Source organism: Ruegeria sp. CF5 (genome assembly GCF_056537325.1).
Map to the genome: position 1 here is coordinate 1 of NZ_JBQFRI010000017.1, position 56,917 is coordinate 56,917.

At 57.2% G+C, this 56,917-nt stretch carries 54 protein-coding genes, 1 tRNA gene and 1 pseudogene; 31 read left to right on the forward strand and 25 right to left on the reverse strand.

Annotation, left to right across the window (positions count from 1 at the left end; all coding sequences use genetic code 11):
• The 8 genes from ACR0NW_RS22930 to ACR0NW_RS22965 all read left to right on the forward strand — a co-directional run.
• Window positions 1-181 (forward strand): EF-Tu C-terminal domain-related protein (locus tag ACR0NW_RS22930; RefSeq protein ID WP_480791879.1); only part of this gene is annotated, 181 nt, incomplete at its 5' end.
• 215 nt (window positions 182-396) lie between these two features.
• On the forward strand, window positions 397-1,014 hold the full coding sequence (zrgA, locus tag ACR0NW_RS22935; RefSeq protein ID WP_480453056.1) for a zinc uptake protein ZrgA: 618 nt from the start codon (window positions 397-399) through the stop codon (window positions 1,012-1,014).
• The gene (locus ACR0NW_RS22940) at window positions 1,011-1,742 is read left to right on the forward strand and encodes an ABC transporter ATP-binding protein (protein ID WP_480453055.1); all 732 of its coding nucleotides are present in this window, start codon (window positions 1,011-1,013) and stop codon (window positions 1,740-1,742) included. Before zrgA ends, ACR0NW_RS22940 begins: the two co-directional genes overlap by 4 nt.
• Complete coding sequence (locus ACR0NW_RS22945) at window positions 1,739-2,992, forward strand: ABC transporter permease (protein WP_480453053.1); 1,254 nt, start codon at window positions 1,739-1,741, stop codon at window positions 2,990-2,992. Before ACR0NW_RS22940 ends, ACR0NW_RS22945 begins: the two co-directional genes overlap by 4 nt.
• 35 nt (window positions 2,993-3,027) lie before the next feature.
• Window positions 3,028-4,110 (forward strand): hypothetical protein, encoded by a 1,083-nt coding sequence (locus ACR0NW_RS22950; protein ID WP_480453051.1) that lies wholly within the window; start codon window positions 3,028-3,030, stop codon window positions 4,108-4,110.
• Entirely contained in the window at window positions 4,110-4,625 is a 516-nt protein-coding gene (locus tag ACR0NW_RS22955) for a DUF3299 domain-containing protein (protein ID WP_480453049.1), read from the forward strand. The genes ACR0NW_RS22950 and ACR0NW_RS22955 overlap by 1 nt, the downstream gene beginning before the upstream one ends.
• Before the next feature lie 148 nt (window positions 4,626-4,773).
• Window positions 4,774-5,223 carry a thiol-disulfide oxidoreductase DCC family protein gene (locus ACR0NW_RS22960; protein WP_480453047.1) on the forward strand — a complete coding sequence of 150 codons (450 nt, stop codon included), beginning with the start codon at window positions 4,774-4,776 and terminating at the stop codon, window positions 5,221-5,223.
• Window positions 5,220-6,881 carry a saccharopine dehydrogenase family protein gene (locus tag ACR0NW_RS22965; protein WP_480453046.1) on the forward strand — a complete coding sequence of 554 codons (1,662 nt, stop codon included), beginning with the start codon at window positions 5,220-5,222 and terminating at the stop codon, window positions 6,879-6,881. The genes ACR0NW_RS22960 and ACR0NW_RS22965 overlap by 4 nt, the downstream gene beginning before the upstream one ends.
• Here ACR0NW_RS22965 and ACR0NW_RS22970 read toward each other — a convergent pair.
• From ACR0NW_RS22970 to ACR0NW_RS22990, 5 genes are all read right to left on the reverse strand, one after another.
• Window positions 6,822-7,523, reverse strand: a complete 702-nt coding sequence (locus ACR0NW_RS22970; protein WP_170656953.1) for a response regulator transcription factor — start codon at window positions 7,521-7,523, stop codon at window positions 6,822-6,824. The genes ACR0NW_RS22965 and ACR0NW_RS22970 overlap by 60 nt on opposite strands.
• Window positions 7,523-9,388 (reverse strand): PAS-domain containing protein, encoded by a 1,866-nt coding sequence (locus tag ACR0NW_RS22975; RefSeq protein ID WP_480453059.1) that lies wholly within the window; start codon window positions 9,386-9,388, stop codon window positions 7,523-7,525. The genes ACR0NW_RS22970 and ACR0NW_RS22975 overlap by 1 nt, the downstream gene beginning before the upstream one ends.
• A gap of 230 nt (window positions 9,389-9,618) precedes the next feature.
• A complete protein-coding gene (locus ACR0NW_RS22980; RefSeq protein WP_480453044.1) occupies window positions 9,619-10,599 on the reverse strand; it encodes a CobW family GTP-binding protein in 981 nt (326 codons plus the stop codon).
• Window positions 10,600-10,603: 4 nt separating this feature from the next.
• Window positions 10,604-12,076 carry a guanitoxin biosynthesis MBL fold metallo-hydrolase GntH gene (gntH, locus tag ACR0NW_RS22985; RefSeq protein ID WP_480453043.1) on the reverse strand — a complete coding sequence of 491 codons (1,473 nt, stop codon included), beginning with the start codon at window positions 12,074-12,076 and terminating at the stop codon, window positions 10,604-10,606.
• Window positions 12,077-12,086: 10 nt separating this feature from the next.
• The gene (locus tag ACR0NW_RS22990; protein WP_480453042.1) at window positions 12,087-12,341 is read right to left on the reverse strand and encodes a hypothetical protein; all 255 of its coding nucleotides are present in this window, start codon (window positions 12,339-12,341) and stop codon (window positions 12,087-12,089) included.
• A gap of 78 nt (window positions 12,342-12,419) precedes the next feature.
• Between ACR0NW_RS22990 and ACR0NW_RS22995 the strand changes: the two genes are divergently transcribed.
• On the forward strand, window positions 12,420-13,754 hold the full coding sequence (locus ACR0NW_RS22995; RefSeq protein ID WP_480453040.1) for a tetratricopeptide repeat protein: 1,335 nt from the start codon (window positions 12,420-12,422) through the stop codon (window positions 13,752-13,754).
• Window positions 13,755-13,787: 33 nt separating this feature from the next.
• Here ACR0NW_RS22995 and ACR0NW_RS23000 read toward each other — a convergent pair whose 3' ends face one another.
• Window positions 13,788-14,969 (reverse strand): MFS transporter, encoded by a 1,182-nt coding sequence (locus ACR0NW_RS23000; RefSeq protein ID WP_480453038.1) that lies wholly within the window; start codon window positions 14,967-14,969, stop codon window positions 13,788-13,790.
• Window positions 14,966-15,718 (reverse strand): DeoR/GlpR family DNA-binding transcription regulator, encoded by a 753-nt coding sequence (locus ACR0NW_RS23005; RefSeq protein ID WP_480453036.1) that lies wholly within the window; start codon window positions 15,716-15,718, stop codon window positions 14,966-14,968. The genes ACR0NW_RS23000 and ACR0NW_RS23005 overlap by 4 nt, the downstream gene beginning before the upstream one ends.
• An 85-nt stretch (window positions 15,719-15,803) precedes the next feature.
• Here ACR0NW_RS23005 and ACR0NW_RS23010 point away from each other — a divergent pair, with 85 nt between their 5' ends.
• Both ACR0NW_RS23010 and ACR0NW_RS23015 read left to right on the forward strand, forming a co-directional pair.
• A complete protein-coding gene (locus ACR0NW_RS23010) occupies window positions 15,804-15,962 on the forward strand; it encodes a VOC family protein (RefSeq protein WP_480453034.1) in 159 nt (52 codons plus the stop codon).
• Window positions 15,963-16,092: 130 nt separating this feature from the next.
• Window positions 16,093-17,487, forward strand: a complete 1,395-nt coding sequence (locus ACR0NW_RS23015; RefSeq protein ID WP_480453033.1) for a pyridoxal phosphate-dependent decarboxylase family protein — start codon at window positions 16,093-16,095, stop codon at window positions 17,485-17,487.
• A gap of 51 nt (window positions 17,488-17,538) precedes the next feature.
• On the opposite strand, the gene ACR0NW_RS23020 is transcribed toward ACR0NW_RS23015, so the two are convergent.
• Both ACR0NW_RS23020 and ACR0NW_RS23025 read right to left on the reverse strand, forming a co-directional pair.
• Window positions 17,539-17,949 (reverse strand): PaaI family thioesterase, encoded by a 411-nt coding sequence (locus ACR0NW_RS23020; protein WP_170656979.1) that lies wholly within the window; start codon window positions 17,947-17,949, stop codon window positions 17,539-17,541.
• A gap of 199 nt (window positions 17,950-18,148) precedes the next feature.
• Window positions 18,149-19,162, reverse strand: coding sequence for an AraC family transcriptional regulator (locus tag ACR0NW_RS23025; protein ID WP_480453031.1), 1,014 nt, complete (start codon window positions 19,160-19,162; stop codon window positions 18,149-18,151).
• 112 nt (window positions 19,163-19,274) lie between these two features.
• On the opposite strand from ACR0NW_RS23025, the gene ACR0NW_RS23030 reads away from it, so the two are divergent.
• The 5 genes and pseudogenes from ACR0NW_RS23030 to ACR0NW_RS23050 all read left to right on the forward strand — a co-directional run.
• The gene (locus tag ACR0NW_RS23030; protein ID WP_480453029.1) at window positions 19,275-21,038 is read left to right on the forward strand and encodes an acyl-CoA dehydrogenase family protein; all 1,764 of its coding nucleotides are present in this window, start codon (window positions 19,275-19,277) and stop codon (window positions 21,036-21,038) included.
• 21 nt (window positions 21,039-21,059) lie between these two features.
• Window positions 21,060-21,869: a methylthioacryloyl-CoA hydratase gene (dmdD, locus tag ACR0NW_RS23035; protein ID WP_155147812.1), complete on the forward strand. Its 810-nt coding sequence runs from the start codon at window positions 21,060-21,062 to the stop codon at window positions 21,867-21,869.
• A 16-nt stretch (window positions 21,870-21,885) separates the two neighbouring features.
• A complete protein-coding gene (locus ACR0NW_RS23040; protein ID WP_480453027.1) occupies window positions 21,886-23,499 on the forward strand; it encodes an AMP-binding protein in 1,614 nt (537 codons plus the stop codon).
• A 1-nt stretch (window position 23,500) separates the two neighbouring features.
• Entirely contained in the window at window positions 23,501-24,604 is a 1,104-nt protein-coding gene (locus tag ACR0NW_RS23045) for a dimethylsulfoniopropionate demethylase (protein WP_480453026.1), read from the forward strand.
• 134 nt (window positions 24,605-24,738) lie between these two features.
• A pseudogene (locus tag ACR0NW_RS23050) lies at window positions 24,739-24,888 on the forward strand (IS5/IS1182 family transposase); the annotation flags it as partial.
• Here ACR0NW_RS23050 and ACR0NW_RS23055 read toward each other — a convergent pair.
• The 5 genes from ACR0NW_RS23055 to choX all read right to left on the reverse strand — a co-directional run bounded on the left by ACR0NW_RS23055 (window position 24,876) and on the right by choX (window position 30,498).
• Window positions 24,876-26,375, reverse strand: a complete 1,500-nt coding sequence (locus ACR0NW_RS23055; protein WP_480453024.1) for a hypothetical protein — start codon at window positions 26,373-26,375, stop codon at window positions 24,876-24,878. The pseudogene ACR0NW_RS23050 and the gene ACR0NW_RS23055 overlap by 13 nt on opposite strands.
• Window positions 26,376-26,751: 376 nt before the next feature.
• A complete protein-coding gene (choV, locus tag ACR0NW_RS23060) occupies window positions 26,752-27,804 on the reverse strand; it encodes a choline ABC transporter ATP-binding protein (protein WP_480453022.1) in 1,053 nt (350 codons plus the stop codon).
• A gap of 3 nt (window positions 27,805-27,807) precedes the next feature.
• Entirely contained in the window at window positions 27,808-28,641 is an 834-nt protein-coding gene (choW, locus tag ACR0NW_RS23065; RefSeq protein WP_480453021.1) for a choline ABC transporter permease subunit, read from the reverse strand.
• 1 nt (window position 28,642) lies between these two features.
• Window positions 28,643-29,554 (reverse strand): alpha/beta fold hydrolase, encoded by a 912-nt coding sequence (locus ACR0NW_RS23070; protein WP_480453020.1) that lies wholly within the window; start codon window positions 29,552-29,554, stop codon window positions 28,643-28,645.
• 17 nt (window positions 29,555-29,571) lie between these two features.
• The gene (gene choX, locus ACR0NW_RS23075; RefSeq protein WP_480453018.1) at window positions 29,572-30,498 is read right to left on the reverse strand and encodes a choline ABC transporter substrate-binding protein; all 927 of its coding nucleotides are present in this window, start codon (window positions 30,496-30,498) and stop codon (window positions 29,572-29,574) included.
• Window positions 30,499-30,611: 113 nt separating this feature from the next.
• On the opposite strand from choX, the gene betI reads away from it, so the two are divergent.
• Window positions 30,612-31,259 carry a transcriptional regulator BetI gene (gene betI / locus ACR0NW_RS23080; RefSeq protein WP_480453016.1) on the forward strand — a complete coding sequence of 216 codons (648 nt, stop codon included), beginning with the start codon at window positions 30,612-30,614 and terminating at the stop codon, window positions 31,257-31,259.
• Between the two features lie 249 nt (window positions 31,260-31,508).
• On the opposite strand, the gene ACR0NW_RS23085 is transcribed toward betI, so the two are convergent.
• From ACR0NW_RS23085 to ACR0NW_RS23095, 3 genes are read right to left on the reverse strand one after another with little or no spacing between them, the layout of a single operon-like run.
• Window positions 31,509-32,516: a type 2 periplasmic-binding domain-containing protein gene (locus ACR0NW_RS23085; RefSeq protein WP_170657008.1), complete on the reverse strand. Its 1,008-nt coding sequence runs from the start codon at window positions 32,514-32,516 to the stop codon at window positions 31,509-31,511.
• Complete coding sequence (locus tag ACR0NW_RS23090; protein WP_480453015.1) at window positions 32,495-33,859, reverse strand: sensor histidine kinase; 1,365 nt, start codon at window positions 33,857-33,859, stop codon at window positions 32,495-32,497. The genes ACR0NW_RS23085 and ACR0NW_RS23090 overlap by 22 nt, the downstream gene beginning before the upstream one ends.
• On the reverse strand, window positions 33,852-34,520 hold the full coding sequence (locus ACR0NW_RS23095) for a response regulator transcription factor (protein WP_170657015.1): 669 nt from the start codon (window positions 34,518-34,520) through the stop codon (window positions 33,852-33,854). Before ACR0NW_RS23095 ends, ACR0NW_RS23090 begins: the two co-directional genes overlap by 8 nt.
• Before the next feature lie 108 nt (window positions 34,521-34,628).
• Between ACR0NW_RS23095 and ACR0NW_RS23100 the strand changes: the two genes are divergently transcribed.
• The 12 genes from ACR0NW_RS23100 to ACR0NW_RS23155 all read left to right on the forward strand — a co-directional run bounded on the left by ACR0NW_RS23100 (window position 34,629) and on the right by ACR0NW_RS23155 (window position 48,564).
• Window positions 34,629-35,612, forward strand: a complete 984-nt coding sequence (locus ACR0NW_RS23100; protein WP_170657018.1) for a tripartite tricarboxylate transporter substrate-binding protein — start codon at window positions 34,629-34,631, stop codon at window positions 35,610-35,612.
• 61 nt (window positions 35,613-35,673) lie between these two features.
• Window positions 35,674-36,156: a tripartite tricarboxylate transporter TctB family protein gene (locus tag ACR0NW_RS23105; RefSeq protein WP_170657020.1), complete on the forward strand. Its 483-nt coding sequence runs from the start codon at window positions 35,674-35,676 to the stop codon at window positions 36,154-36,156.
• 1 nt (window position 36,157) lies between these two features.
• A complete protein-coding gene (locus ACR0NW_RS23110) occupies window positions 36,158-37,669 on the forward strand; it encodes a tripartite tricarboxylate transporter permease (protein WP_480453013.1) in 1,512 nt (503 codons plus the stop codon).
• 359 nt (window positions 37,670-38,028) lie between these two features.
• Window positions 38,029-39,972 (forward strand): AMP-binding protein, encoded by a 1,944-nt coding sequence (locus tag ACR0NW_RS23115; RefSeq protein WP_480453057.1) that lies wholly within the window; start codon window positions 38,029-38,031, stop codon window positions 39,970-39,972.
• Between the two features lie 77 nt (window positions 39,973-40,049).
• Window positions 40,050-40,868 (forward strand): ABC transporter ATP-binding protein, encoded by an 819-nt coding sequence (locus ACR0NW_RS23120; RefSeq protein ID WP_170657026.1) that lies wholly within the window; start codon window positions 40,050-40,052, stop codon window positions 40,866-40,868.
• 29 nt (window positions 40,869-40,897) lie between these two features.
• Window positions 40,898-41,884: a branched-chain amino acid ABC transporter permease gene (locus ACR0NW_RS23125; protein ID WP_480453012.1), complete on the forward strand. Its 987-nt coding sequence runs from the start codon at window positions 40,898-40,900 to the stop codon at window positions 41,882-41,884.
• Between the two features lie 3 nt (window positions 41,885-41,887).
• A complete protein-coding gene (locus ACR0NW_RS23130) occupies window positions 41,888-42,145 on the forward strand; it encodes a hypothetical protein (RefSeq protein ID WP_480453011.1) in 258 nt (85 codons plus the stop codon).
• 3 nt (window positions 42,146-42,148) lie between these two features.
• Window positions 42,149-43,225: a branched-chain amino acid ABC transporter permease gene (locus ACR0NW_RS23135; RefSeq protein ID WP_170657034.1), complete on the forward strand. Its 1,077-nt coding sequence runs from the start codon at window positions 42,149-42,151 to the stop codon at window positions 43,223-43,225.
• 74 nt (window positions 43,226-43,299) lie between these two features.
• Window positions 43,300-44,583 carry an ABC transporter substrate-binding protein gene (locus tag ACR0NW_RS23140; protein WP_170657037.1) on the forward strand — a complete coding sequence of 428 codons (1,284 nt, stop codon included), beginning with the start codon at window positions 43,300-43,302 and terminating at the stop codon, window positions 44,581-44,583.
• Window positions 44,584-44,697: 114 nt separating this feature from the next.
• On the forward strand, window positions 44,698-45,531 hold the full coding sequence (locus ACR0NW_RS23145) for an ABC transporter ATP-binding protein (RefSeq protein ID WP_480453008.1): 834 nt from the start codon (window positions 44,698-44,700) through the stop codon (window positions 45,529-45,531).
• 19 nt (window positions 45,532-45,550) lie between these two features.
• Window positions 45,551-46,768, forward strand: a complete 1,218-nt coding sequence (locus ACR0NW_RS23150) for a phenylacetate--CoA ligase family protein (protein WP_480453006.1) — start codon at window positions 45,551-45,553, stop codon at window positions 46,766-46,768.
• A 128-nt stretch (window positions 46,769-46,896) separates the two neighbouring features.
• Complete coding sequence (locus ACR0NW_RS23155; protein ID WP_480453005.1) at window positions 46,897-48,564, forward strand: ABC transporter permease; 1,668 nt, start codon at window positions 46,897-46,899, stop codon at window positions 48,562-48,564.
• Here ACR0NW_RS23155 and ACR0NW_RS23160 read toward each other — a convergent pair.
• From ACR0NW_RS23160 to ACR0NW_RS23180, 5 genes are all read right to left on the reverse strand, one after another.
• Window positions 48,561-49,004 (reverse strand): DMT family transporter, encoded by a 444-nt coding sequence (locus ACR0NW_RS23160; protein ID WP_480453004.1) that lies wholly within the window; start codon window positions 49,002-49,004, stop codon window positions 48,561-48,563. The two genes, ACR0NW_RS23155 and ACR0NW_RS23160, sit on opposite strands and share 4 nt — an antisense overlap.
• Window positions 49,001-49,471, reverse strand: a complete 471-nt coding sequence (locus ACR0NW_RS23165) for an N-acetyltransferase family protein (RefSeq protein ID WP_480453002.1) — start codon at window positions 49,469-49,471, stop codon at window positions 49,001-49,003. The genes ACR0NW_RS23160 and ACR0NW_RS23165 overlap by 4 nt, the downstream gene beginning before the upstream one ends.
• A gap of 44 nt (window positions 49,472-49,515) precedes the next feature.
• Window positions 49,516-50,070: a helix-turn-helix domain-containing protein gene (locus tag ACR0NW_RS23170; protein WP_480453001.1), complete on the reverse strand. Its 555-nt coding sequence runs from the start codon at window positions 50,068-50,070 to the stop codon at window positions 49,516-49,518.
• 120 nt (window positions 50,071-50,190) lie between these two features.
• Window positions 50,191-51,207, reverse strand: coding sequence for a Fe(3+) ABC transporter substrate-binding protein (locus ACR0NW_RS23175; protein WP_480452999.1), 1,017 nt, complete (start codon window positions 51,205-51,207; stop codon window positions 50,191-50,193).
• A 118-nt stretch (window positions 51,208-51,325) separates the two neighbouring features.
• Window positions 51,326-52,927: an arylsulfatase gene (locus ACR0NW_RS23180; RefSeq protein ID WP_480452998.1), complete on the reverse strand. Its 1,602-nt coding sequence runs from the start codon at window positions 52,925-52,927 to the stop codon at window positions 51,326-51,328.
• A 438-nt stretch (window positions 52,928-53,365) separates the two neighbouring features.
• Between ACR0NW_RS23180 and ACR0NW_RS23185 the strand changes: the two genes are divergently transcribed.
• A complete protein-coding gene (locus tag ACR0NW_RS23185; protein WP_480452996.1) occupies window positions 53,366-53,899 on the forward strand; it encodes an extensin-like domain-containing protein in 534 nt (177 codons plus the stop codon).
• An 83-nt stretch (window positions 53,900-53,982) separates the two neighbouring features.
• On the opposite strand, the gene ykgO is transcribed toward ACR0NW_RS23185, so the two are convergent.
• Window positions 53,983-54,108 carry a type B 50S ribosomal protein L36 gene (gene ykgO, locus ACR0NW_RS23190; RefSeq protein WP_005648635.1) on the reverse strand — a complete coding sequence of 42 codons (126 nt, stop codon included), beginning with the start codon at window positions 54,106-54,108 and terminating at the stop codon, window positions 53,983-53,985.
• A gap of 78 nt (window positions 54,109-54,186) precedes the next feature.
• Window positions 54,187-54,261: transfer RNA gene (locus tag ACR0NW_RS23195), tRNA-Val, on the reverse strand.
• A gap of 148 nt (window positions 54,262-54,409) precedes the next feature.
• Here ACR0NW_RS23195 and ACR0NW_RS23200 point away from each other — a divergent pair.
• Window positions 54,410-55,270: an N-formylglutamate amidohydrolase gene (locus ACR0NW_RS23200; protein ID WP_480452994.1), complete on the forward strand. Its 861-nt coding sequence runs from the start codon at window positions 54,410-54,412 to the stop codon at window positions 55,268-55,270.
• Window positions 55,271-55,310: 40 nt separating this feature from the next.
• Here ACR0NW_RS23200 and ACR0NW_RS23205 read toward each other — a convergent pair whose 3' ends face one another.
• Window positions 55,311-56,564, reverse strand: coding sequence for a DNA polymerase IV (locus ACR0NW_RS23205; RefSeq protein WP_480452993.1), 1,254 nt, complete (start codon window positions 56,562-56,564; stop codon window positions 55,311-55,313).
• Between the last annotated feature and the right edge of the window lie 353 nt (window positions 56,565-56,917).

Genomic DNA, 56,917 nt, shown 5'->3' on the forward strand with positions numbered 1-56,917 from the left:
GACTGACGTGACCGGCACCGTGACGCTGGCGGCTGGCACCGAGATGGTCATGCCCGGCGACAACGTGTCGTTCGAAGTTGAACTGATCGCACCGATCGCGATGGAAAACGGCCTGCGCTTCGCGATCCGCGAAGGCGGCCGCACCGTCGGCGCCGGCGTTGTGTCGAAAATCGTCGAATAATTCGCGCAAGCGAAGGATCAGACAGAAAGGGCGCCCCCGGGGCGCCCTTTTTTTGTTTTGGGCTCTTTCTGGCGGCAAAATAGATGCAGGGCGATAGCGATCCGCTCAGATGCCCGCGCGGTAGTAAGCATTGCCCTTTGTCATTGACTCGCAGCAGACAGGCGGCTTGTCTGGAACCGTTGCTTCCAAAACGTTTACATGTTGGAGTTCAGTCGATGAAATACCTGCTTTTTGTAACTGTTTGCTTGCCTCTATCTGCAGCCGCTGAGCAATCGCGTTCTCTGGACGCCCATGAACACGGTGCCGGTACTTTGGGAATCGCGATTTCGGCATCCGAGGTTGCCATGTCTCTGGAAGCGCCGGGGATGGATATCGTCGGATTTGAACACAGCGCCACCAGCGCCGAAGATCGTGCGGCGGTGGAAACCGCTGTTTCGGATTTGGCGCGTCCCATGGATTTGTTCGTCCTGCCTGAAAGTGCAGGCTGCTTGGTGAAAGGGGCCAAGGTTTTTCTGGAAGGTGACGATCCGGAGCATGCGCACGACGACGAGCATGCCGACGAAGACGACCATGCGCATGACGACGAACACGCGCATGACGACGACCATGCCGAGGAACAGACCGACGAGCATGGCACGGAACACACCGAGTTCAGGGCGGAGTACATTCTGCAATGCGAGAATCCGCAAAGTATTGACCGTATCGAATTTGCCTATTTTGAACGGTTTCCGAACGCCCGTGAAATGGATGTTCAGATCGTCACCGACAGCGGCGCAACCGGCCATGAGGTTGAACGGGATGCCCCCGTTCTCGATCTGAAGGGCGTGTTTTGATCCCCGACAATGGAAGTGTTGACGAACAGCCTGACAGCTGTGCCGTTTATCTGAAGGATGTGGAATTTAACTGGCCGCAGACAGATTTTTCCATGGTGGTTGGGGAATTTTGCGTCGGGACGGCTGAAAAGGTCCTGCTGCTTGGGAAAAGCGGGGCGGGGAAATCCACGTTGCTCAACCTGATCTGTGGGGTGGCGCTCCCGCAAAGGGGTCTCATTCGGATTGCCGGTCATGAGTTGACGTCGATGACCTCGTCTCAACGCGACCGCGTACGGGCAGACAAGATGGGTGTCATCTTTCAGATGTTCAACCTGCTGCCCTATGCAAGCGCCGTGGACAACATTCTGGTCCCGCTCCGGTTCTCTCCCGAGCGACGGAAACGCTGTTTGCATCCGCGCGAGGATGCTCTGGGCTTGTGCGCCTCTCTGGGGCTTCCGGATGCACTGGTGACTCATGGGTCGGCATCCACATTGTCTGTGGGCCAGCAGCAGCGTGTCGCTGTGGCGCGGGCGATGATCGGTCACCCCGAGATTATCGTTGCGGACGAACCGACATCGGCATTGGACGCGGGGTCGCAGGACGAGTTCATGAACTTGCTGTTCGATCAGGTGTCGGAGTCCAGCAGCACCCTTATCATGGTCAGTCACGACGAGCGGCTGGCCAATCGGTTTGATCGGGTGGTGCGGCTGGAAGATGTGTCGACGACCGCTGGATTGGTTGCTTCATGACATTGATCAGGTTGGCCTGTCTGTCTCTGAAAAGCCGGGCCCTGACCGTGGGTTTGACGAGCTTTGCCATCGCCCTGTCCGTCGTGCTGTTTTTAGGGGTGGAAAAGCTGCGCACCGGTGCACGATCCAGTTTTGCGGATACGATTTCGGGCACCGACCTGATTATGGGCGCGCGTTCGGGTGGCGTTCAATTGCTTCTCTATTCAGTTTTTCGCATTGGTAACGCGACCAACAATGTGACCTGGGAAAGCTATCAGGACATTGCCTCGCGACCTGAAATCGCTTGGGCAGTGCCGATCTCTCTGGGTGACAGTCACCGGCAGTTTCGCGTCATGGGAACGACGCCCGAGTATTTCCAGCGCTACAGGTATCGCGGTGATCGCGCCCTGACATTTGAACAGGGCGAACAGATGCACGATCTGTTCGACGCGGTAGTTGGTGCGGATGTGGCAGCGCAGCTGAACTATGAGGTCGGGGATCCGATCGTCGTGGCCCATGGCCTCGCGTCATTCAGCGAACACGACGATACGCCGTTTCGGATATCGGGTGTTCTAGCAAAGACCGGTACACCGGTAGATCGTACCGTGATCGTAAGCCTGGAGGCCATCGAAGCCATCCATGTCGACTGGCAGGGTGGCGGGCAAAAGCCAGGCGAGCCCACTCCGGTCGAAGAAATTCGGGCAATGGACCTGCAGCCAAAGGCCATTACGGCGGCGATGCTGGGGGTGAACTCGAAGCTTCAGATTTTCACCATTCAGCGCGCAATCAACGAGTACCTCGAAGAACCCCTGCTGGCCATCCTGCCCGGAGTGGCGCTTCAGGAACTTTGGGGCATCGTCGGAATAGCCGAGCGCGCGTTGATCGGCGTGTCGGCGATGGTTGTCGTCACCGCGTTGCTGGGACTGTCGGCAATGATCCTGTCGGGGCTGAATGCCCGCCGCCGGGAAATGGCAATCCTGCGGGCAATGGGTGCGGGCCCTGCGACGGTGATGGGTCTGCTGATGATCGAGGCCGTGTTGATGACCGTTCTGGGAACCCTGCTGGGTGTGCTGCTGCTCTATCTTGGGCTTTTCGCTTTGCAGCCTTGGCTGGACAGCGCGTTTGGCCTTTTTATACCGATCACCTTTCTGTCCCCTCGCGAGATGCTGATCCTGTGCGCGGTTGTCGTGGCCTCTGCGCTGGTAAGCCTGCTGCCGGCAATACGCGCGTATCAAATGTCTCTGGCGGATGGCATGACTATCAAAATGTGATTTTGTTCGGAACTCAAAACAGTTAGACTGCATGCATGTCTCGCTTGGCCGGAATGATCGTGGCGATAGTGGCCGGGGCCGCCTCGAATGCGGGTGCCTGCGGATTTCACAACTACACCCCGCAGCCCACATTGGTTGACCGGCTGATCGACAGCGAGCATGTCGTGCTTGCGCGCCAGAATCCGGACAATCCCTTTCGATATCAGGTTACTTCGGCCTTGGAAGGTGGCGCCGAAGATGTTGAGTTACCGCATCTGGTGGACAGCGTAACCCGACAAAGGCTGGGGACCGATCCAGCCGCGCAGGTCCTGTTTGCCCGCCAGAGCGCCTATGGCCCGTGGCAGCGGGTGGCTTTTGTCGATGACGATATGCGCCCCGTTCTCAACACCGTCATGTCGCAGTTGCCCGATTGGCGACTGGGCGAGGACCAGAGCCGGTTCCGAACTTTTGCGACCTATCTCGACCATCCGGACGAAGATATCCGGCTGCTCGCGTTGCGGGAGCTTGACCGGGCGGATTACGGGTTTCTGGTGTCCCATGACCTTCGGATCGACATGGCCCGGATGCTAGCCGGATACAACAACCCCGCACAGCGGGACCTTCGTGCCATCCGTATTCTTCTGTTGGGTCTGGGTGGCAGAGACGATGTTCGCGGGCAGCTGGCGCTCGGGCTGGACCGTGCTGCACAATTCGCAAGCAGCCTGACAGGCGCCTACGCAACCGCGCTGATCGAATTGGATGGCCCGGCCGCTGCAAACACTCTGGCCCAGACATACCTGACCGACCCGGAATTGCCCGAGGCATCCAGAGAAGCGCTGGTCGAAGCACTGGCCCTGCATGGCCAGTATGGCGATCAGCGAATGCAGAACTCTGTTGCCGAGGCCGTAACGCAGGCATTGCGCGGATCTGCTACGCTTGCGCCTGCCGTTGCACGCCAGTTCGGCGCCCGTCGGGTCTGGTCGCAACGTGATGCCCTTTCGGACCTTGTCCGGGATGGGGTGCTGACATCACCGCTGGATGTTCTCGCAGTAAGCCAATATGTCGCTATGGCAGATGGCCTCGCGGACCCGTCACGCCCAGCCGAAAGCGGCAATTCCCAGAGCCGAGGTTTTGACTGATGCAGACACGAAGGCATTTCCTGAGCCGGGCGACCGCAGCCGCAGGGGTTCTGACGGCCTTGTCCGCGCCACTACGGGCGGACAACGCACCGATTGAGTTGGGGTGGGATGACCTTGTACCAACTGCTGATGGAACCACCATGGAAAGGCTCCGAAAACAGGGCATCATTCAGCATGGTGAACTGAGCACCCCCTTCGATCAGGACACGGCCGCCGAAGTGACCACGGAATACAACGGCAAGCTTGTCCGCATCCCCGGCTACCTTGTTCCGTTGGAATTTCAGGATCACTACGTCACATCCGCGCTGTTGGTGCCATATGTCGGGGCATGCATTCACGTACCGCCTCCGCCGCCGAACCAGTTGATATACATCACGACGGAAACACCTTACGAGTTTCAGTCCCTGTTTGAACCGGTTTGGGTGGTCGGGACCTTCGGAACGGCCGCAGCCAGCACGCAACTTGCCGAAGTGGGCTACATGCTGGTAGCCGAAAAGATCGACCCTTATTCCTGATTTATCAGGTGGCCCCACCGACCAGCGCCCGATCCGGCGAGGAAACCAGGGCGCAGATTTCGTTGTGCACATTGTCGAATGCCTGGCCCAGTGACGTCGGGCACTGCAGCTTGAAAAGGCCCAGTGATTGGCGGATAGTGCCTGCGACATGCCTGAACCTTATTCTTTCCGCCATGATCCCGAAGTGCCCGCGTTTGACGACAGTAACCCTTTGGCGGTTATGGACGCGAACTGCGCGTTGTGCAGTTGGGGCGCGCGGATGATCCATCGTCTGGACCGATCGGGGACCGTGCGCATCTGCCCCGTTCAAACACAGTTGGGGGCAGCGCTGATGCGTCACTATGGGGTGCAGCCGGACGATCCTTCGACCTGGTTGTTCCTAGATGCCGGTGTTGCCCATATTGATTTCGACGCGGTCGTACATGCCGGTCGGCGGTTTGGCGGATGGGGTCGGCTGACCGCGGTGTTGCTGATCTTGCCCAAACCCACAAGGAACTGGTGTTATCGCCGCGTTGCGCGCAACCGCTATGCGCTTTTCGGTCGATCCGACATGTGCGCACTACCTGACGCATCGTTCCAGAGACGTCTGATGCGATGAAAATCCTTTTGCTTGGCGGATACGGCGTCTTTGGCGAACGGCTTGCCAGGCTTCTGGTCCGGGACGGTCACGATGTCTGCATCGCCGGGCGCAACACGGCGTCGGCGCAAGCCTTGTCTGATGAACTGGGCTGCCGGTCCCTGATGATGGATCGCAATGGCAGCCTCGGCGGGTTGCGCAATTTTGATGTGGTAATCGACGCTGCCGGTCCGTTTCACGATTATGGAAACGATCCGTACCGGCTGGCAAAGGCAGCGATTGCGGCGGGTGTGCATTATCTGGATCTGTCCGACAATGCAGCATTCTGTGCCGGAATTTCGGCGCTGGATGCTCAGGCAACCAAAGCGGGCGTATGCGTGCTGTCCGGCCTTTCCTCGGTTCCGGCCCTGTCGTCCGCCGCAGTCCGCGCCCTTGCCGGAAAGAACAGGCCACTTGAGATCGACACCGCGATTCTGCCCGGAAACCGAGCGCCGCGCGGGTTGTCGGTGATGCATTCGATTCTGGCACAGGCGGGGCGGCCGATATCCGTCTGGCGCGGCAACCGGTGGGAGCGCGGGTTTGGCTGGTCCGACCCGGCAAACTATGACCTGCCAGACGGCGTGATCCGGCAGGGCTGGCAGATCGAAGTTCCGGACCTGCAGTTGTTTCCCGCACATTTCGGTGCCGGGACGGTCCGTTTCCGGGCTGGTCTGGAATTGGCGGTTATGCGCTATGGTCTAGCCTGTTTTGCGGCCTTGCGCCGGGTGCTGCCATTGCCGGTGACACGGCCGGTTGTGCGGGCGTTCAAAATGATGGCGGATATGTTGGCACCATTCGGCACCGGGCGTGGCGGTATGTCGGTAACCGTCACCACACAGGCCGGGCGGCAAACATGGCGGCTGTTGGCAGAGGACGGCGATGGCCCCTTCATTCCGGCGGTGCCTGCACGCGCCCTGCTGCGCCGTCCGGACCTGCCGATTGGTGCCGATCCCGCGCTTGAGGTCATCACATTGACCGAGGCAGAGGCCGCAATGTCGGACCTGAGCGTCGTTACCGAGCGCTGCTCTGAACCGCTCAGCCGGATATTCCCGCGCGTCCTCAAAGACAGCTTCGACAGGCTGCCGGACTCGGTCCGAGAGACGCACCTGACCGTCGACAAAAGCCGCTGGCAGGGAAGATGCGAGGTCCAGCGTGGCAAGGGCGTCTGGTCCGGTCTTCTTTGTGCGCTGTTCGGCTTTCCTGCTGCTGGCAAGGATGTGACGGTGGAAGTTACCAAAACCGCAACACCGGCAGGCGAGACATGGGAACGCCTGATCGGCGGACACAGGTTCCGATCGTATCTGGGCGCGACGGACCGGGGCATGACCGAACGGTTCGGCCCGTTCACCTTCCTGTTGGGGCTAGAGGTACAGGACGGTGCGCTGATCTATCCCGTGCTTGCCGGACGGATGGGGCCGGTCAGGCTGCCGGGGTGGTTGCTGCCGAAATCCGTGGCACGCGAATTTGAGGCCGAGGGGCGGTTCAACTTTGACGTAGCGATTTACGCACCGATCACAAAGCGCCTGATCATCCGGTATCAGGGTCACCTGACCCCAATGGCAGGGGACAGGCCAACCCTCTCAATGCCAGTTCACGTCGCCCACGAAAATATAGCCTGCGCCGTAGATCGTCTTGATTAAGCGCGGATTCTTGGGATCTTCACCAAGTTTGGTGCGCAGGCGCGATATCCGCACATCCATCGCACGGTCGAAACTTGCCCCCGCGGCCCCGCCCAGTGTCTCCTGCATCTGGGCGCGGCTGATCAGGCGCTTGGGGCTTTCCAGAAACAGACGCAGCACTTCGCCTTCGGCATGGCTGAAGGTGGTCTCCTGCCCGTTTTCGTCTTCCAGAATGTAGCGGTCGAAATGCGCCGTCCAGCCGCTGAAATGCGCCGTGTTGCCTGCGGGTGCCGATGTGCGCTGCGTTCTTAGCCGTGCCCGGATGCGGGCCACCACTTCGGCCGGATCGAAAGGTTTGGTGATATAGTCGTCAGCCCCCAGTTCCAGCCCCGTCACCCGGTCCTGCACCTGCGCGCGGCCGGAAATGATGATGACTGCCGCACCCTGCTCCAGCGCCAGACGGTGCACCAGCGCCAGCCCGTCCGTATCAGGCAATGACAGGTCCACCAGACAGACATCCGGCGTGACCCTTTTCAACGAGGCTTCGAATTCGCGGGCGCGCGAAAAGCTCTGGGTCTGAAAGCCCGCATCCTCCAGCACATCCGTCAGTATCTGGCGGATTTCCGGTTCATCGTCGAGAATGGTTACCAGAGGTTTGGTCATCACGCGGCCTTGGTCTGAATGAGTGCGGCAAGCTGCTGGCGAGAGAACGGTTTGCGCAGAACCGGCCCCAGTTCAAGGGCCTTTCGATGCAGCGGGTCCGAAACCGGCAGTGAAGTCATAAGGATACAGGGCAAGCCGGGCCTCAGTCTGCCGATCAGGTCGATGCCGGTGCCGGACCCTTCCAGTTTGATGTCCGACAGCACGAAACTGATATCCTCGACATCGGCGGTCAGGGCGCAGGCCTCGTCAACCGATGTTGCTTCGATCACCGACAGGCCTAGATCCATCAGAAGGTCCCTGAACTGGCTGCGAAGCTCGTCATTGTCTTCGACAAGCAGGGCCAGACCGCCCCGCGAATCCGGTGCCGGGCGATAGGGAAGGCGCAGGATGACGGAGGCGCCGGATGCGGTGTTGCGCAGCTGCAGGTCCCCGCCCGCAAGTTTTACCATGTCGTAAACCATGGGCAGGCCCAGCCCCGATCCTTCGTTGCCCTTGGTGGTGAAGAACGGGTTCAACGCCTTGTCCAGCGCTTCGGCGGAAAATCCGGGGCCGGTATCGGTGACGGTGATTTCGATCCAGATCGATCCGATCGTATGCGCGCTGATGGTGATCTGCCCCGTGGCTCCGCAGGCGTCCCGGGCATTCAGCACCAGATTAAGCAGGGCATCCTGCAACATACCGGGGTCCAGCATCATCGGCTTGTCCGGCAGGTTGTTGACCACCGACAGTCCCATTCCTCGGGGCAGAGAAGGCGAGGCCAGAATCTTCATGTCTTCCAGCAGGCCGCGCAGATCTGCCGCCCGCGGGTGAAGCGTCCTGTTGCCGGTCATATCTGAAATCCGGTTCAGCAACTGCCCGCCGCGCCGGGCGGTTTGCTGGGTGGCGGTGACCAGCTCGCGCGCTTCCTCCGGCAGCGGCATCTTCTTCAGCTTGCCCTGCATCCCAAGAATGATCGTCAGAAGGTTTGAAAAGTCATGCGCCAGACCGCTTGTCATCTGTGCGGCCATCGCCCTGCGGCGTGTCTGCTGCAGCGCGACGCGCGCCTGCGTTTCCTCGGTCACATCCATCGACAGGATATAGACACCGCCCAGATTGTCCGGTGTAAACGACGCCCTGATCCGCCGCTGATCGTGATCTTCGGTAAACTCGAAGATCGAGGTCCGCCCGCCATAGGCCTTTTGAAGATGAGGGGCGACCTTGGCGAAAGCCGTTGTTCCCAGCGCGTCCGAGATATGCAGCCCCAGAATGTCCGAGGGACGCCCGGGCATGACCGAGCTTAACCGGCGGTTGGAATAGGTATAATGACCCTCGGCATCCACATGCGCGATATGGGCGGGCATCATTTCTGTCGTCATGCGCGTGCGCGCTTCGATTTCCGTAAGTTGCCTCTTGGCCTCTGCCAGGGCCGAGTTCGTCGCGGCCAGTTCGCGGTTGGTGGCCGACAGTTCTTCGGCATGGGTCAGAAGCTGATCGGACAACTCCTCGGAATGCGACCGCAAAAGTTCCTCGACGCGCTTGGTGCGGGTTATGTCGGTATAAACCGCAACCCATCCGCCTTGCGGCAAGGGCGCACCCTCGACCGAGATGACCTGACCGTTGGGGCGAATGCGCTCGATATAGTGTGGCTCGAATGCAAGCGCCTGTTCGACCCGGTGGGCAACGATCTCGTCAATATCTTCTTCGGGTGCGTATTCGCCACTCTCGGCCAGAAACCGGATGGTGTCGGCAAAGGCCGCGTTTGGCTGCACCAGATGATCCGGCAGGTTGAACATCTCCTGAAACCGGCGATTGCTGAGGACCAGCCGCAGTTCGCTGTCATAGATCGACAGGGCCTGCCCGATCAGATTCAGGCCCGCTGTGGTCATCGCCTTGATACGTTGTTCTGATAAGTCCAATTCGATCCTCCGCCGGACATATGCCTAACACCCTATGTGACCATAGGGTAGGGGCCTTGCAGACCCGAATGGTCGCAACGTGACAGGATGTGTGACTCGTCGCGAATTCCTGACTCAGGATACGAAATTTACTGAAGCAATCAGAATGCCTGGTCACGCATTGTTGGACCAAACATCAAGCGATTCTGACCCAATGGCCGCTATGCTGTCTCCATCAAAGCTTCGGCAAGCCCATGTTCTGAAAGGGCTCCCGGCGCACCAATTGCGACAATCCTTGTTTCTGGTTTGCGTTCACCCCAGGCTTCATCCCGCGCGATGTCCATGCGTTTTCCGACGACCTGTACAAGAATGCGATGATCCGGATCTTCCTCGCTGAAGACAAAGCCCTTTAGGCGATAGACGTCGCCAGGAAGCTGCCGAATTGCACTCTTAAGAGAAGATAGGCTTATCGGGCGTTCAGCTTTTATCATAGTCGTTGAAAAGCTGTCCGAGTGATCAGCGTGATGGCAACCACAGCCGGGCCCATGTTCATGATGATCGGGTATTTCTGTTTCGAGCTGTTCGGCAGCAAAGCGACCAACGGAAAGAAGTATGTCCAGAGGGACGTCTGCGTTGACAGCTTCGACCAGACGATATCGACGGAAGCGAGACCCGAGCCAATCGTGCACCCTCTGAACAGCGGCCCTGTCGACAAGATCGACCTTGTTCAAAATAACCATATCTGAGAACGCGATTTGACGGAGCTTCAGTTCCATTTGTTCCGGCGCAGCAAAAAGCTGTTCCGCATCGACCAGACACATAAGGCTGTCCAAACGGATCATGTCCCGAAACTTCTGATCGGTAAATGTCATCGCGATTGACGACGGGTCCGACACGCCACTTGCTTCAAGGACGATGTATTCCGGTTTCTCAGGCCGGGCGAGAACGGCTTCCACCGTTTCGATCAAGTCATCTCGGATCGAGCAGCAAACGCAGCCATTCGCCAAACTCATCACATCATCTTCGAGGCCGACCACCAAGTCGGCATCGACGTTGATGGATCCAAAGTCATTAACAAGAACCGCAACCCGCAACCCGTGATTGCCTGTCAGGATGCGGTTCAGAAGTGTTGTCTTACCGGCTCCAAGAAAGCCGGTAAGGATCGTGACGGGGATTGCGGATGTCGAACCGAATTCGATCATGTTGTTACTCCGCTTTCTTCTTGCGGTTTGGGATGACGTCATCGACCTTGATGACGAAATCACTGGGCCACTCTGGATCGGGGGCTCGGAATACGTCAGCTGGATAGTATTCCTTGGGGTCGATCTCCATATCGCGGTACTTCTGGTCCTGCTGTTCGGCACGTGACGACCGCGGCGCTGGAGGCTTGATTTCGTCCGGCAACGTGATCTTGCCTTCTGCTTCCATCTTGCCCAATTCGCGGAAGGGTGCGACTGAACCAGATTTTCCGGGAAGCGTCGCCTTCCGATACCAGATTGCATCCTTTGTTACGTTGACGACCGCGACGTCCAAACCCCAGGCGAACAGCCCATCATAATGGGCTCGGATTCCCGCCAGCATTTCGGCATCGATATCCTCGTCTTGCGTATAGTGGGTCACCATTGCAAGCCGTGGGCGCGCCTCAGCCATCATCTTACCAACCGCGTAGTGCGATGTATGGTGCGTATCGATTGTGTAGTTGAACAGCTCTTGCGGCAGACCGTATTTGTAGGTCATCAATTGCCCGATATCCTGTCCGGACATTTCGGTCACAAACACATCGACACCTTTTCCGTATTCAAGACTCAGTTCATCGGGACGGCCGTCGCCGGTCCAAACAAAGCTCAGTCCATTCCAGTCCAGCCGATACCCGACGGCACCGTCCTTGGCATGGCTGCGCGGCCAGGAGCGCACTGTGACGCCATCTTCGTCATAAACAATGCCGCCTTCCTGACGGAAATCGAATTCATTGACTTCTATCTCGTACCCGTCCCCAATCGGGAACACATCAAAGGCCTCTAGATGCCATTTGAGCATCTGTTGCATCCCTTTGACCATTCCAGCTGTGCCAAGCTCGGGGGTCCGACCGGAGGGGCCGTGAATGCGCAGCGGCGTGTACCCACCGGACCAAGCCCGGAATGGATAGATGTAAGGGATGTCGGCATAGTGATCGACATGTAGGTGCGTGATGAAGATGTCGTTGATTAACTGACCCGGGACCTGCATCCCGATAATGTTGCGGACACAGCCTGACCCGAAGTCGAAGAAGAACCTCTTTCCGTTACCCAGTTCGACCATAATACAGGTGCCAGCCTGATCTTCACGGGGAGGAAATGGGGTTGAACCACAGAATGAAATCCGCATTTCGTCCGGTCCGAGGTCCTCGGACAGCGGAAAGTAGTTCGCATTCGAGCCTGTCATGTATTTTGTGGGCCGGAAATACTCCGGTAGTGTGATACCGCCCGCAGGCCTGCCGCCGTAAGGGTTCTTTAGGCTTTCGCCCAGTGGTCCATCACCCTGATGCGCTTGCGCTGCGCCTGCACCGTAAGTAACGGAACCTGTTGCGACCGCGCCCGCTGCAAGTCCTTGCATAACGTGGCGCCGGGAAGGGTTTTCGATTTCGTCAGATTGCTGGTTCGGTTCGTTCTTAAGATCTTTGCCGTTGTCTTCTTTTGTCATGGCTATGCCCTCAATTGGAAATGCTGCGAGGATTGCGCTTCACCATCCGGCGAAGCTCGTTCACGAGTTCAGATCTGATGTGGGCCCATTCCGCGCGTTCCGAGGCTGTGATCGATACGTCATCCAACAGCTCGGAAACTTTCTTCAGGTCTTCGATAACCTCTTTGAGTAACGCGTCGGTTTCGATACGCCCTGACAGCGCATTGGAAAGTTCTGGAATCTCTTCAATCAGGTCCACCACCACTGGATAAATCCCGGCTCCCACTATCTATTCTCACATCGAGATGAGTGTGGTTGACCGCGCCAGCCAAGTGAGTCACCGTGAGTTGGGGGTGAGTTTGCCTTGAACAAAGCCAATGATTTGCCGATAGATCAACATGTTGGGCAGCCGTCACCGGATCTTGTCCGGGAAGCACTCGAGCGCGTTGTATCAAGCGACGAGTTTCAAGCTTCGCCCCGTCTCCAGCAGTTTCTTACATACGTAGTCGAGGAAGCTATCGCAGGTCGCGGTCCCCAGATTCGAGGCAAAGCTATCGCTGTGGAGGTCTATGGGCGACGCATTGATGGCTCTGGCGGTCAAAATCTCGTTCGCGTCGAAGCCAGGCGGCTGCGTCGACTGCTACGCGAGTTTTACGAAGATCAATGGGACGGCGAAGGTGTTCGCATTTTTGTTGATCCCGGCGGATACAAGCCGCGATTTTCGTACGAGCCTACGATTGAAGACCACACATCAAGGGCATGGAACAGCGATGGGCCTCGTGGGCGTCGGCGGTCGCTGCAACTGCTGCCAGCTGGACTGGGTGTCCTTGCCGTAATCGCGGTGCTTGGCATCTGGTTGAGTCGGGAAAACAGCAAGGTTTTGCCAACGACCCAATCCATCGAACAAGCTGAACGTGCAGCACTTGGTGAGCAATCTTTGACAAGACTTCAGGCGGCCAACCTTGCGGATCAAGCCCGAGGCATGTTTTTTCCCGTTTTTGATGTCAAACGTCAGCAAATAGCACTGGGAATGTTCCAGCACGCTGTGGAACTTGACCCGGCTCTGTCTGACGGTTTTGCCGGAACAGCGCAGGTTTTGGCGACTCTGGCCTTGCTGTCCCCGGACGAAGCGCAAAGGGACGATCTCTTCAGTCGAGCCTCAGAAATGTCTGGCAAAGCGCTTGAATTGTCCCCAGCCGATGCATGGACAAACGGCGCAAATGGTTGGGTGCTGGCTGTCAAAAATCAGCCAAACGAGGCATTGAAATACGCAAGGATGTCCGTCGAACTGGCACCGAAGGATGGCCATATTCTCGACCTTGCAGGTATCACTGCAATCATGGCTAACGCCCCGGAACTTGCAGCCGAGGTTAGCGATCCGGAGAGATCCAGATCAGGATCTGGTAGGTTTGGTGCAAGGAACATCTGGGGCGTTTCGCAACTCATGCTCGGGAACTACGAAAACGTTGTTGAAGCCTTTCAGGGCGCACCAGCTGCCGGGGCACCTGTCAGTGCTCCTTCGCTATTATTCCAAGCCGTTGCGCACGATCAGTTGGGAAATTCAGAAGATGCACAACGACTCGTTGCTGAAATGCGCAGGACATGGCCCGAGTTTCCGTCCGAGTTTCTCGCCGACAGGATTTTCCACAATGACCGCAATACGCGGAATATGATACTGGAAACACTGAGTAGATACTGACGAAACGCATCGCGGCTATTGCCTATGCTGGGTTCAGACTTTCGCCACCGGTCTTGCGAAAATCGGAACTAACACCATTAGCAGCGCAAGAATCCAGAATGCCGTCGCCAGTGTCGATGCCCCAGATATGAAACCAATCAACGCTGGCCCCATAAGGATGCCTGCGTATCCCGTTGTAGTAACTGAGGCGATAGCAATCCCGGGTGGCATCAAGTTTTGTCGTCCAGCAGCGCTGAATAGGATCGGCACCAAATTCGCGGCTCCGAGCCCAATCAAAACAAACCCAAGCAGGGCTACAACCGAATTGGTCGACAGCAGAATGCTTGCGATCCCAATGATTGCGAGTAATCCGCCAACCATCAGTACGAGATATTCGCCGTACCGCTCAACTATATGGTCACCAGTCAGGCGGGCCAGAACCATCGCGATTGAGAACAGGATATAACCGACGCCCGCGCTTTCAGGTTCAGCGAGCTCAAGATCAATGATCAGAAGAGCACCCCAGTCCAGTAGGGCTCCTTCGACTAAAAACGTGATTGCGGCCAAAATGGCTAAAACCAGAACAATCCCACGCGGAACGACAATGGGTTCCGGATCCTTACCACTGACCTCCAAAAACCGAGTTCGGGCCAGCAGCATCGAAGCCAACGCCACAGTAGCCCCCACGATGGCACAAGCCAGCACTGAGATGGACAACGACAACAACAGTGTGACCAAACCAGCTCCGAAAAAACCACCAATACTGAACTGGGCGTGAAAGTTCGACATAAGGGGGCGTTTTTCGATAGCTTCAATTTCCGCGCCATGAACATTCACTGCGACGTCGATGGTTCCAAGTGATGCTCCGAAAACGAATAAAGCTGCACCCAAAACCAATGGCGTTTGCGATAGCGCCAGAAGGGGAAGCATCGCGATCAAACCATAGCCTCCAAGCAAAATAAGCGGACGAGTGCCACGACGCGCTGCCAAAACACCGGTAACCGGCATGGCGACGATGGATCCAAAACCAAGACAAAGAAGGAGAAATCCAAATTGCGTTTTATCAACGCCAACGGATTCTTTAAAAAAGGGGAATAGGGGCGCACAACAGGCCAGGGAAAAACCCGCCGTAAAAAAGGCCAAACGTGTGGCCAAGCGTGCCGAATTTGTAGCCGAATGATCAGTCGGCTGGCCAATTCTCGGGGGCAGTTCACTTACACGAGAACTATCGCTCATTCAGTCACCACACGCGTATGTGACGCGATCAATTCTGTTGTCGCGTTCTGTGAATCTGTGACAACAGCATCGATCTCTGAAAGTGCTACTGTTCGATGACGGGCTCTAAGGCCGATCTTCGCGTGACCGGTCACAACAATGGTTCGGCTTGCGGCGCGGTGCATTGCCTTCTTCATCATGGCTTCTTCCGCGTCGTCTGAGCTGAGACCAAACTCCGCTTCCAGTCCGCACGCTCCCAGAATGGCAACATCTACCGCGACATCCGCGACCCGTTCGATTGCGGTGTCTCCTGTCGCAATGCCGCCTTGCGGCCTTAGGCTACCGCCCAAAACAAAAACCGGAACGTTCTTTTGCTGGCAGGCAATTGCAATCCAGGGCGACGGTGTGATCACAAAGCGCCCCTCTTCGTGGGGCAGGTTTTCGACTATGGCAAGTGTTGTTGTGCCTCCATCGATCAGAAGTGTCGCCGCACTCCCGATCTCTCGGATAGCGGCCGATACCAGCTTCGCGTCAGGCGCGGCATCTCCCGCCAGTCTTTTATGCAACGGTGGTGCTGGAGTGGACAAAGGCACTGCACCACCGCGAACGCGTTGGGCCTTACCCTCTGCTTCGAGGGCGAGAATGTCCCGTCGGATCGTATCAACTGATACTTCAAATTCTTGAGCAGCTTCGACCGCAACGATTTGCTGACCGTCCTGCAAGCGCCGAGCCAGTTCGAGTTGTCGTGTGTCTGGGACGTTCAGATTCATGCAGAAACTTTCAGAATGTTGCAAAAAACCGCATAGGCGGTTATGCGACGTCCGTCAATACTGAATAGAAGCCAGCAAGATCGGGATGAAATTGAACCACCTTGCTCTATGGGCAACCGACTTGGAGCGGTCCACGAAATTTTGGGGAGAGTTTTTCGAAGCGGAACTCAGTGACAGGTATAAGAGTGTGAATCGCCCCGGCTGTGCCTCCCGCTTCGCCGCGTTGCCCGAATGGCAGCAATGAGCCGAAAGCCGTCTTTGCTTCACATCTGGATAGAAACCTTGGAATGATAGCCCGTGAATACCGCATGTTTCGGGTCGAAGTGCCAATTCAGTGTGGGTAGTTTCACACTGAACAATCACAGGATTTCCCGATGCACGGACGCGACGCACTCTTCCCGGATTTTGATCAGTTAACGGATGCGGAAAACGCGTTGACTGAACGTTTGAGCCAGGCACGCCGCAACTATGCCAGTCGCAAGGCCACCTCGGCTGAGTTGACGCCTGACTGGTTGGAAGAGCTGCAGTCCAAACGGTTTGACCAAGCAGAAGACCTTGAACCGCTGATGGACTGGGTGATTGATGCGCTCAACACTGGCAGCGTGCAGATGACGCATCCGGGGTATCTCGGCCTGTTCAATCCGGCACCTACGTTTGCCGCAGAATGTGCGGATCGGATTGCATCAGCCTTCAATCCGCAAATCTGTGTGTATTCTCATGCGCCTGCTGCTGTCGAAATCGAACAACATGTCATCAATGAACTGGCCCGGCGCGCCGGGCTTACCAAGGGGGCCGGGGGGCATTTCACCAGTGGTGGGGCCGAGGCCAATTCAACGGCTGTTTTATGTGCCTTGCAGGCCAAATGCCCGGAGTACAGCGACAAGGGCATCTATGCGTTCGGTGGTCAGCCGACGATTTACGTCTCGAAGGAAAGCCACCTTGCATGGTTGAAGATGGCGCATTCAGCGGGCATTGGACGCAACGCCGTTCGATTGATCGCGACCGACGGTCAAGGGCAGATGGACGCGGGTTGTCTGGCGGCAGCCATTGATGAGGATCTGAAAAGCGGATGCGTCCCGGTCCTGATCGTGGCCACGGCTGGCACTACGAATGCCGGGATGATCGACCCACTCAAGGATTGCAGCACTCTGGCGCAAGAGCATGACATGTGGTTTCACGTCGATGCGGCCTGGGGTGGCGCGATGATTGCCAGCACGGCAGGACGGTCGGTGTTGAATGGCATTGAACAGGCGGATTCAATCACGATTGACGCCCATAAATGGTTCGCCACCACGATGGGGGCTGGCATGTTCCTGACCTCACGCCCCGACATACCGGCCCAAGTTTTCCGGATTTCGGCCAGCTACATGCCGGAAAGCGAGGCGGCCAAGGATTTCTATGTGAATTCCAACCAGTGGTCGCGCCGCTTCGTGGGGTTGCGCCTGTTCCTCGCCCTTGGTGCTGCCGGATGGGACGGCTACGGAGACCATGTTGAACGCTCAATTCGCCTGACCAACCGGTTCACGGAAAACCTTAGAAAGGCAGGTTGGACGGAGGCAAACCGGTCTCTCATGGGGGTGAGTTGCATGGTTCCGCCGGAAGGGAACGACGCTGTACAACGTTATGTCGATGCAGTTCATGAAGATGGCCGGTTTTGGATTTCCAAGGCGGTGTTCGAGGGAAAACCGGTTTTGCGGGCCTGCGTTACCAATGGACGCACGGATGAAGCGACCATTGATCAGTTGACAGCTTTCCTGACGACACTTTGAGGCAAGGAAATGCGCGCCCGCCGCAAGTACCGCGGGCGCCTATCCAATTGGTCAACCGGCGCGCAGATGCGTAGTTGTCATGTCGATCAACAGCCGCCCCGTGTCGCCGCGAACATCGGTGCGAATGACAATGAGCGTGCCGCCGCGTTTGACCGTTGTGGAGGTTGCAATCAGATCGCCCGCCTTTTCGTTACCCGACAAGACCGTATGAAGATCAACGGCGAGCGGGAAACCCGACCCGTCTTCACCAATGCTGTCCAGGTCGCCGATGGCACACAATGTTGCTGCGATATCGGCAAACCAGATCAGGGCGCCAGCGTGCATCGTCCCAAACGGATTCTTTGCGGCTTCGGTTACCGGCATTCTGGCAACCACGCGTTCCGGCTCGCGGCTTTCGATGGTAAAGCCGATTTCGCCCTTCCACTTGTTCTCAGCCAGTTTTTGTCTGATGTTCGTTTCCATACTCTCAGCTTTCAGTGGCAAGAGCATGCTCGCATCTGAAAAACCTGAATTCGACCCAGAACTTGCGCATTTGGCCTTACCGGGGCGTGGTGATGAAAAGCGCTGGCTGCAGACACTGCGACGCAGAATGCAAAGCATCAGTTTGTGGCGTCTTTCGTAGGTAGCCTTTTAACGTACACTGTGTGTCCGTAACTCGAGCTCACATCCGGTATGATCCCGGCGTCCGGTTTGTCCATTTTCGAAAGGCTCTGTGAAAGTTCGCTGGGGCCGAGAAGCCAGTGTCAAACGCGATTTGATCTATACTGTCCGTGCTTTGCTGAAGTGACCGGATCGCAATGTCGCGGCGTAGGGCATCTTTAATATCCTGAAAGGATGTTCCTTCGTCTTTCAAGCGCCTGTTCAGGGTCCGAGGCGTCATTTTTAGAGCCCGGGCTGCATCCGGAAGCTGGCAAGTCTGCCACGTCGCTCCGTAAAGAAAGGCGCGGACGCGAAGACTGTTTGTATGGGCGCGCGAGCCGGTAAATATCCAATCGAGCGGCGCGCGTTCAAGGAAAACGGATGCCTCGGCGGGGCTGCGGGTGATTGGGCGGGTGAATTGGCGTGGGGCAAAGCGAATACTGGTTTGACGGGCGTCGAACTCGACGGGGCACGGGAAGACGACCGAATAGTCCGCAGCAAATTCCGGACGGGAAAAGGAAAAGCAAACCGTTTGCACCGGCGTCTCTGAGCCGCTGAGCCAGGATAGTAGCCCGTGCGCCAGTTTCAGGATCAGCATGTGACCGAAACGCTGTGGTTGGGTATCACCAGAATAAGGCACCAAAGCCAGCTCCACCTCGTCCGGATCGTTCCGCAAGTCAAAATAGAAGTCATCCAGAAGCAGGTTCCAGAACGTCGAGAACCGATAGAGAGCCGAGGTCAGGCTGCTTGCCCCGCGCTGCACCGTCACCAGATGCTGCAAGGCGCGGGGTCGGATCGGGCGGCTCCAAAGCCCCATCATTTCGTCCCCGGTCTCAGGCGCGGCAAGCTGATAAAGCCGTGTAATTTCATTGAGTGTGACACGTTGAGTTGGTGCCATCGGAGTGGTTTGAAGACCAGAGCGTGCCAGCAGCGAAGCCATCTCTTCCGGGGTGCAGCGAGACCTAAGAGCACCCAGCCAATCCTGAATGAATGCGGCTGATACGGTCGTCAGAGAGACAGGGTCATGGCTGGTCATTTAGGTCTCTGTTTGGCGTAATCGGATAGTATTTTGGCAAAAGATGAGCTTAACGGCAATCCAATCGGCAGATAGATGACGCAAAACCATAGTTTCCGCGAGGGAGCCCAGGATGTCCTATCAGCCGCCCGTTCAAGATTTGATGTTTTGTGTCGAACACCTGTCTCATTGGGAGCAGGTGTCATCGTTGCCAGTGTATTCAGACTACGACTTGGCGGATATTGGTGCCGTGCTGGAAGGCTATGCCAGGTTCTGCGGTGAGCAGATCGCGCCTTTGTCCCATATAGGAGACACGTTGGGTGCCCGGTTTGACAATGGGCGCGTGACGATGCCCGAGGGTGACGCGCACGCCTATGAACAGTTCGTCGAGATGGGTTGGCAGGCCCTGACCCACCCGGTGGAATACGGTGGCATGGGACTGCCGCGAACTGTAGGCGCTGCGGCAGTCGAGATGCTGAATGCCGCCGACATGAGCTTTGGCCTCTGCCCACTTCTGACCGATGGGGCCATCGAGGCACTACTGCTGACCGGTTCGAACGATCAGAAAGCCATGTACCTTGAACCGCTGATTGCTGGGCGCTGGTCCGGCACGATGAACCTGACGGAACCACAAGCGGGCAGCGATCTGGGGCGCGTGACGACTAAGGCGGTGCAACGTGCGGATGGCAGCTATGGCATCTCAGGAACGAAGATATTCATCACATATGGCGCTCATGATCTGACCGAGAACATCATCCATTTGGTATTGGCCCGTACACCCGACGCACCTGCCGGGCCCAAGGGGCTGAGCCTGTTCATCGTGCCGCAGAAGCTTGTGGAAGCGGATGGGACGGTAGGATCAGAAAATACGGTCAACTGTGTGAGCATCGAACACAAGCTGGGTGTTCGCGCCAGCCCGACGGCAGTGCTGGAATACACAGATGCCACAGGGTTCTTGATCGGCGATGAAAATCGCGGGTTGGAGTACATGTTCATCATGATGAACGCAGCGCGGTTCTCCGTTGGAGTGCAAGGTATAGCGACCTCTGAGCGGGCCTACCAACGTGCTCTGGCCTATGCACGCGAGCGGGTGCAAAGCCGTCCGGTGAATGGTCAGGCCAAAGACGCGGTCGCCATCATCGAACACCCGGATGTCCGCCGTATGCTCATGCGGATGCGCAGCCTGACGGAAGGCGGTCGGGCCATGGCAGCGGCGACCGCCGGGTTGCTGGACATCGCACATCATCAAGACAATCCAGAGATGGCCGCTCTGGCCGAATTCATGGTTCCGCTGGTCAAAGGTTTCTGCTCGGAACGTGCAGTTGAGGTCGCCTCGCTGGGCGTACAAATCCATGGCGGCATGGGCTTTATCGAGGAAACCGGTGCCGCGCAGCACTACCGCGACGCGCGCATTTTGCCGATTTACGAAGGCACCACCGCCATTCAGGCCAACGACCTTCTTGGACGCAAAGTAATGCGCGATGGCGGCGAAACTGCCCGCCGCTTCGCAGCTCGGATAAAGGCAACCGAAGCGGAACTGGCCGAAGGTGACGCAACAGCGCAAGCTATCAGCACTAGTCTTGCACAGGCGCGCGGCGCGTTTGAAACCGCATTGGATTGGTTGTTGGAAAACAGCCGAAAGGACATCGATGCAGCCTTTGCGGGCTCGGTCCCGTTCCTGATGTTGGCAGGTACGCTGGCGGCGGGATGGAAGCTGGCAAAGGGTGCGTTAGCTGCGCAAGCTGCGCTGGATGCTGGACAGAATACGCAATTCATGTCCCAGAAAATTGCCACCGCCCTTTTCTTTGCGCAGCACATTTTGCCTGAATGCATGACCGAACACACTCGCATTTTGTACGGCTCGCGCAGCCTGCTTGATGCGGCTTTTGCCGAATAATCCCTCGAAAGGACCTGACCCATGAATGATGTCGTGAACCCTGACACTTACGAAAGCCTCGCGATTTCAGAGCGTGAGAACGGCCTGTACGTCGTAACCTTGAACCGCCCTTCAAAGCGCAACGCGCTGGATGTGGCCACAATCGAGGAACTGATCCGCTTTTTCAGCGGTGCCCGTATGGCCGGTGTCAAAGCTGTGGTTCTTGCCGGTGAAGGCAACCATTTCTGCGCGGGTCTTGATCTGGTTGAGCATTGGAAAGCTGACCGCAGCCCTGATGACTTCATGCATGTCTGCCTGCGCTGGCATGAGGCGTTCAACAAGATGGAGTACGGCGGTGTGCCGATCATCGCTGCACTCAACGGTGCGGTTGTGGGCGGGGGTCTGGAACTGGCCAGCGCGGCTCATATCCGGGTTATCGACCCGGGCACCTATTTCGCGCTGCCCGAAGGCCAGCGCGGGATTTTCACCGGTGGCGGAGCGACAATCCGTGTTTCAGACATGATCGGCAAGTACCGCATGATCGACATGATCCTGACGGGCCGCGTCTATCAGGGGCAAGAGGCCGTTGATCTGGGATTGGCGCAATACATCACCGAAGATGGCGGCAGCATGGCCAAGGCGATGGAACTGGCAGAACAAATTGCACAGAACCTGCCGCTGACCAACTTTGCCATCTGCTCTGCGATCAGCCACCTGAACAACATGTCCGGCATGGATGCAGCCTATGCCGAGGCTGTGGTCGGCGGAGTGGTCAACACCCAACCTGCAGCCCGTGAGCGCCTGGAAGCCTTTGCAAACAAAACCGCCGCTCGCGTGCGGCCCAACAGCTAAGTCAGGCGGAACCGGGATGCGTCAGCAATTCGAAGCTCTTCAGAAGACGCGGGCCAACCATGTGCCCTTGTCGCCGATATCCTTCCTTCGCCGCGCCGAAAACCTGCACGGCGCGCGAACGGCGGTGATCTATGGCGACATTCAAAGAACATGGGCCGAAACTGCAACCCGCATTCGCGCTGTGGCTGGTGGGCTGGTCGAACTTGGCGTGCAGAAGGGCGATACTGTTTCGGTGCTGAGCCCGAATGTCCCGGAACTCTTTGAGTTGCACTTTGCCCTACCACTGACGGGCGGAGTTCTAAACACGCTGAACACACGGCTGGAACCGGAAACTATCGCCTACATTCTGAATCACGCGGATACGAAATTGGTGATCGTGGATCAGGAGCTTGTACCGCTTCTGTCCAAAGCTTTTGATGTGCTCGGTCGATCCTTGCCAGTGGTCGAGATCGTCGATCCTGCAGTTAAGGGTGAGAGCCTTGGTGGTCAAACCTACGACGCGTTGACCGAAGCCACACCGCTACCAATAGAACTGCCGGATGATGAATGGGATGCCATTGCGTTGAACTACACATCCGGTACGTCCGGTCGCCCGAAAGGCGTTGTTTATCACCATCGCGGGGCCTATCTGATGGCGCTCGGCACAGGGACGGCTTGGCAGATGCCGCCTTACCCGGTCTATCTGTCAGTGGTGCCGATGTTCCACTGCAACGGCTGGGGGCACCCGTGGTTGATGGCCATGCTTGGTGCAACGGTCGTCTTTACCCGTAATCCAGCGGCAGACCGTATTCTAGGCGCGATCCGCGCCCATGGCGTAACTCATTTCGGCGCGGCGCCCATCGTGTTGCAAATGCTGGCCGAAGCCGAGAGCGACGCGGCCCCCTTCGATCCCGCGATCCGCGTTTTGACGGCAGGTGCTCCGCCGCCGCCTTCGGTACTGGAAAAAACCCGCTCAATGGGGCTGGATGTCATGCAGGTCTACGGCCTGACAGAGACCTACGGCCATATCTCACAGTGTCTTTGGCAGGATGACTGGGACCAACTTAGCCCAGCGGAGCAAGCTGAATTACAAGCACAGCAAGGCATTGCCTTTCCGATGGTCGAAGAGGTCACAGTGATCGACCGTAGCAGCGACACACCCGTAACACGCGATGGTGTTACACAGGGCGAAATCGCCATTCGGGGCAACACGGTGATGGCGGGGTATTACAAGGACGCCGAGGCCACGTCGAAAGCTTTTGAGGACGGTTGGTTCTGGTCCGGCGACGGCGCTGTCTTACATGAAAACGGCTACATCCAGATACGTGACCGGCTAAAAGACGTGATCATTTCCGGTGGAGAAAACATTTCTTCGGTCGAGGTCGAAGCAGTGCTCTATCGCCATGATGCCGTACAGGCCGCCGCCGTGGTTGCGATGCCGCACGAAAAATGGGGCGAAGTCCCCTGCGCCTTTGTCGAATTGCGCGAAGGTGCCGAAACAACATCTGACGAGATCATTGCCTTCTGCCGCGACCATCTGGCCGGGTTCAAGGCCCCCAAAGCCGTCGTCTTCGAAACTCTTCCCAAAACCTCCACCGGTAAGATTCAGAAGTTCCAGCTTCGGGATCGCGCCAAAGCAATGGACCTTTGAAATGCGCCTGCTGTCTCAATCCCGCCGCCTGCGCCAGACACCTTTTTCCGAGGGCGTCGAAGACAAAGGCGTTACCGCCTACACCGTCTATAACCGGATGCTGCTGCCGACAGTTTTCGAGAGCGTCGAGGCTGACTACCGACATCTCAAATCTCATGTTCAGGTCTGGGATGTGTCTTGTGAACGGCAGATCGAACTGAATGGCCCGGATGCTGGTCGCCTGATGCGGCGGCTGACTCCCCGCAATCTGGAAAAAATGCAGGACGACCAGTGCTATTACGTACCAATCGTCGATGAAAACGGCGGCATGCTGAACGATCCGGTGGCGATCAAACATAGTGAAGATCGCTGGTGGATCTCAATCGCCGACAGTGATCTGCTGTTGTGGATTAAGGGTTTGGCCGTCGGTGCAGGCATGGATGTGCGGGTGTTCGAACCTGACGTCTCGCCATTGGCCGTTCAGGGACCAAAGTCGGATGACCTGATGGCACGGGTCTTTGGCAAAGAGGTTCTGGATATCCGCTTCTTCCGTTACAAGCGGTTGGCGTTTCAGGACACGTCCTTTGTGGTGGCACGCTCTGGCTACTCGAAGCAGGGCGGCTATGAGATCTATGTCGAGAATGGTGCCTACGGTATGCCACTATGGAATGCCCTTTTCGAAGCCGGAGCTGACCTGAATGTTCGCCCGGGATGTCCAAACCTGATCGAAAGGATCGAAGGCGGGCTGTTGAGCTATGGCAACGACATGACAATGGAAAACTCACCACTGGAGTGTGGCTTGGGCAAATTCTGCAAACCGGGCGAGGGCAGTGACAACATCGGCAAGCAAGCACTTGCTCGCGAAGTTGAAGCTGGCCCGACCCGTCAGATTCGCGCGATTTCCATTCCAGGAGATCCCGTTCCCCCGGCTCGTTCGGCTTGGCCTCTGTTCCACGATGGAAAGCAGGTAGGCCAAGTCACTTCCGCTGCCTGGTCACCGGATTTTGAAACCAATGTTGCCATTGGCATGGTCGATACTGGTCACTGGGACGCTGGTACGAAACTTGAAGTGCGGACTCCAATCGGTGACCGGGCGGCCGAGGTGCAAAGTGGGTTCTGGAAATAGCCGGGGCTTCTAAAAGCCAACATACAATCTCGTTGTCTAGTGGCTGTTTTTTTTGCGATTCCGGAAAGCCGCAAAGTGCAGTTTTGAACGTCCGTTTTGGGCTGGCTGCGGCCTTCCGGAGCGAAAATGCCATTGATAACTGGCCTTACAAACAACGTAACCGCATTGAGATCATGTTCGGAAGACTGAAAAACTGGCAGCGCGACGCAACCCAATATGACAGATGCCCGAGGGTCTTCATGTCGGCAATCGCATTGGCAGCCCTCGTCATCTACTGGCTATGAGTCCTGAGCCCAGGTGCTTCCTTCGTCACCCAATGGTGACGACCAATCACACTGTCGAGTAAGAACATGAACGCGAACGGGACAAAGAGCAGATACCAAAGGACATGGTTCAGGTAGTAGTGAACGTCAGAATGGCCCTTGGCCAGAATGTACCACGACACAGGCGCAATAAGCGACATCAAAAACGCTGCTGACAACCTGTCCCTACGCCGCAACGCGTAACCGAGGCACGTCAGGGTCAACACCGGCAAAAACAACGTTTCGAGCGCACGCAGACCAAGCCGCGCATAACTTGCGGGGCTTATGGTCCGGGCTGTCTCGATCACCGCCGGCAGCGAGAGGTTTGTTCGCAACTCTCGCAATCGCCGCAGATCTTCTGGATGGTGACGCACATGTTCCACCCAGGGAAATGCGCGCGGCATCATAAAATACCGCGCGACGACCACGACCGGATTACGCACGAGAGAGGTTTCAAGTTCGTACTCGCATTTGTTACGATTTTCCTTTTCACCCTGACTGCAGATCTCTTCGATGGTTTCGGCAGGCAATTCGGAAATCGTTCGTTTTCTGGCCACAGTCGCAATCTGCCCTAAGCCATCAGTCAGGCTTGGGCCCAATGATCGAGCGTGGATGCCAACCGACAAAACAAAAGCCGAAACAGAGGCCACCCCGCAGACGCCCATAGACAGGATCAAATTCCGCAGTCCTGCAGTGCTGCGCGCCCATACCATTGTCAACGGAACCATTGCTGCAAGTGTGATTGTGGTTATGTATTCGTAACCACACAGAAATCTGATGGTAAAAGCACAGAACAGCCCTCCACCCAACATGATCAACCCACCCGGTGACACCAGTGCACGACGAGCGAAAAACAACGAAACCAGCGCGGGCACAAACCAGGTAAATTCAACCCAATAGAGATGTCGCGAGAACACAACCGGCCAGGGGCTGAACACCAGCGGCACGCAAAATGCGGCTGCATGTGCAGTTGAATACAGCCTTCTAATCCCGATAAAAAAAAGCATTACAACGACACTCATGAAAAAGGCTGTCATTGAACTGAGCACTTCCAGTGGAAATCCGAACCTTTCGTCGAGCGCACTGAAAAACTTCACCTGCAGGCCCAGCTGTGACGTGTAGTGATAGAATTCTCCGGTCCGGTTTTCGTCCTGGTAAAGTTCTCTGGCATGCGGCCATTGCTGGTCGATTTCCGGGCGGGTATAGCGCCCCAGCACAACGGGCCCCTCATTCGCCGCAGCATTCAGCATGCCGTCCAGGACCAGCTGCTCGGACCCCATATCGTGTTTGTAGAGCGTCGAATCCCAGGTGATCCTGTAGAAATTAAAATTGAAAGACAGAAATGCCATCGCCAGCACGATCAAAGGCAAGGTAACTTTCAAGAGCCGAATCCTGACAGATTCCACCTGGATGCTTTGAGGTTTATCGTTCACAATAAGACGCTTCTCTGTAACCCAGGCACCTGACACCGCCTAAAGCATTCGCAATACCCCCATGTTGTTGCATGATTGCGCATCGATCAAGTTTCGCAAATTGGCGCGTGGTGATCTCTTGTTCACGTGCGCCGCGATCTACATGTTCCAAGCATCCTGGCACGCAATCTTCATTGGCAGGCGACGCATTGACGACGGGGGGGATCAGTCGTTCTCGGAATTGCCAGACTTTGCCGCCTCAACCGGAAATCGCGCGGCGTTTTGTCAGACGCTCTCGCACCGCGTTCTACTGGCCAGTCCTAAGGCTGCATTATTAGTCCTGATAAGCGGTACGCAGTGGACAAGAGCGATCATTGTCGAAATCTCAGGACCAGAGAAAACGCACGCCAGCCAGATATCAGTCGCTATCCAGTTAAGCGGCCACATCGACTTGTTGAGTGCGCAGCAGGCAAGTCAGCGCCGCCTTGATATCGATTTTACCGACCACACCATCTGCACCTGTCACAACAATATCGCTCTGTTCTTCGATCAGCATCGAGATGATATCCTTCAGCGGTGTCTTGTCTGTGATCGTGCGAGCGTCGGCAGGGATGGAACCGGTGTTCTCGACCATGATTTCCATAGCGCGTAGCACGTTTAGCGGGTTCATATGCGCCACGAATTCGGCCACGTAGGGCGTCGCCGGGTTCAGCACGATATCTTGCGGTTCGGCGCATTGCACGATCCGACCGCCTTCCATGATGGCGATGCGCGATCCGATCTTGAGCGCTTCATCCAGATCGTGGCTGACGAAGACGATGGTCCGGCCCAGCTTTTGCTGGAACTCCAGCAGCTCGTCCTGCAGCTTGTTGCGGATCAATGGATCCAGAGCCGAGAACGGCTCATCCATCAGCAGGATCGGGGCCTCGGTCGCGAAGGCGCGGGCCAAACCAACCCTTTGTTGCATGCCACCTGAGAGTTCCTGAACCTTGCGGTCGGCCCAGTCCTCAAGATGCACCAGGTCCAGCTGCTCGCGGGCACGCCGATAGCGTTCTTCCTTGTCGACTCCGGCCACCTCCAGCCCATAGGCCACATTGTCGATTACGGTGCGCCAGGGCAAAAGGCCGAATTGTTGGAACACCATGGCGATACGGTCTCGGCGGATGGCGCGCAGGTCACGCGCATTGGCCTGAACAACGTCAACCAGTCCATTGCCGGTATTTACTTCGACTTTACCGCGCACAACTGGGTTCAGCCCGTTTACGGCGCGCAGCAGGGTGGACTTGCCGGACCCGGACAGGCCCATCAGCACCAAAATCTCGCCATTCTTGATGTCAATCGAGCAGTCATGAACGCCCAGAACCTGCCCAGTCTTTTCCTGAATCTCGGCGCGGGACATCCCCTGATCCATCATCGGTAGTGCTGCCTTGGGATCGTTGCCAAAGACGATGTTCACATTGTCAAAACGTACCATTGTGTCTGTCATCAGTTACGCGCTCCTTCTTTTGAACATCCGGTCGAAGATGATAGCGACCAGAACGATGGCGATGCCGACTTCAAAGCCTTTGGCAATGTTCACCGAGTTCAGCGCCCGAAGCGTCGGAACACCTAAGCCGTCCGCGCCGACAAGGGCCGCGATCACCACCATCGACAGCGACAACATGATGGTCTGGGTCAAACCGGCCATAATCTGCGGCAGCGCATAGGGGAGTTCAATCTTCCACATCAGTTGCAGCGGGGTCGAGCCAAAGGCTTTGCCCGCCTCAATCAGCGCGGTGGGGGTCGAGGTGATGCCGAGATGGGTCAACCTGATTGGTGCCGGGATTGCGAAGATCACCGTGGCGATCAAGCCAGGCACCATACCCAGACCGAACAGAATGAGAGCAGGGATCAAATAGACGAACGTCGGAATTGTCTGCATCAAGTCCAGAATGGGCTCCATCACCCGATACAGCCACGGCTTGCGTGCAGCGGCTATGCCTAGCGGTACACCAACACCCATGCAGACAACGGCCGCGGCAAGGACCAGTGCCAGCGTCTCGGTGGTTTCTACCCAATAGCCTTGATTGACGATCAACAGCAGGCCAAGCGCAGTGAATACTGTAAATCCGACCGATTTGCGCACAACCCAGGACAGCACTGTGATGACCGCAATGACGACAAAGGTATTCGGCACCTGAAGCAGCCACAGAAGGGCCAGAATGATAGCCTCCAGCACTGCCGAAAGACCATCAAAGAGCCAGAAAAAGTTGTCGGTCAGCCAGTCGACAAACACCTTTGCCCACTGGCCGATCGGAATTTTGTAGGATTCAAGCCATTCCATATCAGGTCCTCCCCCCTGCATGTTTCATGGTGACCTCAAGTTGCGGGAGCAGCGTTGCCCTCAACCAACCTTCCAGCTTCTGCATCGCCTTTGGGTCCAGCGCGTGGCCCATCCCTTCGCACAAGAAAAGCTCGGACCCTGTGATCAATGCATGTGCACGCCGCGAGCTGCCCGGATCGATACAACGATCCTGCGCGGCTCCGATCACCAGCGCCGGAGCTTTGATTTTGCTCAGTTCTTCTTGCCGGTTGCCAGAGCCATTCAACGCCAGAAGTTGCCGGGCGTAGCCGCCAGAAGAGAACCCACCGGTGATCATGCCCAATGCCGTCATACGGGCATCGGATTGAGACAAGGGTGTCGGAGCTGACCACCAGATCAGGTCCTCGGCCAGCCGGTCTGCGAGTTCCTGTTCGGTGTCAAAGGGTTTCACGGTACGCAGAAACCGATCCCAGGATTTGTCTTGGGTCGGAATTCTTGCCTCACCCGCGCTGCAGCAAATCTGCACTAGCCCACTTACCCTGTTGCCAGTTTTTGCAGCAACCAATTGAGCGATCATACCGCCCATGGAGAAGCCAACCACGGCAAACCGGTCGATTCCCAAATCGTCGACGCAGCGCAGGACGTCATCGCGCATATCGAAGAGCGTGTAAGGAACAGTATTTGTGTCCGGATCAGACAATGCCTCAACAGCTGCTTCATCGACATCCGGTCCACATCGGCCCGATTGGCCCATGTCGCGGTTCTCGATACAGATGAGATGGAAATCACGCGACAACCGGTCCAAAAGCTCCCGGGGCCATTCCGCGACTCGCATTCCAAGCCCCAAGATCATGACGATGCACGGCGCGAACATGTGGCCGTGCATCTCAATATGGATGGGGCACTTTCCGGCGATGGTTTTTGTCACCGGCATCTTTCGCCCCATCTTCATCACAGACCCAGATGCGCACGCACGGCGTCCAGACCGTTCCCACCGTCCTTGGTGGTAACGCCATCAAGCCAAGTGTCCAGATACTCCGGATGAGCTTTTAACAGCTTGGCCCCTGCCTCGTTGGGATCCAGACCTTCTTCGAGGATGTAGCCCATGCCTTCGCTTTCCATCGGAATGTCAAAGGTCATCTGGGTGATCAGCCTGCCGATATTCGGGCATTCGTCCAAATAGCCCTTGCGCACCTGTGTGTGCACCGTCGCGCCACCAAAGTTTGGGCCATAGAAATCGTCACCGCCGGTCAGGTATTCGAGATCGAATTGAGTATTCATCGGGTGCGGTGCCCAGGCCAGGAAGACGATCCAGTCTTCTTTGCGCTGGTTCTTCTTTACCTGCGACAGCATTCCCTGCTCGGAACTTTCCACGACTTTCCAGCCGCCAAGACCAAAGGCATCCTTGGCGATGATGTCCAGCATGATGTCGTTCGACCCCGGCTCGATCCCATACATCTGGCTGTCGAACTTGTCGGCGTTTTCCACCAGATGCGAAAAATCGGTCACGCCCGCTTCGTGGACATATTTCGGCACCGCAAAGGTGAATTTCGCACCTTCCAGATTCTGGTGCACCGTCTCGATGTCGCCGGTATCGCGATAGGCCTGATAATAGGTTTCCATCGCCGGGTCCCAGTAGCCCAGGAATATGTCCAGATCGTTGCCGACCATCGATTCATAGATGACCGGAATGCCCAGAACATCGCTTTCCGGGGTATATCCCAACCCCTCCAGAACAGTACTCGCGACACCGGTTGTCAGGGCCAGATCGGTCCAGCCCGGCTCGGCCATACGCACGGTGTCACAATTGGCGGCGGCTTGATGGGCGCAAACGGCCAGTACAGAGGCCATGGTTGCGCTGCGGAGTGCCGTTTTCATTTGTAAGTCCTCCCAATGGTCTAAATGCTGACCCTAGGGTCAATAAACGGACCATACGTTTAAATTGACCGCTGAGTCAACAAAATCTATCCTTCGGTCAAAAAGAGGGCCTGATGGGACGAAAAAGCATTGCAGAAATTCGCCGCGAAGAATTTGCCGCCGCCGCGTTCGAGGTGCTGTCCTTACACGGTATGCAAGGGACGACATTGCAGCGTGTCGCCGAGCATACCGGCGCCTCCAAGGCCAGCGTGCTGCACTATTTTTCGAACAAACAGGCCCTGATCGAAACCGCCATGCGCCGTGCCAATGCCACGCTGCGCAAAGAGGCGGTTGCCTTCCTGTCTTTGGCCTCAACACCCTGGGAACGCTTCTATGCCATTGTCGAGGCGAACTTCTCTCCGACCACGTTCAGACCTGAAGTTGCCCATGGATGGATCGCCATGTGCGCTGAGGTTCCGCACAACCCTCAATTCCAACGCCTGCAAAACGCGATTTATCACCGCCTGCACAGCAACCTCTTTTCGGCGCTAAAGGAGACAGGAGCCGGTGTGGCAAAGGCTCAAGTCAGCGCACATACGGTTAGTCTGTTGATTGACGGGCTATGGATGCGCTGCGGTTTGCAAATTGGAGGGCTCAACCGAGACGAAGCAATGAATCAGATCGAAACTGTCATTGAACAGAGCTTTTCGGATGACGAAAATAGGCGTGCGGCAAAAGAGAAAATGAGCACTATCGCCGCTGCAGTCACAGCAAAAAAGTGAACAATAATAACCGGTTTAACAACCACTGCACTAAACAGATGTAGACCCGACTATTATCATCTGCTGCGGCGAGCTGCACCGCAGCATTGCCTGGGTCTTGTGGGCGGCAGCTTTGGGTCGCTCTGAGTTCTTTCAGACCCAGTTGTCTATGATGCCGCAAAGCATCCGATTTCCGCTCAGAGCCGATCTTGTGTGACGCTGCAGGATCACCCAATGACTGAAATCGAAATTCCCAATGGCAATGCCGCCCTAATTCTGGATAAGCGCGTTTTCCCATTCGGTAAGGAATTTGTTTCGCTTCAGCGTATCAAGAAACGTCATCAGGGCTGGTTCCAATGCAATGGTTGCACGTTCACTACCTTGCCCCCTTCCCTGGAGCGGCGGCAACGAAGGTCTGCTATCGCTTGGATTAGATTGATACGCGACCAGATGTCGGATGAAACTTTCGGCCGCTTCCGGTTCCCGGGTGGTCCTTACGACAAATGCTGTCCGCATCATCGTCGTTGGAAAATCGGAAGGTAACACGATCTCAAGTGTATTCTGGTGTTCGGCGCGAGCTTCGGCATAGCTGCCCAGAACATTGTACGCGACGGCAATTGTCCCATCGGTGAGATCGTCGATCATCTCGCCCGAGCAGCAATAAAGGCGCACATTAAGACTACCCATCACTTCCATGAGTCTCCAGAAAGTCTCAGAAGCCCGCGCGTCCTGTGTCGCAAAAAGATAGCCTAGCCCCGATTCGCGCACGTCGTAGGTACCGACCCGGTTTCGAAACACCTCCGGCCGGGCGCGCAGCGCCTCGATCAGCTCTTGCCGAGACTGCGGGATCGGCATCCCAACGAAAGCGGCTCTGTTGATGACAATGCCGGCCGGCTCAGAGGTGAAGGCGAACAGGCTTTGCCGCCATTCCGCCCATGACGGATGAGAGACGCCTTCCAATGCCAGGGCAAATCCGTCATTTGCGAGTTTCAACTGCAAATCCATGGCGCTGGAGATTGCGATGTCGAACGCCTCGGGTGTCTTTCTGATGCGTCTGTCGATATCCGCTGTTCCGGTCACCAGATACTCGATGGCGACATCCTGATTTGCGGCAACAAATGTCTCGATCAGCGGTGCAAACAGTTCTGTGTCCGTACTCGAAATAATGCGCAGCGAGGTCGTTGCCCCAGCTTCGTTGAAAACTTGCCGATCTTCCCACTCCTGCGCCCAACCTGCATGGCACAAGAAAATCAGAACTAAAGCAACAAGGTTACGCATGCGCCACCCTCCGGTCGGTTCGAAAGATCAAGCCTGCCACCATGGGCCGTGGCAACATCCTGCGCGATGGTCAATCCCAGGCCGGATCCAATTGTGTCCTTCGAATTTTCCCCGCGCTGGAACCGCGTTGTCAGGGTTTCGATCTCGTGGGATGGAAAGCCGGGACCGTTGTCGCAGACAGCTATCTGAGGCCTTGGATTTGCGGAAACCGTGATCTCGATGGAACTTTCAGCGGGTCCGTATTTCATCGCGTTGTCGATCAGGTTCCGAACGGCATTCTGGATCAGGATGGGATCCCCTGAATAAGGAACGTCCGGGTCCCCTTGCAACGAGATCGAAAGATCTTTCATTTCTGCGATCGGCATCATTCGCAAAACCAGATCGCGTACCAACTCAAGCAGGTCGATATCTTCCCGCACCAAATGGTCTGCCCGGAACGTGATCATCGCATGATCCAGAAGCTGACCCGCCGCGCGAGAGCTTTCGTCGATGGCTTTTACCATGGACCGCATGGCTTCGCGGTTTTCCTCCTTGTCGACGCGCTGTAACGTCGCTTCAGCATAAGACCGAACGGTCGCAAGCGGTGTGCGAACGCGATGCGCAGCCTCGGCAATGAAGTCTTCCGATTGTCTCAAGGAATGATCAAGCCGTCCCATAAGGGAGTTTAGAGACGTTACCAACGGCGCCATTTCCTGGGGAACCGGTTGCCCGAAAGGGCTCAGGTCCTGTGGCCCTCGACGTGTGACTGAGTTTGTAAGCCTGCCCAATTGACCAATAGTCGCCGAGGTGGCCCAGTACGAAAGCGCTGCGGCGAGGGCAAAAAATCCCACGCCCAACAGAGCAGCGTTGCGCGATATCTGGTTAAGCGTATCAGACAGGGCGTCCTGCGTTTGAGCGAGAATGATCTGGATTTCCGTCCGCTTGTTTGCACCGATCAAGGTGCGACTTGCGCTGATTTTTCGAACATCCGCCCCGCGTAACTGACTGGACTGGAAGGTCGGACGTTTATCCGAGGAGCTTTCGGAAAACGTCAAATCCTCGTAGCCCGACAGGAATTTGCCGTCCTGCAGGATGGCATAGAAAACGCGGTCATCCGCTGGCGTGCTCAGCATCGAAAACGCGGAATAAGGTAGATCAAGTTCAACCACGCCATCGCGGATGGCGGCTGCATCAAGCATCGATGTAAGCGATGCGTCGAGGATGTTGTCCTGCCCCTGTTGGGCGACCTGTACGGCAAAGTTTCGAACGGCGAAGAACAAAAGCAACGCAAGAACTGCCGCCCCACCGATCAGCGTCAGCATCAACCGGTTTCTGAGCGATCCGGAAACAGCAGGGCTATTCATCTTGATCCAACCGATAGCCCAGCCCGCGCAATGTGGTGATCCTCAGATCCGAGGGTTTCAGATGTTTGCGCAGTCGCCCGATGTAAACCTCAATCGCGTTCTCCGAAACATCTTCGTCAAAGGAAAACAATCGGTCGGCCAGTTTGTGCTTCGAAAAGATTCGCCCCGGAGCATTAAGGAACAATTCCAGAAGTCGCAGTTCGCGGTTGCGTAAGGTGACGGCCTCACCCCCGACAGTCAGGTGGCCTGCAACCGGATCGAACACAATGCCGCCGACCTCTATTGTTGTCTTCGCATTGCCGGATCTCCGGCGCAAGACGGCCCGGCAGCGGGCCTCCAGTTCGGCGTGATCGAAGGGCTTGGTGACATAGTCATCTGCGCCAAGATCGAGCGAACCGATTCGATCTGAAATCTGGCTGCGGGCGGTCAGAACAATCACTGGCGTGTCGAAATCACTGGCACGATGCTTTTGTAGAAACGTGCGACCGTCACCATCCGGAAGCATGATATCCAACAGGATTAGATCGTATTCTCCGGTCGCAACGAAAGCCGAAGCGTCTTCTAATTTATCTGCGTGATCAATGACATGACCATCCAGTCGCATCCGCGACGCGATAGCATTGGCGAGATCTTGGTTGTCTTCAATCAGAAGGAACTTCATCGCCTCTCCGGACGAATTTCTCTGTGTGACAGGTTAGTGTCAGGTTGTTGTGATTTCTTCCTCATCAACTGAACCGCCATGCGGACAATTGTCAAATGGGAGGACGAAATGTTGAAATTCAAACTGGGCCGTCGGGCTTTTATTGCGGCTGCTGCCGCCTTTGGTATGTCAGGGCCCGTTATGGCTGATGACAGCCAGGTTCTTGACAGCATCCACTTCTTGATCCCCGGTGGCGCGGGTGGTGGCTGGGACGGCACCGCCCGGGGCACGGGCGAAGCTCTGACCGAATCCGGGCTCGTCGGAACGGCGTCTTACGAGAACATGTCAGGTGGCGGCGGTGGCAAGGCCATCGGTTACCTAATCGAAAACGCTGACAGCAACCATGGCACGTTGATGGTCAATTCGACCCCCATCGTGATCCGGTCACTGACGGGTGTATTCCCGCATAACTTCCGCGACCTGACGTTGGTCTCGGGTACAATTGGAGACTACGCGGCAATAGTCGTAGGCAAGGATAGCCCGATTAACTCGATGGCTGATCTGATCGCTGCATATGATGCGGACCCGCGCACGACCGCCATTGGCGGCGGCTCGGTGCCGGGAGGCATGGACCATCTGGTTGCGGCCATGGTGATGGAAGCGGCTGGCAAGGATGCGCTGGCATTGAAGTACATCCCTTATGATGCGGGCGGCAAGGCAATGGCCGCCTTGCTGTCGGGTGAAATCGCTGCCCTGTCGACCGGATTCTCGGAAGCTGTCGATCTGGCCGAAGCGGGTGAAGTGAAAATCATCGGCGTAACCTCCGACGCGCGCGTCGATGCCGCTCCTGACGCGATGACGATGAAAGAGCAGGGTATCGACACCACATTTGTCAATTGGCGCGGGTTCTTTGCGGCGCCCGGACTGCCGGATGACAAGCTGGTCATGTACCAGGATGCCATCGCCAAGATGTATGACACGCCCGAGTGGGAAGCGGTACGTGCCCGCAACGGCTGGGTCAATATTCACAATTCAGGTGATGATTTCCTGATCTTCCTCGAAGCCCAGGAAAAGGCCATCGGCGACTTGATGAAGAAGCTCGGCTTCCTCTGATAAGCGCTCCGGTCAGAGCGGGCTTCCGTTCTGACCCATCTACTTCAGGAAGGGGTACAAAATGGCTTTGGACCGTTGGATTGCTTTGGTGTTGCTCGGCGTTTGCTTAACCTATGGCTATACGGCGTGGTTCACGATGGATGGTAGCCTTGCCCCCTTCATGAAACGCAATCCCATCTGGCCCAGCACATTTCCAAAAGTGCTGTCGGTTCTCGGAATACTCGCCACCCTTGTCATTCTTCTGGGATTTGAGAAAGGCGAACCGAAAGAGGCGGACATCGATTACCGCCGCCTTACGGAATACCATCTCGGACAGGCACTTTTGCTTCTGGGTTTGATGGTTGTCTATGCGCTGTGCCTGCGCCCATTGGGGTTCCTCACCGCGACATCGGCGTTTCTGATCCTTGGCTCATTCATTCTGGGCGAGCGTAAGTGGCATATCATGCTGCCTGTCGCCCTGATCGCTGCGCTTTGTGTTTGGTATCTGGTTCAGGAAGTCCTTGGAATCTACATGCGCCCCCTGCCGGGCTTTTTCGGAGGCTGACATGCTTGAAGGATTGTGGATCGGCCTCACAACGGCCATGTCCCTGCAAAATCTGCTGATGGTCATCGCAGGCTGCCTCATCGGTACCTTTATCGGAATGCTTCCGGGCTTGGGGCCAATGTCGATCATCGCCATCATGATCCCCGTTGCCATTTCCATGGGCGACCCCTCAGCTGCTCTCATTCTGTTGGCAGGTGTCTACTATGGCGCGATTTTTGGTGGATCGACTTCGTCGATCCTGCTGAACGCGCCGGGTGTTGCTGGCACCGTCGCGTCCAGTTTTGACGGCTACCCGATGGCGCGACAAGGCAAGGCGGGTAAGGCACTGACGATCGCTGCCATAGCAAGCTTTGCAGGTGGCACGATTGGCGCATTGCTCCTCATGATATTTGCACCCGCGCTTTCTTCTATTGCGCTTCTGTTCCACTCAGCCGAGTACTTCGCCCTGATGGTGGTGGGGCTTTCCGCCATTGCAGCCTTTGCGGGCACCGGTCAGGTCGCCAAGGCGATGATCATGACCATCCTTGGACTGATCATGGCGACCGTTGGTGAAGGCGCGCTGTTCAACCTTCCCCGTTTCACCATGGGCATCATGGATTTGCAGTCCGGATTTGGTTTTATCACGCTCGCTATGGCAATGTTTGCTTTACCGGAGGCCCTGTTCCTTGTTCTGAAACCGAAAGACCTTCAAGGTGACGATGGTGAGATCAAAGACCTCCGCATTACAGGCCCGGAAGCGAAGGCCATCGCCCCTGTGATCGGACGGCAATCTCTGCAGGGTTTCTTTATTGGGGTACTGCCTGGTGCCGGCGCCACGATCGCCAGCTTCCTTGGCTATGCTGTGGAACGCAATATCGCGCCGAAACACGAACAGGATGAATTCGGCAAAGGCTCGATCAAGGGTCTTGCGGCACCCGAAACCGCCAACAACGCTGCCTGTACCGGTTCCTTCGTCCCGCTTCTGACGCTCGGCATTCCCGGTTCGGGCACCACCGCAATCCTGTTGGGTGCGCTCATCGCCTTGAACGTTACGCCGGGGCCGCGTTTGATGGTCGACGAGCCGCAGATTTTCTGGGCCGTCATCATGTCGATGTTCATCGGCAACCTCATACTTCTGATCCTTAATCTTCCGTTGATCCCCTACATCGCCAAGGTTCTTGCGGTACCGCGCAATTACCTGATCCCGTTCATTCTGTTTTTCACGCTGATGGGGGCGTATATCGGGCAGAACAACGCGACCGAACTGTTGTTGTTGGTTGGCTTCGGAATTTGTGCCACTGCGTTGAAGTTTGCAGACTACCCGCTTGCGCCGCTGTTGATCGGCTTCATCCTGGGCGGCATGATGGAGGACAATTTTGCGCGTTCCATGCAGCTCTATGATGGCGTTGCGTTCATTTGGGAACGGCCGATGACGCTGGCGCTTCTGGTGATCGCTGCAATTCTGGTCGTGCTGCCAAGTTATCGCGCAAGGCGCGCGAAGGCCCGGGCGGAAGGCGTTGCCGAGGGCGATTAAGCGCTTTGGGCCGCGTTGAAAGCGGCTAATGTCGTCGTACCGTCGTCAGCTCTGGTTCAATTTTCATCGCAAAAGGAATGTTCGGCTTGGGACACTGTCTGATGCCGAACGTTTACGTCGATCCTATCCCAACTATTACGGTTGGGTCCGGTTCGTGTGGCTTTCACCATTAAAACCGGTGATTCATCGACGCTGTTACAATTCGTAACATTTGGGAAAACATCAGGAAAAAGTTGACGCTCAACGTTTGGCCTGTCCCTAATCGGGACGGAATCGCATACGCGATCGTTTCCGGCCAGTAACCGGCCGGGATGGGGAGGAGAAAGACATTGGCTCAGACGCAGTCGGGCGCCGAAGGGATGCAGTCCCTTCCGGCGCTGCTTCATCGCAACGCGGCTCAGTTCGGGGATGCCCCGGCCTATCGGGAAAAGGAATTCGGCATCTGGCAATGCTGGAGCTGGGCTGAAACCGCCAGCGAAGTCCGCGCGCTTGCACTGGGGTTTCTGGAACTGGGCGTTGAAAAGGGCGACCATGTAGCAGTTATCGGGCGCAACCGCCCGGCGCATTACTGGTCGATGGTCGCGGCGCAAATGGTGGGCGCGGTTCCGGTGCCGCTCTACCAGGACTCGGTCGCCGAAGAGATGGCTTATGTGCTGGAGCATTGCGGCGCGAAATACGTCGTCTGCGGTGACCAGGAACAGGTCGACAAGGTCATCGAGATTCAGGAGAACCTGCATCAGGTCAAGCACATCCTCTATACCGACAAGCGGGGTATGCGGAAATACGACCACAGCCAGATGAACGCGCTTGACGACATCATGGCCGAAGGCAACGCCGGTCATCAGCGGTTCGATGCGGAGCTGGACAAGCGCATTGCCGACATCACCTATGACGACACCTGCGTGATGCTCTACACTTCGGGAACCACGGGCAAGCCCAAGGGCGTGGTTCTGTCGAACCGCAACGTCATCGAAAGCGCAAAGAACTCGGCCAATTTCGATCATCTGACCCGGAACGAGGATATCCTGTCCTACCTGCCGATGGCATGGGTAGGCGATTTCATCTTTTCCATCGGTCAGGCCTATTGGTGCGGGTTCTGCGTGAACTGCCCCGAAAGCGCCGACACGATGATGACCGACCTGCGCGAGATCGGGCCGACCTATTTCTTCGCCCCGCCGCGCGTATTTGAAACGCAGCTGACAAACGTGATGATCCGCATGGAAGATGCGGGCAAGCTGAAGCGCAACATGTTCCATCACTTCATGGCCCATGCCAAGAAGGTCGGCGGCCAGATTTTGGACGGCAAGAACGTGGGTTTTGGCGACCGCCTGAAATACGCGCTGGGCAACCTGCTGGTCTATGGACCGCTGAAGGACACGCTGGGGTACAGCCGATTTCGCGTGGGCTACACCGCAGGTGAGGCGATCGGGCCCGAGATTTTCGATTTCTACCGGTCGTTGGGGATCAACCTGAAGCAACTCTACGGCCAGACCGAAGCGACGGTCTTTATCACCGCTCAGCCCGATGGCGAGGTACGCGCCGACACGGTGGGCGTTCCGTCGCCGGATGTGGAAATCAAGATCGATGACAAGGGCGAAATCCACTATCGCTCGCCCGGCGTGTTCGTCGAATATTATAACAACCCTGAATCGACGGCATCGACCAAAGACCCCGAAGGTTGGGTCGCGACCGGCGATGCGGGCTTTATCGAGGAAAGCAGCGGACATCTGCGGATCATCGACCGCGCCAAGGACGTGGGCAAAATGGCCGACGGGTCGATGTTTGCGCCGAAATATGTCGAGAACAAGCTGAAGTTCTATCCCGACGTCCTCGAAGTTGTGCTGTTCGGCAATGGCAAGGATCGTTGCGTCGCCTTCATCAACATCGACCTGACGGCGGTCGGCAACTGGGCTGAGCGCAACAACATCGCCTATGCCTCGTATCAGGAACTGGCCGGGCATCCGCGTGTGCTCGAAACCATCAAAAGCCATGTCGAAGAGGTGAACCGCTCGGTTGCGGCAGACACGATGCTGTCTGGCTGTCAGGTCCATCGTTTCGTGGTGCTCCACAAGGAACTGGATGCCGATGACGGCGAAATCACCCGCACCCGCAAGGTGCGCCGGGGATTTGTCGAGGATAAATACGCGGACATCATTGCGGCGCTTTACGACGGATCGAACACCATCTCGACCACGACCGAGGTCACTTATGAGGATGGCCGCAAGGGCTCGATCAGCGCCACGCTGGATATCGTCGATGCGCCGGTGGTGCCTGTTGAACAGCACAAGGTGGCGGCGGAATGAGGGTCGGCGATACGGCGCTCGACCCCTGGTCGTCGCCCCGCCCACCGTCCCGTTTCGCGCAGTTTAGGGAGTAACCGATGCTGGATGCATCCGAAGGATATGTCACCGAAGACGGCCGCAAGATCGGCGGCGTGGTGATGGAAATGAAAAACATCACCCTGCGCTTTGGTGGCGTGGTGGCGATCAAGGATATCTCGTTCGACATTCGCGAAGGCGAAATTCGCGCCATCATCGGCCCGAACGGCGCGGGCAAGTCCTCGATGCTCAACGTGATCTCGGGGTTCTATGTCCCACAGGAGGGCGAGGTCTGGTTCCACGGCGCCAAACGCCCGCCGATGCGCCCCTTCGAGGTGGCGCGGCAGGGCATCGCCCGGACGTTCCAGAACATCGCCCTGTTCGAAGGCATGAGCGTGCTGGACAACGTGATGACCGGTCGCCTGAACTATATGAAGACCAACGTGCTGCAACAGGCGTTGTGGATGGGCAAGGCTGAGGCGGAAGAGACCGAAAACCGCGAAGCCGTCGAAAAGATCATCGACTTTCTGGAAATCCAGCACATCCGCAAGACGCCGGTGTCGCGCCTGCCTTACGGGTTGAAAAAGCGCGTTGAACTGGCGCGTGCGCTGGCGGCGGAACCCAAGCTGCTGCTGCTGGACGAGCCAATGGCTGGCATGAACGTGGAAGAGAAAGAGGACATGTCCCGCTTTGTCCTCGACGTGAACGACGAATTCGGCACCACCATCGCGCTGATCGAACACGACATGGGCGTGGTGATGGACCTGTCCGACCGCGTGGTCGTGATGGATTACGGGCGCAAGATCGGCGACGGCACCCCGGACGAGGTGCGCAACAATCAGGAAGTCATCGACGCCTATCTGGGTGTGTCGCATGACTGACCACCTGACAGACATGAGGAGAGGCAAACATGCCTGATCAGTTGATTTTTGGGATGGAGGTCATCCTGAACGGCCTGATGGCCGGGGTTCTCTATGCGTTGGTGGCCCTTGGCTTTGTGCTGATCTACAAGGCGTCCGGTATTTTCAACTATGCCCAGGGGGTCATGGCCCTGTTCGCGGCGATGACGCTGGTGGGGATCATGAACGGTCAGGTGCCGTTTTCCCATCTGATCAACGCGATCTTTGGCGGGCACGTCACCCATTTCGGCTGGCATATCCCGGCGCTGGTGGCGATCCTGCTGACGATGGGCGTTATGGTTCTGCTGGCCTGGGCGGTGCAGCGCTTTGTCATGCGCCACCTTGTCGGGCAAGAGCCGATCATCCTGTTCATGGCCACCATCGGTCTGGCCTATTTCCTTGAAGGCGTGGCCGACCTGATGTGGGGGTCCGAAATCAAGACGCTGGATGTGGGTCTGCCGCAGGGGATCAACCTGTGGATTGACGAAATGACCTTCAATATCTTCGGCTACGGCTTCTTCATCGACAATCTGGATCTTGTGGCAACCATCATTGCGGCACTGCTGGTGGCGGCATTGGTCGCATTCAGCCAGTACACCAAGCAGGGCCGGGCCATGCGCGCGGTTGCCGATGACCATCAGGCGGCACTGTCGGTGGGTATTTCGCTGAACTTCATCTGGATCATGGTCTGGTCGGTCGCGGGTTTCGTGGCGCTGGTTGCGGGCATCATGTGGGGCACCAAGTCGGGCGTGCAGTTTTCGCTGTCGCTGATCGCGCTCAAGGCGCTGCCGGTGCTGATGCTGGGCGGGTTCACCTCGATCCCGGGCGCCATCGTCGGCGGTCTGATCATCGGTGTGGGTGAAAAACTGTTTGAGTTCGCTATTGGCCCGCTGGTGGGCGGCGCGACCGAGAACTGGTTCGCCTATGTGCTGGCGCTGATCTTTCTGGTGTTCCGGCCACAGGGTCTGTTCGGCGAAAAAATCATCGAGAGGGTGTAGGGCGTGCCCAAGCTGATTGCCATCATAAACGTGATTGCATGGGCAGGGTTCTGGGCCTTCGGCTACATCGCCGTGACCGCCGAGGGTCTGACCGACCGTCAGCTGGTGATCGCCGCAATACTGGCCTTTGCCGGGCTTGTGACCGGCATCGTGGCCTACATGAAACTGGTACGCGCAACCGAAGCCAGCGGTTACGCAAAATCGTCCGGACAGCTGGACGCCGCAGCCCGGAACCGGGCGCAGGAAGAATGGGGAAAGTAAGTCATGTTCTATCGTGAGGCCGGGGATTTCAAAGTCTCCTACAGGGATGACAGCCAGACCTTTCCGATCAGGTTCGACCGGTACCGGTATTATGTCGTGCTGGCGGTGGCGTTCGGCATCATCCCCTTCATCATCAACGACTACTGGGCAAATGCGCTGCTGCTGCCGTTTCTGATCTATGCCATCGCGGCAATTGGTCTGAACATCCTTGTGGGCTATTGCGGGCAGGTATCGCTGGGCACCGGCGGGTTCATGGCCGTGGGCGCCTATGCCTGCTACAAGCTGATGACCGCCTTTCCTGACGTCAGCATGTTCATTCACGTCATTCTGGCAGGTGGCATTACCGCCCTTGTCGGGGTGTTGTTCGGGTTGCCGTCCCTGCGGATCAAGGGGTTCTATCTGGCGGTGGCAACGCTGGCTGCGCAGTTCTTCCTTGTCTGGTTGTTCAACCGGGTGCCGTGGTTCTACAACTATTCCGCCTCGGGTCAGATCAACGCGCCGGAACGCGACGTGTTCGGCATCATCATCACAGGCCCGAATGCTCCGGCCTGGGCGACCTATCTGTTCTGCCTGATTTTCCTGACCATCAGCGCCATCATCGCGCGCAACCTGACGCGCGGCACGACGGGCCGGACGTGGATGGCGATCCGCGACATGGACATCGCGGCCGAGATCATCGGGGTGAACCCGCTCAAGGCCAAGCTTACCGCCTTTGCCGTCAGTTCCTTCTTTGTCGGCATCTCGGGCGCTCTGTTCTTTGCCATCTATCTGGGCGCGGTCGAAGTCGGAGAGGTCTTCGGTATCCAGAAATCGTTCCTGGTGCTGTTCATGGTGATCATCGGCGGTCTGGGATCGATCTTCGGGTCGTTCGCAGGTGCTGCGTTCCTGGTGCTGCTGCCAGTGGTGCTGAAGGTCGTGGGCGCCGACATGCTGGGATGGCCCACCGATATCGTGGCGCATCTGCAGCTGGTGATCGTGGGCGCGCTGATCATCATGTTCCTGATCCTAGAACCGCACGGGCTGGCGCAGCTGTGGCGTCTGGCCAAAGAGAAACTGCGTCTGTGGCCCTTCCCCCACTGATCGGGGGCGGACTGAAATCAAGACGGGCGAAAAGCCCACCACTGCATCGGACTAATCAAGGGAGGAGAAACCCGATGAAAATTAAACTGGCAACCGTGGCGCTGAGCGCCCTGATGGCCGCAGGTCCGGCAATGGCCGACCTCGTGTTCCCATCGCTCAGCTACCGGACCGGACCTTATGCTGCCGGTGGTATTCCATTCGCGGATGGATACGCCGACTATTTCACCCTGCTGAACGAGCGGGATGGCGGCATCGGCGGTGTTCCGGCCAAGGTCATCGAATGTGAAACCGGCTATAACACCGAAAAAGGTGTGGAATGCTATGAATCGACCAAGGGCGAAGGCGCGCTGGTCTATCAGCCGCTGTCGACCGGTATCACCTATCAGCTGATCCCAAAGACCACCGCCGACAACATCCCGATGCACACGATGGGATATGGCCGGACATCGGCCAAGAACGGTAAGATCTTCAGCCACACATTCAACTATCCCGCCAACTACTGGGATGGTGCCTCGGGCGCGATCAACTATCTGCTGGACGAAAACGGCGGTGATCTGAACGGTAAGAAGATCGCACTGGTCTATCACAACTCGGCCTATGGCAAGGAACCGATCCGCACGCTTGAGGAACTGTCCAAAAAGCACGGGTTCGAGCTGGTCGCGCTGCCGGTCGATCACCCAGGTCAGGAGCAGAAGTCGCAATGGCTGCAGATCCGCCGCGACCGTCCGGACTATGTCCTGATGTGGGGATGGGGCGTCATGAACCAGGTTGCGGTTCAGGAAGCTGCCAACATCCGCTTCCCGATGGAAAACTTCATCGGCATCTGGTGGTCCGGTTCTGAAAACGACGTGCTGCCCGCGGGCGAAGCGGCCAATGGCTATAAGGCTCTGACCTTCCACAACGTGGGCACGGACTTTCCCGTCTTTGACGATCTGAAAACACACGTTCTGGACGCCGGCAAGGCTGCAGGCGCGGGCGATCAGGTCGGCACGGTGCTGTACAACCGTGGCCTCTATGCAGCGATGCTGGCCGCCGAAGCAGCTAAGAAAGCACAGGAAATCCACGGTACTGCTGACATCACGCCTGCGATGATGCGCGACGGTATGGAAGCACTGGAAATGACCGAAGCGAAAATGACGGAACTGGGTCTTCCCAATTTCGGCCCGACCTTCTCGGTCAGCTGCGAAAACCACGGCGGTGACGCTCTGGTTGGTGTGACCCAGTGGGATGCGGCGAACAAGACCTGGTCGCTGATTTCCGAGTTTAAGCCGACCGATGGCGAAGTGATCGGCGCGCTGATCGACGAAGATTCGGGCGCCTACGCGTCTGAAAACAACATCGAACAGGGTTGCAGCTAAAACGCAGCCGCCCCGGTTTTTGCCGGGGCACTGATCAAACCCGGAGCGGCGGCCTGCCGCCGTTCCGAACCGGACAAGTCCCGAAAAACGGGACAGGCATGAGGACACGCGCTGATGCTGGATGCGGCGACAAATACCGAAGTGCAGGCCGAAACCCTGCTTGAGGTCAACAATATCGAGGTGATCTACAATCACGTGATCCTCGTTCTCAAGGGCGTCAGCCTCACCGTGCCCAAGGGCGGCATCACCGCTCTGCTGGGTGGCAACGGCGCAGGCAAGACGACGACGCTCAAGGCGGTGTCGAACCTGCTGCATTCGGAACGGGGCGAGGTCACCAAGGGCTCGATCAAGTACCGCGGCCAGGGCGTTCACGAAAGCGATCCCGCCGATTTGGTGCAAAAGGGCGTCATCCAGGTGATGGAAGGTCGCCACTGCTTCGAGCACCTGACGGTCGAGGAAAACCTGCTGACCGGGGCCTATACCCGCAAGGATGGCGGCGCGGCCATTCAGCAGGATCTTGATCTGGTCTATACCTATTTCCCCCGCCTCAAGGAACGCCGCCGCAGTCAGGCCGGCTATACCTCGGGTGGGGAACAGCAAATGGTCGCGATGGGCCGCGCATTGATGTCGCGCCCGGAAACCATTCTGCTGGACGAGCCCTCGATGGGTCTTGCACCGCAGCTGGTGGAAGAGATCTTCGGGATCGTAAAGGACCTGAACGAAAAGGAAGGCGTATCCTTCCTGCTGGCCGAGCAGAACACCAACGTCGCGCTGCGCTTTGCCCATTACGGCTACATTCTGGAATCGGGCCGCGTGGTGATGGACGGCCCTGCTGCGGAACTGCGCGAGAACCCGGATGTAAAGGAATTCTATCTCGGAATGTCCGATGAAGGTCGCAAGAGCTTCCGCGACGTGCGTTCCTACCGTCGCCGCAAGAGGTGGCTGTAAGCGGATGGAGGATCTGAGTATGACCTATTTTGACACTCTGGAAACGCGCTCGGGGGATGAACGTGCCGCTGATCAGGCGCGGGCTCTGCCGGAACAGATTGCGCGGGCCAAAACCGCACCAGCCTTTGAAAAGCTGCTGGCCGACGTGGATGCCGGGTCGGTCACCTCTGCACAGGATCTGGCCGCGTTGCCGGTGTTGCGCAAGTCGGAACTCAGCCGGGCGCAGGCCGAACATCCGCCGTTTGGCGGTTTCACGGTCAAACCTGCACATGGGTTTGCTCATATCTTTCAGTCGCCGGGGCCGATCTATGAACCCGGCGGGGTGGATCATGACTGGTGGCGCATGGGCCGGTTTCTGCACGCAGCCGGGATCGGTCAGGGCGATATCGTGCAGAACTGTTTTGGCTATCATCTGACGCCTGCGGGCATGATCTTTGAAAACGGTGCGCGGGCCGTCGGTGCGGCGGTTCTGCCAGCAGGGACAGGCCAGACGGAATTGCAGGTCAGCGCAGCGCATGACGTTGGCTGCACGGCCTATGCCGGAACACCGGATTATCTGAAGGTGATCCTCGACAAAGCTGACGAAATGGGCGTGGCCCTGAAATTCTCCAAAGCTGCGGTTGGCGGCGGGGCGCTGTTCCCTAGTCTGCGTCAGGAATACGCGGATCGCGGTATCAGCTGTCTGCAATCCTATGCCACTGCCGATCTGGGCAATATTGCCTATGAAAGCTCTGCCATGGAGGGGATGATCGTCGACGAGCATGTGATCGTCGAAATCGTCACCCCCGGCACCGGCACACCGGTGGCGCCGGGCGAGGTGGGCGAAGTCGTGGTGACCTCCCTTAATCCCGATTACCCGCTTATCCGCTTTGCCACCGGTGATCTGTCTGCTGTCATGCCCGGCCAGTCGCCCTGCGGCCGCACCAATTTGCGGATCAAGGGCTGGATGGGACGGGCCGACCAGACGACCAAGATCAAGGGTATGTTCGTGCGTCCCGAACAGGTCGCGGCGCTGGTGGACAAACATGTCGAGATCGTAAAGGCCCGGGTCATCGCGGCGCGGCAGGGTGAAATGGACACCATGACCGTGCAGATCGAAAGCTCCGGCGGTGATGATGCAGCCTATGCGAAATCGGTGGCCGAGGTACTGAAGCTGAAAGGTGCGATCGAAGTTGTTGCCCCGGGATCGCTGCCCAAGGACGGTCTGGTGATCGAGGATCAGCGGGTCTATGACTGAACGGTGACGTACAAACCGGAAGATTGGCACCGGTAGGCCTGTACAAATCGTACAATTGTGCTCTGGCGTTTCCGAGTCATTTGGTCGATTAAAGGTGGTGAAACCGTAACCTGTCCTTGACCGGAACAATGGCTCAGATCGAATACGCACAACACGGCTCGCGCCGACACAGCGCGCTGGGAACTCGGGTGCTGGGCGCAGTGGCCACCCTCGTGGCCTGCGCCTGTCTGTTGCCGATGGTTGCCGTCGTACTGGCTGCGGTGACGGGCGGTACGGATACGATATCGCACCTCATGGAAACCGTCCTGCCCGGTTATGCGGTGACGACGGCCATTCTTGTTGTGCTGGTGTCGGCGGGAACGTTTGCAATCGGCGTGGGCGCCGCGTGGCTGGTAACCATGACGCGCTTTCCCGGCGTGCGGTTGCTGGAGGTTGCATTGGTGCTGCCGCTGGCCTTTCCTGCCTATGTCCTTGCCTATGCCTACACGTTCATTCTGGATCATCCGGGTATCGTCCAGACTACATTGCGGCAGGTGACGGGCTGGGGTCCGCGCGACTATTGGTTCCCCGAGATCCGGTCGACCGAGGGGGCGGCCGTGATGCTGATCCTCGTTCTTTATCCCTATGTCTATCTGCTGGCCCGTGCCGCGTTTCTGCAGCAAAGCGCCACCGCATTTCTGGCGGCGCGTGCGTTGGGCAGCAACCCCTGGGCGGCGTTCTGGCGTGTTTCGCTGCCCATGGCGCGCCCGGCAATCGCCGGAGGTGTCCTGCTGGCGGTCATGGAGACCATCGCCGATTTCGGAACAGTTGCCTATTTCGGCGTCCAGACCTTTGCGACCGGCATCTATACCAGCTGGTTTTCAATGGCAGACCGGGCGGCGGCGGCGCAGTTGGCCCTTTGCCTGTTGGGTTTCGCGCTTGTCATGGCTGTGATGGAGCGGATTCAAAGGGGCAAGGCAAAGTACTATCAGTCGGGCAAACGCCATACGACATTGCCCGCCGAACAGCTCAGCGGCTGGCGGGCGGTCGCGGCCTTTACCTTGTGTATCATCCCTGTGTTTTTCGGGTTCATTCTGCCTGTGGTGATCCTTGTTCAGATGGGTCTCGACTCGGAACAGAACCTGTTGTCCAGCCGGTATGTCGGCTTTGTCAGGAACTCGCTGATGCTAGCGGGAACCGCTGCTGTCGTCACCGTATGCGCGGCAATCTGCGTTGGGTTCTTTCAACGTCTCAAGCCGGGCAGGGGTTCGGCAACAGCGGCCTATATCGCCCGGTTGGGTTATGCTGTGCCCGGTGGCGTGATAGCAGTTGGTTTGATCGTGCCATTTGCCAGCTTTGACAATGCCCTGGACGCGTGGATGCGTGAAACGTTCGATGTCTCGACGGGGTTGTTGGTCACCGGCTCGATCTGGTTGCTCGTCGCCGCTTATATGGTGCGCTTTCTAGCCGCCGCGCTCAGCGCATATGAGGGCGGTCAGAGCACGGTTCACGCCAACATGGATGCAGCCGCCCGTTCACTGGGGCAGTCACCGCTGGGTACATTGCGGCGCGTGCATCTGCCGATCCTGACACCTTCGCTGCTGACGGCGCTGCTGATCGTTTTTGTCGATGTCATGAAAGAGCTGCCCGCGACCCTGATCATGCGACCGTTCAACTTTGACACGCTTGCGGTTCAGGCCTATCGGCTGGCATCGGACGAGAGGTTGGAAGGTGCGGCGGTGCCATCTTTGGTCATCCTTGCCGTTGGTCTGCTGCCTGTCATTCTGATCTGTCGTCAGGTCGGAAAAACCCGTTAACGCCAGACGGTCAAAACAGCGCCCACTGCGACAAGGCCAAGTCCAATCAGGTTTCCTGCCGAAAACTCGCGCTGGGTCAGGCCAAAAGCACCCAAACGGTCATAGGCATAGCTGGCCGCCAGTTGCCCAACGATCACGCAGACCATGTAGGACGCAACCCCCAACCGGGGCACCGCAAGGACTGAAGTCAGAACGACAAAAACCCCGATCAATGCCGCAGACCACATCCAGATGGGAACGGCGATCACATCCGATCTGCGGGGCAGGGTACCACCCATCGTCCAAAGAAGCCCGAACAGCGCCAGCGCCCCCACGGTGAATGCCAGCGCGGCCGCCTGAACCGGGCCACCAAGTAGCGTCGCCATTCGGGCGTAGATCGGCCCTTGCGCGGCGATGAGCGCCCCGCCCACAACCACCGCGAGGACAAGCGCGGCGATCATGTCAGCGCCTTGTACATGTAAGTTGTGGGGTCAAGCCGTTCTTCAGCCGGGCTACGGCAATAGCCCGGGATTTCACCCGCTGTTTCAAAGCCTATATTTTGGTAGAGAATCCGCGACGGGTCGGAACTGCGTGTATCCAGAACCAGCAGCGTTTTGCCGAGCGATCGGGCCCGTGCCTCCAATGCCCGCATCAGCGCAACACCCAGCCCGCGACGCCGGGCCTTTGGGTGTACCAACAGCTTGGCGACATCTGCGCGATGCCGCTGGTTCGGCATTTGTGCGCTAACCAGTTGTACAGTGCCAAGGATTTGGCCGTCCTGCCGCGCGATGAACACCTCAAGCCCGCCGGATTGCAGCACGGGAAAGACGTGATCCTGCCAGTATGCGCGGGCTTGTTCGCCTGAGAACGGCAACACAAAGCCGATGCTGGCCCCGTCGTGGACGCAGGCGTGCAATATGTCAGTCAAATCGCCTACCGCATCAGGGAATTGGGACGCTGACAGCCGGGTAATCAAATCAGCACCAAAATGTAACGCGCGCCCCGCGCCTGCCCCGTTTCAAAACGGGTCGGCCCGGACAAGTGGTAACGCAGGCAGTCCCCTGCGCTGAGGTGATGCGACGTCTCATCTACCGTCAGCGTCAACGCCCCGTCCAGCAGAACCAGATGATGCTCCTGCCCCTGTTTTGGGGGCATGTCGTAGGAAATGACGGCCCCGGGCGGCAAATGGCATTCAAGGACCTCACCACTGAGGCCAGGGGCAGGCGGAGACACGGATCGGCGGGTGTAGCCGGATTCGGGGTCCTGCCATTCCGGCTGACGCTCAAAGGGGACTTTTGGCGTGAAGGATTCTTCGACCATCATAAGAAGGCGCGATACCGGAAGGTCGTGAGCCGCACATAACCGCCCAAGGCTTTCGGCGCTTGGGCTGACCTCGGCCTTTTCCAGACGCGAGAGCGTGGCGCGACTGAGGCCGCTTTGCGCGGCCAGCTGATCAAGAGACCAGCCGCGTGACTGTCGCAGCTCTTTCAGGCGGTCTGCAAGGCGAAGTGATAGCTCATCCAGCATCGATCATTTCCGGAACAATTTCTCTGATGCGGGAATTTATGATGAAATAAATGAGATTTGAAAAGAAAAAAGGGGCGCAAGAGAGACCCTTGCACCCCGACTGCCCGATTTTTGTGCGGTTTATTTCCAGCCGACCTCGTTAAAGATCTTCTGAGCTTCGGGAATGTTTTTCGCGACTTCCGAGAGGTTCACTTCGTCAGACTTGAACTCACCCAGCGTGGCAACAGACTCTGCCAGTGCGACACCATCGACTGCCGGGTATTCGTCATTACCGGCCGAGAAGTACACCTGTGCCTGATCGCTTGCCAGATATTCAAGGAACTTCACAGCGTTGTCTTTGTTGGGCGCATGCGCCGCTACACCGGCGCCAGACAGGTTCATATGTGCACCTGTGCCGTCCTGGTTGGGAAATATCCATCCGATCATTTCACGATCAGCCGACAGGCCTTTGACGTCCTTCCGGATCGAACGGGCGAAGTAGTACGTATTCGAAACGGCGATATCACATTCGCCCGAAACGATACCGCGCAACTGGTCCGTATCACCGCCTTGTGGGTCACGTGCCATGTTTGCAACCACGCCTTCAGCCCAGGTTTTGGCCGCCTCGGCGCCTTCATGCGTGACAATCGACGCCAGCAGGGTCTGGTTGTAGGTGTTAGTCGACGACCGGATACAGATTAGGCCCTTATATTCAGGTTTGGCCAGATCCAGATAGGTCGCTGGCGGGTTCGGGACGTTTTCCTTGTCGAAGAAGATGATGCGGCCGCGCTGCGAGAAACCGAACCAGTTGTTGTCGCTATCCTGCAGGTTTGAGGGGATACGCTCTTCGAGTACGGAGCTATCAACCGGCTGTAGGATACCGGCGTTTTTGGCGCGGGCCAGACGTGATGTGTCAACCGTCAGCAGAATGTCCGCAGGTGAGTTGGCCCCTTCCGCTTCCATCCGGGCGATCAGTTCGTCGGCCTTGCCTTCGATGCGATTGATCTTGATCCCGGTAGCTTCTTCGAACTCGCCATACAGACGCTCGTCTGTGTCGTAGTGGCGCGACGAATAAAGATTCAGTTCGCCTTCGGCGACCGCAGAGGTGGCGATGACTGCGGTCAGCGCAGCGGCGATGCAGGTGGTGGATTTCAGCATAGCATGTCCCAGCGTTTGGATTAAGGGCCGGCAATTACCCTACTGATTTTCTCAATTATATGTTTCAGTGCTGGATGCAAGAGATTCCGACTGAAATACTAGGTCATGCGGTCGCAGGTTACCCTTCTGCATTGTCCATTTCCCACGCGGCCAAAAGGCGGGGTAGGGCGATGTCCCAATCCAGAACGCCGGTTTTGTCGGCCCAGTCCTGATACTGTCGGATCAGACTGTCGGCGCGAATCTGATCCCCACTTATCAAATCCCGCAACTCGGTACGGTCTGCTTCGATGTCGTAAAGCTCCCAATCTTGCCCATGCAGGCGCACCAGTTTGAATTGACCAAGGCGAATGGCAGAATTTCCTTCGTGTTCGAAATAGATGGGCTGTTCGCGACACCAGTCCTTGCCGCAGAGGAGGTCCAGAAAGCTCTCGCCCTGGCAGGGTTGAATTTCGTGCCCGCCCACCTCGTTGAGGTACGTGGTGCCGGTGACCTCAAGAATGGTCGGCAGGATATCGACCACATGGCAGGGAGTGTGCCGCGGGGGTAGCGCACCAAATCCGCTGGGCCAGTGCGCAACCAAGGGTGTCGAAATTCCACCTTCATGCACATAGTGTTTGAACAACCGAAACGGTGCGTTCGAGACATTGGCCCACGGTTTGTCATAGCTTTGATAGGTCAGTGCATCGCCGGGCATGACATCAGACCGGTTTCCCATTGTGATCGGACGCCCATCGTTAGTGACATTCGGAAAGAACTTTGCCCATCCATCCTCGGCCATAAACTCGGCACAGCCGCCATTGTCGCTGAGAAACAGAATCAGAGTGTCTTCGAACTGATCCAGACGTTTCAGGGCCGAGATCAGGGTTCCGATCGACTGATCCATGCGATCGACCATCGCGGCATAGGTTGCCATCTTGCGGGATTCCCAATCCCGGTTTGCCTCATCTTCCCAAGGCTTAACGTCTGGGTCACGCGGGCTGATTTCCCAATTCGTCTGAAACAGCCCCATTGCGTTCATTTCTTCATGTCGGGCTGCCCTGGTTTTGTCCCATCCCTTGTCATAGATGCCTTCGTATCGGGCTATATCCTCGGGATGGGCGTGCAGCGGCCAATGCGGGGCGGTGTGGGCGAGGTACAGGAAAAAGGGCTGATCCAACGTGACCGATTCCTCAATCATGCAGATCGCTTTTGCCGTGATGGCATCGGTAAAGTAAAAATCGTCCGGGAAAGTTTCGACGCGGCTGTCGTCCTCCAACATGAAATGCGGTGAGAAGAAGTGGGTGACGCCGTCGACGATACCGTAGAACCGGTCAAAACCGCGTTGCCGCGGGGTCGGATGATCGACATCGCCGACCCGCCAGCTGTCCACTTCGCGCGCCATGAAATCCCCGCCTACGTGCCACTTACCGGACATGCAGGTGCGATACCCTTCAGCGCGCAGATGCTCGGCGATTGTAGCCGCGTCGTTGCGCAAAAAACCCTGATAGGCAGGTGTTCCCAAGTCCGCACCCATATGTCCGATCCCGGCGTTGTGAGGGTAGAGCCCGGTGAGCAGTGACGCACGCGTCGGGCAACAACGCGCGCAATTGTACATCGCCGTCATAAGAACACCGCCCCGCGCCAAAGCGTCAATGTTGGGGGTGCGAATCTCCGAACCCGTGCAGCCGAGATCGGCGAATCCCATGTCATCGGCAAGAATAAGAATGACATTCGGTTTCATGGTCGTGCTGCCCTTATCCGGTTATCAGACACCATTGAATGCTCAGCGATTCTTGGGCTTGAAGCAAAGTTTTTCATGTGCAGCGCTAAGAAAAATCTTTCTTGCGCATTGATATTTAACTCATACCCGAAGCACACTTGGTGCAGGTTTCGAGGTCAGCCGGGGTGTAGGTGTGCCAGACTTTGAGGGTAATAAGTTGATCTGATGCGGGTACTGATCGCCATATTTTTGCTATGCGCCGGTATGGCGAACGCTGCGCAGGATTGTTCGGATAGACCGCACGCTCAACCTTCCGAACTTATTGCTTATGAACCGATCGTCGGGGACCACACCGGCCCGCAGGAGGCAGCTGCATCACGCGAAAACGGAGTGGTCATTTCACCCAGGCCGGAATTGCGGCCCTGCAAATTTCGTAAAATCGCCCAAGGGCGCGAGCGAATGCGCAAGCGCGGTGCGGTATGCCACGACTGGACGATATTGGGCGAAAAGCTCAAGCCGATGACGGGTAAGTATCGCGGTTGCGGGATCGCAAACCCGGTTCGCGTCTATAGAATTTCCGATATCGCGCTAAGCCAGTTGGCTCTGATGGATTGCGAGACGGCGATTACACTTAAAACCTGGATTGAAACCACGGCCAAACCGGCTTTTGCCAATATGGGAGGCGGTTTGAAAGGGATGCGTCTGGTTGGTCATTATTCTTGCAAGACAAAGAACAATCAGCCCCGCGCGCGCCTGTCCGAGCATGCAAGGGGGCGGGCGATCGATATTTCTACCTTCGTGCTGAAGGATGGCACATTGATTACCGTTGGCGAAGGGTGGAATGCCGAAAGCTCGGGAAAACTCATGCGTGAATTGCACAGCGGTGCCTGCGGTCTTTTTGGCACGGTTCTTGGCCCCGATGCGGACAGATATCACAAAGGGCATTTCCATTTTGATACGGCACGCCGGCGCAATGGATCTCTCTGCCGCTAGCCGTGCTGTATCAACTCGTTCAATGACCCAAACAAAAAAACCGCGCCTCAGGCGCGGTTCTTTCAAATCGGTATGTGCAGTTCTTAGCCTTGGCGAGCTTTGAACTTGCGCTGCGTCTTGTTGATCACATAAACGCGGCCTTTGCGACGCACGACCCGGCAGTCGCGGTGCCGGTTCTTCAGCGAGCGGAGCGAGTTCTTGACCTTCATGGCCTGTCTCCAATTCCTGCGGCGCGGGCCAGCGCCTGGGTTAAGCGGGTCCTCCGGATGTCCAGAGGCGTGAATTCATGGTGGGCGGTACAAGGATCGAACTTGTGACCCCTTCGATGTCAACGAAGTGCTCTACCGCTGAGCTAACCGCCCATGAAACCTTTGCGTGCCCAGCCCCATAATGAAATGGGGCGCGGAACCCCGCGCCGGTAGCGGGCTCTATAAAAGGAGTCGTTGGGGGGATCAAGGGGTTTGGAAGAACAAATTTCCAGTCTATGATTCTTTCGAACAAGGAGAGATCATGCAGAACGCAGCGTATCATCTGGATATACCCGCAAATCGCACGTCCTGCGTGGTTTTTTCGTCGCCTCACAGTAGTCGGGCCTACCCGGCAGAGCTGCTGGAACGTTCAGTTCTGAGCCGTCATACGATTCGGTCTTCGGAAGATGCATATGTGGATCAGCTGTTCGACGTAGCGTCAGAATTTGGTGCGCCCCTGCTGAAGGCGTCGATGCCACGGGCGTATCTGGATCTGAATCGCAATTCTGACGAACTGGACCCCGCCCTGATCGAAGGCGCGCGCCGCCAGGGGCATAATCCTCGGGTCGCGTCAGGGTTGGGGGTGATTCCCCGCGTTGTTGCGAATGGGCGTGCGATCTATCGCGGCAAATTGTCGATGGCCGAGGCGCGTTACCGGCTGGATACATTCTGGCATCCCTACCATACGCGGTTGAAGACCCTGTTGGACGAATCGCGTCAACTGTTTGGCCGGGCGATTCTGATTGATTGCCATTCGATGCCACACGAGGCCGTCGCGGGGTTGGGGCGCGGACAATCCGGCAGACCGGAAATCGTGCTGGGTGATCGATTCGGCGCTGCGGCCTCCGGAGAAATCGTTGACCGGATCGAAGCAGCCTTTGCGTCTGCGGGTCTGAATGTTGTGCGAAACGCGCCATTTGCGGGGGCCTATGTCACACAGACCTATGGCCGTCCGGGGCGCAATCAGCATGCGGTGCAGATTGAAATCGACCGATCGCTTTACATTGACGAACAAAAAATTGTTCCGAACGCCAATTTCAATGCCTTCCAAAAGCTTGTGCGGGACGTGATAGCCGAAATCGTCGATATCGGTCGTGACGAAACCCGGCTGGCTGCCGAGTAAACCTGATCAACCCACATCTCTCGGGCACCGGTTGGATGGGTTATCTGAGTGCCCGTCCTTTTACGATCGCGTCCGTGCCAAAGCGTTTTCGGATTTCATCCGTGGCTCGTTCTGCTTTGGAGCGCCGCTCGGCACCCGGATCCAACAGGTCGCCTGAAATATCCGCCTGATCTGCGTTGCAGAGGTCCGATATCCCGCATCCCAGCAATCGGAAGGGCCCTTCATCCCTGACCTGTTCGAACAAACCACTCGCAGTGCGGTAAATCCGATCTGCGATTTGGGTCGGATCACGCAGCGATACACGCCGTGTCAGGACCTTGTGATTGGATTTCTTGACCTTGAGCGTCACGACGCGCCCGGCCAGATCCCTGGCCTTGGCCCGGTCCGCAACTTTCTCTGACATGCGCCACAAATGGCCGTCCAATATGTCTGGACTGGCAGTGTCTTCGAAGAACGTCGTTTCGTTGCTGATGGATTTCATCGGTTCATCCGCCGAGACACGGCGCTTGTCCTGACCGCGGGCCAGATGCCACAGACGGTACCCCATCGAGCCAAAGCGCGCGGTCAGCGCCTCCTGATCCCAGCGCAGCAGATCCGTGAATGTCCGGATGCCCACCCGGTCCAGCGACTCCTGCGCTGCCGGGCCTATGCCCCAGATCAGGCGCACGGGTTTGTCATGCAGAAATTCCGCCGTTTCGGCCTTGCCGATGACGGAGAAACCGCGCGGCTTGTCCAGATCCGAAGCGACCTTGGCCAGAAACTTGTTGTGGGACAGGCCGATCGATCCGGTCAGCCCCAATTCATCGTTCATCCGTTTGGTCAGCCGCGCCAGCATGACCGCAGGCGGCGCACCGTGCAGGCGTTCGGTGCCCGACAGATCCATGAAGGCTTCGTCCAGTGACAAAGGTTCAACCGACGGTGTCAACTCGTCCATCATTGCCCGTATTTGTCTGGAAACATCTGCATAGACGGACATGCGGGGTTTGATGACCACCGCGTCAGGGCATAGCTGCAGTGCCTTGAACATGGGCATGGCAGACCGCACGCCACGAATGCGTGCGACATAACAAGCCGTGGAGACGACCCCTCGTTTGCCGCCGCCAATGATGACCGGTTTATCGGCCAGTTCCGGATTGTCGCGCTTTTCAACAGATGCATAAAACGCATCGCAATCCATATGTGCGATGGTCAGATCGAACAATTCCGGATGCAACCTGACCCTTGGGCTGTTGCATTTCGGGCATCGGTTTTGATCTTCAAAGCGATGCAGGCAATCACGGCAAAGACCGGGCATCCAATTCTTTCACGCGCGGTTTCGGGTCCGAGCGAATTTACAGCACTCCGGCGGCCTTTCAAAGCCCGACAGCGGATCAGATGATTGAGAGGGTTTTCAAGAAGACCCCCCGCAATTGGGCGGGGGGAGGTGACGAACCTCAGGAAGAAATGGTCCGTCGGGGAGTGTCTCGTTTTTAGAATCTCTCAAAAATCGCCGTCGCGATAGGTCGAAGAGGCCAGCGGCGAAACTCGCTTTTTTCATGTGTATTTTCGGGCACAGAGGCAATTTGGCGCGGCAGGGTCGGAAAGTGATGGCAAGTTAACTGGTTGAGGGGCGAACTGTACCCGATTTTTGCCATTACATTCGATACA

Coding starts and splice junctions, on each gene's coding strand:
- ACR0NW_RS23115 (WP_480453057.1), top strand. CDS start 38,029: ATGCAGTCCCTTCCGGCGCTGCTTCATCGCAACGCGGCTCAGTTCGGG.
- ACR0NW_RS23045 (WP_480453026.1), top strand. CDS start 23,501: ATGCGCCTGCTGTCTCAATCCCGCCGCCTGCGCCAGACACCTTTTTCC.
- ACR0NW_RS23000 (WP_480453038.1), bottom strand. CDS start 14,969: ATGAGCGATAGTTCTCGTGTAAGTGAACTGCCCCCGAGAATTGGCCAG.
- ACR0NW_RS23020 (WP_170656979.1), bottom strand. CDS start 17,949: ATGGAAACGAACATCAGACAAAAACTGGCTGAGAACAAGTGGAAGGGC.
- ACR0NW_RS23110 (WP_480453013.1), top strand. CDS start 36,158: ATGCTTGAAGGATTGTGGATCGGCCTCACAACGGCCATGTCCCTGCAA.
- ACR0NW_RS23120 (WP_170657026.1), top strand. CDS start 40,050: ATGCTGGATGCATCCGAAGGATATGTCACCGAAGACGGCCGCAAGATC.
- betI (WP_480453016.1), top strand. CDS start 30,612: ATGGGACGAAAAAGCATTGCAGAAATTCGCCGCGAAGAATTTGCCGCC.
- ACR0NW_RS23025 (WP_480453031.1), bottom strand. CDS start 19,162: ATGACCAGCCATGACCCTGTCTCTCTGACGACCGTATCAGCCGCATTC.
- ACR0NW_RS23090 (WP_480453015.1), bottom strand. CDS start 33,859: ATGAATAGCCCTGCTGTTTCCGGATCGCTCAGAAACCGGTTGATGCTG.
- ACR0NW_RS23105 (WP_170657020.1), top strand. CDS start 35,674: ATGGCTTTGGACCGTTGGATTGCTTTGGTGTTGCTCGGCGTTTGCTTA.
- ACR0NW_RS23085 (WP_170657008.1), bottom strand. CDS start 32,516: ATGCGTAACCTTGTTGCTTTAGTTCTGATTTTCTTGTGCCATGCAGGT.
- ACR0NW_RS23040 (WP_480453027.1), top strand. CDS start 21,886: ATGCGTCAGCAATTCGAAGCTCTTCAGAAGACGCGGGCCAACCATGTG.
- ACR0NW_RS23095 (WP_170657015.1), bottom strand. CDS start 34,520: ATGAAGTTCCTTCTGATTGAAGACAACCAAGATCTCGCCAATGCTATC.
- ACR0NW_RS22980 (WP_480453044.1), bottom strand. CDS start 10,599: ATGATCGAATTCGGTTCGACATCCGCAATCCCCGTCACGATCCTTACC.
- ACR0NW_RS23145 (WP_480453008.1), top strand. CDS start 44,698: ATGCTGGATGCGGCGACAAATACCGAAGTGCAGGCCGAAACCCTGCTT.
- ACR0NW_RS23140 (WP_170657037.1), top strand. CDS start 43,300: ATGAAAATTAAACTGGCAACCGTGGCGCTGAGCGCCCTGATGGCCGCA.
- ACR0NW_RS23030 (WP_480453029.1), top strand. CDS start 19,275: ATGTCCTATCAGCCGCCCGTTCAAGATTTGATGTTTTGTGTCGAACAC.
- ACR0NW_RS23015 (WP_480453033.1), top strand. CDS start 16,093: ATGCACGGACGCGACGCACTCTTCCCGGATTTTGATCAGTTAACGGAT.
- ACR0NW_RS23175 (WP_480452999.1), bottom strand. CDS start 51,207: ATGCTGAAATCCACCACCTGCATCGCCGCTGCGCTGACCGCAGTCATC.
- ACR0NW_RS23185 (WP_480452996.1), top strand. CDS start 53,366: ATGCGCAAGCGCGGTGCGGTATGCCACGACTGGACGATATTGGGCGAA.
- ACR0NW_RS22970 (WP_170656953.1), bottom strand. CDS start 7,523: ATGACCAAACCTCTGGTAACCATTCTCGACGATGAACCGGAAATCCGC.
- ACR0NW_RS22955 (WP_480453049.1), top strand. CDS start 4,110: ATGCAGACACGAAGGCATTTCCTGAGCCGGGCGACCGCAGCCGCAGGG.
- ACR0NW_RS23205 (WP_480452993.1), bottom strand. CDS start 56,564: ATGCCCGGTCTTTGCCGTGATTGCCTGCATCGCTTTGAAGATCAAAAC.
- ACR0NW_RS23070 (WP_480453020.1), bottom strand. CDS start 29,554: ATGCCGGTGACAAAAACCATCGCCGGAAAGTGCCCCATCCATATTGAG.
- gntH (WP_480453043.1), bottom strand. CDS start 12,076: ATGACAAAAGAAGACAACGGCAAAGATCTTAAGAACGAACCGAACCAG.
- ACR0NW_RS23135 (WP_170657034.1), top strand. CDS start 42,149: ATGTTCTATCGTGAGGCCGGGGATTTCAAAGTCTCCTACAGGGATGAC.
- ACR0NW_RS23160 (WP_480453004.1), bottom strand. CDS start 49,004: ATGATCGCCGCGCTTGTCCTCGCGGTGGTTGTGGGCGGGGCGCTCATC.
- choW (WP_480453021.1), bottom strand. CDS start 28,641: ATGGAATGGCTTGAATCCTACAAAATTCCGATCGGCCAGTGGGCAAAG.
- ACR0NW_RS22975 (WP_480453059.1), bottom strand. CDS start 9,388: ATGACCACAGCGGGCCTGAATCTGATCGGGCAGGCCCTGTCGATCTAT.
- ACR0NW_RS22960 (WP_480453047.1), top strand. CDS start 4,774: ATGCCTGAACCTTATTCTTTCCGCCATGATCCCGAAGTGCCCGCGTTT.
- ACR0NW_RS23100 (WP_170657018.1), top strand. CDS start 34,629: ATGTTGAAATTCAAACTGGGCCGTCGGGCTTTTATTGCGGCTGCTGCC.
- ykgO (WP_005648635.1), bottom strand. CDS start 54,108: ATGAAGGTCAAGAACTCGCTCCGCTCGCTGAAGAACCGGCACCGCGAC.
- ACR0NW_RS22965 (WP_480453046.1), top strand. CDS start 5,220: ATGAAAATCCTTTTGCTTGGCGGATACGGCGTCTTTGGCGAACGGCTT.
- ACR0NW_RS23170 (WP_480453001.1), bottom strand. CDS start 50,070: ATGCTGGATGAGCTATCACTTCGCCTTGCAGACCGCCTGAAAGAGCTG.
- dmdD (WP_155147812.1), top strand. CDS start 21,060: ATGAATGATGTCGTGAACCCTGACACTTACGAAAGCCTCGCGATTTCA.
- ACR0NW_RS23010 (WP_480453034.1), top strand. CDS start 15,804: ATGAAATTGAACCACCTTGCTCTATGGGCAACCGACTTGGAGCGGTCC.
- ACR0NW_RS23150 (WP_480453006.1), top strand. CDS start 45,551: ATGACCTATTTTGACACTCTGGAAACGCGCTCGGGGGATGAACGTGCC.
- choV (WP_480453022.1), bottom strand. CDS start 27,804: ATGACAGACACAATGGTACGTTTTGACAATGTGAACATCGTCTTTGGC.
- choX (WP_480453018.1), bottom strand. CDS start 30,498: ATGAAAACGGCACTCCGCAGCGCAACCATGGCCTCTGTACTGGCCGTT.
- ACR0NW_RS23005 (WP_480453036.1), bottom strand. CDS start 15,718: ATGAATCTGAACGTCCCAGACACACGACAACTCGAACTGGCTCGGCGC.
- ACR0NW_RS23200 (WP_480452994.1), top strand. CDS start 54,410: ATGCAGAACGCAGCGTATCATCTGGATATACCCGCAAATCGCACGTCC.
- ACR0NW_RS22950 (WP_480453051.1), top strand. CDS start 3,028: ATGTCTCGCTTGGCCGGAATGATCGTGGCGATAGTGGCCGGGGCCGCC.
- ACR0NW_RS22945 (WP_480453053.1), top strand. CDS start 1,739: ATGACATTGATCAGGTTGGCCTGTCTGTCTCTGAAAAGCCGGGCCCTG.
- ACR0NW_RS23125 (WP_480453012.1), top strand. CDS start 40,898: ATGCCTGATCAGTTGATTTTTGGGATGGAGGTCATCCTGAACGGCCTG.
- zrgA (WP_480453056.1), top strand. CDS start 397: ATGAAATACCTGCTTTTTGTAACTGTTTGCTTGCCTCTATCTGCAGCC.
- ACR0NW_RS23155 (WP_480453005.1), top strand. CDS start 46,897: ATGGCTCAGATCGAATACGCACAACACGGCTCGCGCCGACACAGCGCG.
- ACR0NW_RS23180 (WP_480452998.1), bottom strand. CDS start 52,927: ATGAAACCGAATGTCATTCTTATTCTTGCCGATGACATGGGATTCGCC.